Source organism: Azospirillum brasilense (assembly GCF_008365405.1).
Taxonomy (GTDB): Bacteria; Pseudomonadota; Alphaproteobacteria; order Azospirillales; family Azospirillaceae; genus Azospirillum; species Azospirillum brasilense_D.
On the sequence record NZ_QOKV01000031.1, the window covers coordinates 1 to 53,820 of the forward strand.

General features: G+C 64.8%; 47 protein-coding genes, 1 tRNA gene and 2 pseudogenes. 20 read left to right on the plus strand and 30 right to left on the minus strand.

Translation table 11 applies throughout. The features are described from left to right. On the plus strand, positions 1-745 hold a 745-nt coding region (locus DS837_RS28635; RefSeq protein WP_211102431.1), incomplete at its 5' end, for an abortive infection family protein. A gap of 19 nt (positions 746-764) precedes the next feature. Here DS837_RS28635 and arsH read toward each other — a convergent pair. From arsH to DS837_RS28675, 9 genes are all read right to left on the minus strand, one after another. Next, entirely contained in the window at positions 765-1,526 is a 762-nt protein-coding gene (arsH, locus tag DS837_RS28640; protein WP_149167850.1) for an arsenical resistance protein ArsH, read from the minus strand. Positions 1,527-1,568: 42 nt separating this feature from the next. Further along, positions 1,569-2,600 carry an ACR3 family arsenite efflux transporter gene (arsB, locus tag DS837_RS28645; RefSeq protein WP_149167891.1) on the minus strand — a complete coding sequence of 344 codons (1,032 nt, stop codon included), beginning with the start codon at positions 2,598-2,600 and terminating at the stop codon, positions 1,569-1,571. A 55-nt stretch (positions 2,601-2,655) separates the two neighbouring features. Beyond that, positions 2,656-3,549 (minus strand): arsenic resistance N-acetyltransferase ArsN2, encoded by an 894-nt coding sequence (gene arsN2 / locus DS837_RS33365; protein ID WP_149167851.1) that lies wholly within the window; start codon positions 3,547-3,549, stop codon positions 2,656-2,658. Beyond that, positions 3,546-4,052 carry an arsenate reductase ArsC gene (locus DS837_RS28655; protein ID WP_149167852.1) on the minus strand — a complete coding sequence of 169 codons (507 nt, stop codon included), beginning with the start codon at positions 4,050-4,052 and terminating at the stop codon, positions 3,546-3,548. The genes arsN2 and DS837_RS28655 overlap by 4 nt, the downstream gene beginning before the upstream one ends. Before the next feature lie 43 nt (positions 4,053-4,095). Continuing rightward, complete coding sequence (locus DS837_RS28660; protein ID WP_149167853.1) at positions 4,096-4,452, minus strand: ArsR/SmtB family transcription factor; 357 nt, start codon at positions 4,450-4,452, stop codon at positions 4,096-4,098. A gap of 82 nt (positions 4,453-4,534) precedes the next feature. Further along, on the minus strand, positions 4,535-4,672 hold the full coding sequence (locus DS837_RS32265; protein ID WP_170296028.1) for a hypothetical protein: 138 nt from the start codon (positions 4,670-4,672) through the stop codon (positions 4,535-4,537). Positions 4,673-4,690: 18 nt separating this feature from the next. Next, positions 4,691-6,235 (minus strand): TniQ family protein, encoded by a 1,545-nt coding sequence (locus tag DS837_RS28665; protein WP_149167854.1) that lies wholly within the window; start codon positions 6,233-6,235, stop codon positions 4,691-4,693. Continuing rightward, entirely contained in the window at positions 6,232-7,104 is an 873-nt protein-coding gene (locus DS837_RS28670; protein ID WP_170296029.1) for a TniB family NTP-binding protein, read from the minus strand. The genes DS837_RS28665 and DS837_RS28670 overlap by 4 nt, the downstream gene beginning before the upstream one ends. Next, a complete protein-coding gene (locus tag DS837_RS28675) occupies positions 7,097-8,779 on the minus strand; it encodes a Mu transposase C-terminal domain-containing protein (RefSeq protein ID WP_149167856.1) in 1,683 nt (560 codons plus the stop codon). Before DS837_RS28675 ends, DS837_RS28670 begins: the two co-directional genes overlap by 8 nt. Positions 8,780-8,943: 164 nt before the next feature. Here DS837_RS28675 and DS837_RS28680 point away from each other — a divergent pair, with 164 nt between their 5' ends. Together DS837_RS28680 and DS837_RS33370 are read left to right on the plus strand one after the other, a co-directional pair. Continuing rightward, positions 8,944-9,852 (plus strand): recombinase family protein, encoded by a 909-nt coding sequence (locus DS837_RS28680; protein ID WP_149167857.1) that lies wholly within the window; start codon positions 8,944-8,946, stop codon positions 9,850-9,852. Between the two features lie 41 nt (positions 9,853-9,893). Further along, positions 9,894-10,193, plus strand: a complete 300-nt coding sequence (locus tag DS837_RS33370; protein ID WP_149167858.1) for an integrase core domain-containing protein — start codon at positions 9,894-9,896, stop codon at positions 10,191-10,193. A gap of 35 nt (positions 10,194-10,228) precedes the next feature. Here the strand turns inward: DS837_RS33370 and DS837_RS28690 are convergent, their stop codons facing one another. After that, the gene (locus DS837_RS28690; RefSeq protein ID WP_247890182.1) at positions 10,229-11,353 is read right to left on the minus strand and encodes a methyl-accepting chemotaxis protein; all 1,125 of its coding nucleotides are present in this window, start codon (positions 11,351-11,353) and stop codon (positions 10,229-10,231) included. Positions 11,354-12,120: 767 nt separating this feature from the next. Between DS837_RS28690 and DS837_RS28695 the strand changes: the two genes are divergently transcribed. Next, the gene (locus DS837_RS28695) at positions 12,121-12,498 is read left to right on the plus strand and encodes a hypothetical protein (RefSeq protein WP_149167860.1); all 378 of its coding nucleotides are present in this window, start codon (positions 12,121-12,123) and stop codon (positions 12,496-12,498) included. Between the two features lie 353 nt (positions 12,499-12,851). Here DS837_RS28695 and DS837_RS28700 read toward each other — a convergent pair whose 3' ends face one another. From DS837_RS28700 to pseB, 6 genes are all read right to left on the minus strand, one after another. Beyond that, positions 12,852-13,355, minus strand: a complete 504-nt coding sequence (locus DS837_RS28700; protein WP_149167861.1) for a TniQ family protein — start codon at positions 13,353-13,355, stop codon at positions 12,852-12,854. A 143-nt stretch (positions 13,356-13,498) separates the two neighbouring features. After that, the gene (gene pgmG / locus DS837_RS28705; protein ID WP_149167862.1) at positions 13,499-14,902 is read right to left on the minus strand and encodes a phosphoglucomutase/phosphomannomutase PgmG; all 1,404 of its coding nucleotides are present in this window, start codon (positions 14,900-14,902) and stop codon (positions 13,499-13,501) included. Positions 14,903-14,935: 33 nt separating this feature from the next. Continuing rightward, positions 14,936-16,258: a UDP-glucose dehydrogenase family protein gene (locus tag DS837_RS28710; RefSeq protein WP_149167863.1), complete on the minus strand. Its 1,323-nt coding sequence runs from the start codon at positions 16,256-16,258 to the stop codon at positions 14,936-14,938. Positions 16,259-16,536: 278 nt separating this feature from the next. Beyond that, positions 16,537-16,833 (minus strand): hypothetical protein, encoded by a 297-nt coding sequence (locus tag DS837_RS28715; protein ID WP_149167864.1) that lies wholly within the window; start codon positions 16,831-16,833, stop codon positions 16,537-16,539. 86 nt (positions 16,834-16,919) lie between these two features. Further along, a complete protein-coding gene (gene pseC / locus DS837_RS28720; protein WP_149167865.1) occupies positions 16,920-18,182 on the minus strand; it encodes a UDP-4-amino-4,6-dideoxy-N-acetyl-beta-L-altrosamine transaminase in 1,263 nt (420 codons plus the stop codon). Next, positions 18,182-19,234 (minus strand): UDP-N-acetylglucosamine 4,6-dehydratase (inverting), encoded by a 1,053-nt coding sequence (pseB, locus tag DS837_RS28725; protein ID WP_211102432.1) that lies wholly within the window; start codon positions 19,232-19,234, stop codon positions 18,182-18,184. Before pseB ends, pseC begins: the two co-directional genes overlap by 1 nt. 193 nt (positions 19,235-19,427) lie before the next feature. On the opposite strand from pseB, the pseudogene DS837_RS33375 reads away from it, so the two are divergent. Next, positions 19,428-20,096: pseudogene (locus tag DS837_RS33375) on the plus strand (tetratricopeptide repeat protein); the annotation flags it as partial. Between the two features lie 127 nt (positions 20,097-20,223). On the opposite strand, the gene DS837_RS28740 reads toward DS837_RS33375, so the two are convergent. The 4 genes from DS837_RS28740 to DS837_RS28755 form a co-directional block, all read right to left on the minus strand. Then, positions 20,224-20,298: transfer RNA gene (locus tag DS837_RS28740), tRNA-Gly, on the minus strand. A gap of 449 nt (positions 20,299-20,747) precedes the next feature. Beyond that, complete coding sequence (locus DS837_RS28745) at positions 20,748-21,416, minus strand: 4-carboxy-4-hydroxy-2-oxoadipate aldolase/oxaloacetate decarboxylase (RefSeq protein WP_149167866.1); 669 nt, start codon at positions 21,414-21,416, stop codon at positions 20,748-20,750. Between the two features lie 79 nt (positions 21,417-21,495). Then, positions 21,496-23,001, minus strand: coding sequence for a tripartite tricarboxylate transporter permease (locus tag DS837_RS28750; protein WP_149167867.1), 1,506 nt, complete (start codon positions 22,999-23,001; stop codon positions 21,496-21,498). Further along, a complete protein-coding gene (locus tag DS837_RS28755) occupies positions 22,998-23,429 on the minus strand; it encodes a tripartite tricarboxylate transporter TctB family protein (protein WP_247890183.1) in 432 nt (143 codons plus the stop codon). The genes DS837_RS28750 and DS837_RS28755 overlap by 4 nt, the downstream gene beginning before the upstream one ends. A gap of 556 nt (positions 23,430-23,985) precedes the next feature. Between DS837_RS28755 and DS837_RS28760 the strand changes: the two genes are divergently transcribed. Then, positions 23,986-24,564, plus strand: a complete 579-nt coding sequence (locus DS837_RS28760) for an NUDIX hydrolase (protein WP_149167869.1) — start codon at positions 23,986-23,988, stop codon at positions 24,562-24,564. Positions 24,565-25,098: 534 nt separating this feature from the next. Here the strand turns inward: DS837_RS28760 and metK are convergent. Then, positions 25,099-26,268 (minus strand): methionine adenosyltransferase, encoded by a 1,170-nt coding sequence (gene metK / locus DS837_RS28765; protein ID WP_149167870.1) that lies wholly within the window; start codon positions 26,266-26,268, stop codon positions 25,099-25,101. A 216-nt stretch (positions 26,269-26,484) separates the two neighbouring features. Here metK and DS837_RS28770 point away from each other — a divergent pair, with 216 nt between their 5' ends. From DS837_RS28770 to DS837_RS28780, 3 genes are all read left to right on the plus strand, one after another. Then, positions 26,485-27,177 (plus strand): TVP38/TMEM64 family protein, encoded by a 693-nt coding sequence (locus DS837_RS28770; protein WP_149167871.1) that lies wholly within the window; start codon positions 26,485-26,487, stop codon positions 27,175-27,177. A gap of 49 nt (positions 27,178-27,226) precedes the next feature. Beyond that, positions 27,227-28,435 (plus strand): glycosyltransferase family 4 protein, encoded by a 1,209-nt coding sequence (locus DS837_RS28775; RefSeq protein ID WP_149167872.1) that lies wholly within the window; start codon positions 27,227-27,229, stop codon positions 28,433-28,435. Positions 28,436-28,726: 291 nt separating this feature from the next. Next, entirely contained in the window at positions 28,727-29,026 is a 300-nt protein-coding gene (locus tag DS837_RS28780) for a hypothetical protein (protein ID WP_149167873.1), read from the plus strand. Between the two features lie 72 nt (positions 29,027-29,098). On the opposite strand, the gene DS837_RS28785 is transcribed toward DS837_RS28780, so the two are convergent. From DS837_RS28785 to DS837_RS28815, 7 genes are all read right to left on the minus strand, one after another. Continuing rightward, complete coding sequence (locus DS837_RS28785; RefSeq protein ID WP_149167874.1) at positions 29,099-29,959, minus strand: amino acid kinase family protein; 861 nt, start codon at positions 29,957-29,959, stop codon at positions 29,099-29,101. A gap of 13 nt (positions 29,960-29,972) precedes the next feature. Continuing rightward, positions 29,973-30,785, minus strand: a complete 813-nt coding sequence (locus DS837_RS28790; protein ID WP_149167875.1) for an amino acid kinase family protein — start codon at positions 30,783-30,785, stop codon at positions 29,973-29,975. A 277-nt stretch (positions 30,786-31,062) separates the two neighbouring features. Beyond that, on the minus strand, positions 31,063-34,398 hold the full coding sequence (locus DS837_RS28795) for a carbohydrate-binding domain-containing protein (protein WP_149167876.1): 3,336 nt from the start codon (positions 34,396-34,398) through the stop codon (positions 31,063-31,065). Positions 34,399-34,595: 197 nt separating this feature from the next. Further along, entirely contained in the window at positions 34,596-35,324 is a 729-nt protein-coding gene (locus tag DS837_RS28800; RefSeq protein WP_149167877.1) for a nucleotidyltransferase family protein, read from the minus strand. 46 nt (positions 35,325-35,370) lie between these two features. Then, the gene (locus tag DS837_RS28805) at positions 35,371-36,303 is read right to left on the minus strand and encodes an NAD-dependent epimerase/dehydratase family protein (protein ID WP_149167878.1); all 933 of its coding nucleotides are present in this window, start codon (positions 36,301-36,303) and stop codon (positions 35,371-35,373) included. Positions 36,304-36,722: 419 nt separating this feature from the next. After that, positions 36,723-37,307: an NUDIX hydrolase gene (locus tag DS837_RS28810; RefSeq protein WP_149167879.1), complete on the minus strand. Its 585-nt coding sequence runs from the start codon at positions 37,305-37,307 to the stop codon at positions 36,723-36,725. Between the two features lie 31 nt (positions 37,308-37,338). After that, on the minus strand, positions 37,339-38,382 hold the full coding sequence (locus DS837_RS28815) for a GHMP family kinase ATP-binding protein (protein WP_149167880.1): 1,044 nt from the start codon (positions 38,380-38,382) through the stop codon (positions 37,339-37,341). Positions 38,383-38,699: 317 nt separating this feature from the next. On the opposite strand from DS837_RS28815, the gene DS837_RS28820 reads away from it, so the two are divergent. From DS837_RS28820 to DS837_RS28855, 8 genes are all read left to right on the plus strand, one after another. Continuing rightward, positions 38,700-39,470, plus strand: a complete 771-nt coding sequence (locus DS837_RS28820; RefSeq protein ID WP_247890187.1) for a transketolase — start codon at positions 38,700-38,702, stop codon at positions 39,468-39,470. Continuing rightward, positions 39,467-40,432, plus strand: a complete 966-nt coding sequence (locus DS837_RS28825; protein WP_247890184.1) for a transketolase family protein — start codon at positions 39,467-39,469, stop codon at positions 40,430-40,432. The genes DS837_RS28820 and DS837_RS28825 overlap by 4 nt, the downstream gene beginning before the upstream one ends. A 48-nt stretch (positions 40,433-40,480) precedes the next feature. After that, positions 40,481-41,446 (plus strand): NAD-dependent epimerase/dehydratase family protein, encoded by a 966-nt coding sequence (locus DS837_RS28830; RefSeq protein ID WP_149167882.1) that lies wholly within the window; start codon positions 40,481-40,483, stop codon positions 41,444-41,446. Between the two features lie 5 nt (positions 41,447-41,451). Further along, complete coding sequence (locus tag DS837_RS28835) at positions 41,452-42,435, plus strand: aldo/keto reductase (RefSeq protein ID WP_247890185.1); 984 nt, start codon at positions 41,452-41,454, stop codon at positions 42,433-42,435. Next, the gene (locus DS837_RS28840) at positions 42,432-43,223 is read left to right on the plus strand and encodes a TylF/MycF/NovP-related O-methyltransferase (protein WP_149167884.1); all 792 of its coding nucleotides are present in this window, start codon (positions 42,432-42,434) and stop codon (positions 43,221-43,223) included. The genes DS837_RS28835 and DS837_RS28840 overlap by 4 nt, the downstream gene beginning before the upstream one ends. Before the next feature lie 8 nt (positions 43,224-43,231). After that, on the plus strand, positions 43,232-44,185 hold the full coding sequence (locus DS837_RS28845) for a class I SAM-dependent methyltransferase (protein WP_170296030.1): 954 nt from the start codon (positions 43,232-43,234) through the stop codon (positions 44,183-44,185). 13 nt (positions 44,186-44,198) lie between these two features. Continuing rightward, positions 44,199-46,001 (plus strand): glycosyltransferase, encoded by a 1,803-nt coding sequence (locus tag DS837_RS28850; RefSeq protein ID WP_345772131.1) that lies wholly within the window; start codon positions 44,199-44,201, stop codon positions 45,999-46,001. Positions 46,002-46,372: 371 nt separating this feature from the next. Then, entirely contained in the window at positions 46,373-49,288 is a 2,916-nt protein-coding gene (locus DS837_RS28855) for a tetratricopeptide repeat protein (protein WP_149167887.1), read from the plus strand. Between the two features lie 66 nt (positions 49,289-49,354). On the opposite strand, the gene DS837_RS28860 is transcribed toward DS837_RS28855, so the two are convergent. Continuing rightward, entirely contained in the window at positions 49,355-50,665 is a 1,311-nt protein-coding gene (locus DS837_RS28860) for a tetratricopeptide repeat protein (RefSeq protein ID WP_149167888.1), read from the minus strand. A gap of 95 nt (positions 50,666-50,760) precedes the next feature. After that, on the minus strand, positions 50,761-51,270 hold the full coding sequence (locus DS837_RS28865; RefSeq protein WP_170296031.1) for a dTDP-4-dehydrorhamnose 3,5-epimerase family protein: 510 nt from the start codon (positions 51,268-51,270) through the stop codon (positions 50,761-50,763). 237 nt (positions 51,271-51,507) lie between these two features. Between DS837_RS28865 and DS837_RS33380 the strand changes: the two are divergent. From DS837_RS33380 to DS837_RS28875, 3 genes and pseudogenes are all read left to right on the plus strand, one after another. After that, a pseudogene (locus tag DS837_RS33380) lies at positions 51,508-51,634 on the plus strand (transposase); the annotation flags it as partial. 55 nt (positions 51,635-51,689) lie between these two features. Continuing rightward, on the plus strand, positions 51,690-51,944 hold the full coding sequence (locus DS837_RS28870) for a hypothetical protein (protein ID WP_149167889.1): 255 nt from the start codon (positions 51,690-51,692) through the stop codon (positions 51,942-51,944). 148 nt (positions 51,945-52,092) lie between these two features. Next, entirely contained in the window at positions 52,093-53,166 is a 1,074-nt protein-coding gene (locus DS837_RS28875; RefSeq protein WP_149167890.1) for a TylF/MycF/NovP-related O-methyltransferase, read from the plus strand. The last annotated feature ends 654 nt before the right edge of the window (positions 53,167-53,820 follow it).

A 53,820-nucleotide genomic window follows, 5' to 3' on the forward strand; every position in this document is an offset into this window, starting at 1 on the left:
TGCCCTGGAACTGGAAGGCCGAACGCGCCGCCACGGCCGCCTGATCCTTTCCGACATCACACGCCCCGGCCGTCATCCTCGCGCGACACCCAGCGCGCCGCTACGTGGGGCGCCGACGACGGATACGCTTCATCCACGAACCCGGGAGGAGGATGAGCAGCGCCGGCTGGTCGCCATTCTGAATCCTCTCCTGCAACGCGATGGTTTCCATCTGGCCGAGACCAGTTCCATATCGGGCTATCCGGTGTTCACCGTCAAAGCCATCGGCGGCTCCGCCGGGGCGCCGGCCGACCCTCTCATCTCAGAAACACTTGCCGCCTTCGACGAGGCCAGCGTGCACGAAGCCTGGACCCGGGCGCTGCAGCGGCGGACAACACATCCAGAGGGAGCGATCACCTCGGCCCGGACGCTGCTGGAGACCGTCTGCAAGCACATCATTGAGGATGCCGGCGGCACTTACAGCGATCGGGACGAGTTGCCGAAGCTTTACCGGACGGCCGCCGAGCACCTCCAACTCGCCCCGGACCAGCACACTGAGGAAGTGTTCAAAATCATCCTCGGCAACTGCCAGAACGTCGTGAACAGCTTGGCCAGCATCCGCAACAAGCTGAGCGATGCCCACGGCCGTGGGCGCAAAGCGGTCCGCCCGTCGGCACGGCATGCGGAGCTGGCGGTGAACCTCGCCGGGACGGTGGCGACCTTCCTGGTGTCCACGTGGCGAGCCCGCCAAGCGTCCCAACCATGAAGCGCCACGCTTCCCAATGTCACGCGGTGCGCTCTCCGCTCATGGCGGCAGCAACGAGGGCCCGCGCTTCGCCGGCCACAGCCCGGCCCGCCTCCCGGCGCTCGCTGTAGCGGTCGGTCAGATAGTCGCTGCGGTCGCGCACCAGCAGGGTGAACTTCACCAGCTCCTCCATCACGTCCACCACGCGGTCGTAGTAGGGCGACGGTTTCATCCGGCCGGCCTCGTCGAATTCCTGGAACGCCTTGGCCACCGACGACTGGTTCGGGATGGTCACCATGCGCATCCAGCGCCCCAGCACCCGCATCGCGTTGACCGCGTTGAACGACTGCGACCCACCCGACACCTGCATCACCGCCAGCGTGCGCCCCTGCGTCGGCCGAACCCCGCCGCTTTCCAGCGGTAGCCAGTCGATCTGGCATTTCAGAATGCCGGTGATGGTGCCGTGCCGCTCCGGGCTGACCCAGACTTGCCCCTCCGACCATTGCGACAGCGCGCGCAGTTCGGCCACCTTGGGGTGGTCGGCCGGCACGCTGTCCGGCAGCGGCAGGTCGCGCGGATCGAAGATGCGCGTCTCCGCCCCCATGCGCTGGAGCAGACGCGCGGCCTCCTCGGTGAGGAAGCGGCTGTACGAACGCTCGCGCAAGGAGCCGTAGAGCAGCAGGATGCGTGGCGGGTGGATGGACACATGCCCAGGCGTCAGCTTGCCAAGGTCTGGCGCCTCGAAATAGGGCTCGTCCAGGCTTGGAAGGTCCGCGCCATTCTCGCTTTCATGCTCAGACATGCCGACACTCTCCGGTGATGGTCCCATAGCGGCGCCGGACCATCAGGCGCCGGCCCGCCCCTCGTACCAGGGCTTGGTCGCTTTGACGATCTTCACCACTGACAGCATCACCGGCACCTCGACCAGCACGCCGACGACGGTGGCGAGCGCCGCCCCGGAGCCCAGGCCGAACAGGCTGATGGCCGCCGCCACCGCCAGCTCGAAGAAGTTCGAGGCGCCGATCAGCGCCGCCGGCGCCGCCACGCACCACGCCACCCCGAACCGGCGCGACAGCCAGTAGGCCAGCCCGGCGTTGAGGTAGACCTGGATCAGGATCGGCACGGCCAGCAGCAGGATGACCAGCGGCTGCGCCAGGATCTGCTCTCCCTGGAAGCCGAACAGCAGCACCAGCGTGGTCAGCAGCGCCACGAGAGACACCGGCTGCAGCACCGACAGCGCGCGGGCCAGGGCCGGCTCTCCGCCTGACGCCAGCAGCGCGCGGCGCCAGAGCTGGGCCGCGACCACCGGCAGCACGATGTAGAGCGCCACCGACAGCAGCAGGGTTCCCCACGGCACGGCGATCGACGAGACGCCGAGCAGCAGCCCGACCAGCGGCGCGAAGGCGAAAACCATGATCAGGTCGTTCAGCGCTACTTGGCTCAGGGTGTAGTGCGGCTCGCCCTCGCACAGGTTCGACCAGACGAACACCATCGCCGTGCAGGGGGCGGCCGCCAGCAGGATCAGCCCGCCGATGTAGGAGGGAATCTGCTCCGCCGGCAGCAGCGGAGCGAACAGATGGCCGATGAACAGGGAGCCGAGCAGCGCCATCGAGAAGGGCTTGACCGCCCAGTTGATGACCAGCGTTACGCCGACGCCGCGCCAGTGCTCCTTGACCCGGCCCAGCGCGCCGAGGTCGATCTTCAGCAGCATCGGCACGATCATCAGCCAGATCAGCACCGCCACCGGCAGGTTGACCTGGGCCAGTTCGGCGGCGGCGATGGCCTGGAACAGCCCGGGCGCCAGATGGCCGAAGGCGATGCCCGCGACGATGCACAAGCCCACCCAGACGCTGAGGTAGCGCTCGAAGAGGCCCATGGCGGGGCGTTCCGCCGGAGCGGGGTGGATGTCAGCCGTCATGTCGATGGTCCTGTCAGGAGGCGGGGGCGACGCACCGCCCGGCGGCGTCGACGACGGGCTCGCCGTCTTCCTTGGTGAAGGCATCGCGCTGTGGAGCGGGGAGGAGATCAAGGACCGCTTCCGACGGCCGGCACAGGCGCACGCCGTGCGGCGTCACCACGATCGGCCGGTTGATCAGGATCGGATGCGCCATCATGGCGTCGAGCAGCGCCGCGTCGGTCAGCGCGGGATCGTCGAGACCGAGTTCGGCGTAGGGGGTGCCCGTCTGCCGGAGCACGGCCCGCACCGGAATTCCCATGCGGCGGATCAGCGCCACCAGTTCGTCCCGGCTCGGCGGCGTCTTCAGGTACTCGATCACCGTCGGCTCGACGCCGCTGTTGCGGATCATGCCCAGCGTGTTGCGCGACGTTCCGCAGTTGGGGTTGTGATAGATGGTCACCACGCTCCCGGCCACCAGATCCTCGGTCGGCTGCGCGAGGTCGGCGCGCAGGCAGACGGCGCTCCCCGGGCACAGGCCGGCGAACTGCGCGCTGGAACGGATCGCCGGCGGAGCCGAAGCCCGCTCCACCCGCTGGAAGCCGAGACGCTCGAAGAAGCCGGCGGCACCGATGGTGAGCAGCCACAGCCGCTCGACCCCCAGCGTCAGCGCCTGCGCGCGCACGGCCGCCACCACGGCCCGGCCACCGCCGGCGCCGCGCCGCTCGGCCGGCACGACCACCGAGCGCAGCAGCGCGTCGGCGCCATGAACCTCCAGCCCGCCATAGCCGAGCGTCCCCCGGTCATCCGCGACGCCCCAGAAGCGCCGTCCGGGTTCGTCGAGATCGTCGGTTGGCAAGCCGTTGGCCGCCAGCAGGCGGGCGAGCGCCGGGCGCTCCGCGTCGTCCAGAGGGGTGACGCTCCCGGTCATGCGTCGTTCCCCGCGGCGGCCATGTCGTCGAGCCTGCGCTTCAGGGCCAGCCGGTCGAGCGAGGCGAAGGGCAGGCTGGCGAAGGCCTGGATGCGGCGCTGGATCTGTCCGAAAACCGTGGCGGTGAAGGCGGCCTTCTCGGCGTCCGAGCCCTGGGCGCTCGACGGGTCCGGGAAGCCCCAATGCGCCGTCATCGGCTGGCCCGGCCACACCGGGCAGACTTCGCCGGCGGCGCTGTCGCAAACGGTGAATATGAAGTCCATATGCGGCGCCCCGGGCTGGGCGAACTCGTCCCAACTCTTGGAGCGCAGCGTGGCGGTCGGAAAGTCGAGGCGCTCCAGCAGGTCGCGGACGTGCGGGTTAAGGCGCCCGGTCGGCTGGCTGCCGGCGCTGTAGGCGCGGAAACGGCCGCGGCCCTCGCGGTTGAGCAGGCATTCGGCCATGACGCTGCGGGCGCTGTTGTGGGTGCACAGGAACAGGACGTTGTAGACGCACTCGGTCATCGCGGGATCGCCTTTTCCAGGCCGCGGGGTGCGGCGGGTCGGGTCAGGTGTCGGAGCCGCAGCTCGCCGGGCTGCAAGTTCCCGCCTGGAGGAAGTCGGTTGAGCACAACTCGGGACGGCCCTGGCAGCAGTACTCCATCAGGAAGGCGATCAATTGCCGGGTGCCCTCGTAGTCGCAGGCGTAGAAGATTTGCCGCTGGACCCGCCAGGAGCGCAGCAGCCCGGCACGCTCCAGCGTCGCCAGATGATGCGACAGGGTCGAGCCGGGCACACCGACCTGCTGGGCGACGTCCCCGGCGGTCAGCCCGTTCGGTCCGGCCTGGATGAGCAGGCGGAACACGGCCAGGCGGGTGTCCTGAGCGAGGGCGGCGAAGGCCTCGATCGCGTTCTTCGTTTCCATAATTCGACGATAGTCGAATTATGGATATGAGGCAAGTGGTTTGCTTTCCCGTGCATCACCCCTTGCTCTCTGGCCGATCCGCTCAATGTGGCGGTTGTGGATGTCCGATGCCTGCGACCACCCTCTCCAGCAGCTTGAAGACGGAGAACAGCGTCACCACGGTCAACGCCTTGATCGTTTCGCCGACGGTCAGCACGCCCGCCCGGATCATGTTGGCCAACACCCAGCCGGGTTGGCTTCAACGTGTTTTTTGGGACGAAGTGGAAACACGGTGAGGAGCGGCATCAGCCATTTCGCACCATGCCTCTTGATTCAAGCATCGGACCGCCGCCGCGGACAGTTTGCGCAACACCGCACGACGTTGGCGCGCGCGGAGCTTTCCGGTCGGCAAGGGGCCTTGGGCGTCCAAGGCGAGCTGGACGGCCTGCACGATGTGATGGTGGATCACGGGCGCCGCTGCCGGCGCTTGCCGTTCCGGCGTCGGTGCCCGCGGATTAGGGTGCTTCTCCCGGATCGGTGGCGCGGGTTTCGCCAAAAACCGCCCCAGACCAGTCCGCTCATCCTGGCTGGATAGCCTCCATGCGTCCTGGCGGGCCTGCCCGATCAGGCTCGCCGCCTTCGTGTTGGCGGCCACAAACCCGGACTGGAACGGCCCATCGATTGGAAACCGCGATCTCCATCCGGCATGACGGTTCCGGATCGCGTCGGAAAACAGAACCCTCGTCCAGGCGGTGTGATTCCACTGCGCCTCGGCCAGGCGCGCGGAATGGCTCGGATCGTTGCTCCATTGATCGGTCGCGGCGATGGCCAGCCCGGTGCGGACGCCATCACCGCTCCAGTCCCGGCGGGACAAGGCGTGCCCAGTCAGAAGCAGAGACAGCATCTCGCCCGGCCAAAATTCCAGCAGGAGCCCGACCAGCGCCATGAACTGTCCGGCATCGCGTTCGGATTTGCGGTGAACCGGGTTGGCGGTGTGCAGGCCGGCCAGCAGCGTGCGCATCGGATCGGCCACGAGCTGCCACGCCAGAACCAGGGAGACGGCCGGGTCGTTCCGTTCCTCCGGCGGAAGCGGCATCGGTTCGCCGACCTCGTTCCGTGAGAAGGCATGCCGAATGCGGAACCCGGCCAGATCACGGAACTCGTCAAACTCGGTGACGCGGACGCTGAGATACGCGTTCAGCACAAACACGAACCGCACGAAGGCCGCGACCGTGAAGGCTGGAGCCATCCGTGTGCCGACAATGCCTTCGAAAGCCCGCGGATCGAACGCAGCCCGGTCGAGAAACGTGATTATGGTCCGCACCTGGCCGTAGAAGGGCGCAAGCGGGAGGCCGTCCGCCACGTCCCTCGGCTTCGGGCAGGGCGGATGATCGGGGCAGACAACGCGCCACACAGCCCACGCATGAAGCAAGCCGACAGGCCGGCCGGCCCGACGAGACGCCTCGTCCACGCAGGCTGCGCAAGGGAGATGGTGGTAGTGGCAGGCTTCCTCCAGCTCGCGGTTTAGCCCGGAGAACGTCATGCGCCGCAACACCTCCGGAGCCACCCCGGTGTCGGCCTGAAGCCGCCCCATCACGCTTGGCAGCGGCCGGATCACCAAGTCTCGGTGGATTGCCTCGGTCACCCAGCGATGCGGAATGCCCAACCGCCGAAGGTAGGTTCCTGGCATCAGCCCGTAGGTGCGCGCGATCGCCCAGACCCAGCTGCCGAGAGCCTCTCCGCTCGCCGGCAACGGCACCACCGGCAATTCCGGCATGGTGGAGAAGAAAGGTCCGCCGGTCACGCCAGGACCGGCAGGCTGACGTAATCCTTGATCATCTCCGGGGTGATGCGCTCCTCCCCGGAGCGGATGGCATCGATGCCGAGATCGATCAACGTTTCGAACAGCTTGGCGGTCCCGCCGTCGCTGTGGGTCAGCAGGGTCTTGAGCGCGCGCGCCGTCAGGGGCGAGGGGCGGCGCAGCGGCAAAGAGCGCAGGATGCTGCCGACCAGGGCCTGGAACTCCTCCCCGGCTCCCCACATCGGCAGCTCGATGAACCGGAAACGCCGTGTCAGCTGGCGGTCGTGCATCAGGGCCTCGCGGGCGTCCTGGATGCCGAAGAGCACCAGCGGAATGCCCAGTTCGTTGGAAAGGTTCCGGATCACCGCCAGCATCATACGCTGCTGTCGCACGGTGCCCATCAGCATGTTGTGCGCCTCGTCGACCAGGATCTGACGGACGCCCATCAGGCGGTAGAGGGCAACCACCCGGTCCGCCATGACCGGCATGCTGCTGCGGGATTCGCTGACCGGCGCGTCGATGGCGCTGAGCAGTTTAATGTAGAACCAGCGGACGTCGCACATCGGCGGCATTTCCAGGCCGACCACCGCCGTACGCCGCACACCGGTCTTCTTGTCGAAGACCGCCGGGTGGTCGCGCAGGTGCTTTTCCATGATGGTCGACTTGCCCTGTCCGGACTCGCCCCAGACCAGCAGGTTGGGCTTCACCACGCCGCTCGGCTGGTTGATCTGGTCGCTCAGCAGGTCGAGCACCATGCGGCAGCGCGGGTATTCGGTGAAGCGGCGGGTTTGCATCCGGGCGATGCGCTCCTCGGGGGACAACCCGATCACATCGCGCGCCGAGGTTCCCAGATGCCCGTGTGCGTCAGTCATCCCACTCCTCGGTCTCGTAGAAGGGCAGGTCGAGAGGAACATCGTCGGCGTCCTCGGTGATGACCTGGAACTCCGTGTCGATCGTCCGCGTGGTATCGGGGGCCGGCAGCGCCGGTCCCGATCCCGGCCGGGCGCCACGGGCATGCTCCAGCCGCGCCCGCCGGCTGCGGCCGCGGGCCTCGTCGACCAGCTTGCGTCGCGCCAGCACCATGTCGAAGATCATGGCCTCGTCAACGCCGGCTCGTCCCTGCCGGCGCAGCGCGCGGGTGGCCGCCTTCAGCTCCCACTTGGAGATGGCCGGACGGCGCAGGTTCCGGTAGGGCACCTCCAGGTACTCCCCCGACACGCCCCGGACGAAGACCTTGGACAGGTTGGCCGGATCGTAGTGGACCGTCACCCACGCGTTGTTGTGAAGGAAGGGCGTCAGCGCCTCATGCCAGTAGAGGACGTTGAAGAGGTGGATGCCGTCCTGTTGGACCTTCCGTTCCTCGAACGGGAGGAAGTCGCGGTGGAACGCTCGCAGGTCGGCCGGCGTGCGGAAGGTCCGCCCTTCCGTGTCAGCAGTCCATTTGGCGAGCGGTGCCGTGCCGATGCCTTCGTGGAAGCTGGCGTGATGCTCCAGGATGATGCTGGCCACCAGCCACTCGATCTCGGCGATGGTGAGGCAGGCGTTGCCGGCCGGATCGTAGATGCCCCGCTCCTTGATGTTAGAGAAGGTGGTGCCGGGCAGCAGGTGCAGCTCCTGCATGAGATGGCCGATGCGCCGTTCGACGTGGCCGCCCATGTGCGGCGTTCCCGGTGGCCGGTACCGCACCTCGATGCCGTAATCCTCGCAGGCCCGGGTGAAGGCCTTGGAGTGGAACTCCTTGCCGTTGTCGACGTGGATGACCTCGCACAGACCCGCGACCGGCCATTTGGCCGGGAGACCGCGTGTCGACAGCCAGTCGCTCTTGTCCATCACCGCGTGGGCGACGCAGGCCGCCACGCTGGACACGCTGGGCGGATCGAAGGTCAGGTAGAAGCCGCAGTACATCCGGGTTCGGATGTCCATCGCCAGGGTGATGAACGGGCGCCCGATGACCTCCAGCGTGTCGGGCTCCACCCCCATCACGTCGGTTGGGGTGTGGTCGATCTGGACGATCTCCAGGGCACGTTCGGCTTCCAGCGATCCGCGGATCGGGTTGAAGTCCTCGCGTGCCTTCTTGGGGCCGTGGCGCCGCTTGGTCTGCTCCCGCTTGCTGATGACCGCCAAGCGGGCTTCGACGGTCTCACGGGCCGGCTTGCCCAGCCCTTCGACGGCGCACCGGGCGTGGATGCCCTTCATCAGCAGCGATTTCTTCGGCTTGAGAAGATCCATGTAGCGGGTCTGGATCTCCTCTTCGATGATCGTTTCGACGCGGAGAGCGAGCCGGCGGGCGCCGACCTGTGGACCCGGCGTCTTCGGCACCAGTGACCGGGTTCGGGGATCGGCTTCGTAGGCTTTGAGCAGCCGATAGAGATGGTGGGGACTGAGCCCCAGGTCGGCCGCTGCTGCGGCCATCACTTCGCTGCGGGCACCGTAGGCGGGGGGCTCCAGGACCAGCCGCCGGATCACGCGTTCACGCTCTCGGGCGATCTCCCAGACCCCGTCCGGCACGCCCGTCAGCGGCTGGTCTCTGCGTGGATGGTTCTGCACGTTTCACCCGATCCACTCTCGGCTTTTCACCAGAATAGCTCTGCTTTTCGCACGAACCGCTCTGCTTTTCGCACGAACCGCTCTGAGGAAAGGGCTTAACCACCGCAGAAGTCCTCACCCACTTTTCGCATCAACGACTCTGCGGCGACAGTGGGAGAAGGGGTATGGCCCTCATCGGCTACGCGCGCGTCTCGACCGACGAGCAGACCACGGCTGGTCAGCTGGACGCGCTGCGCGCTGCCGGCTGCACGGAGATTTTTGAGGAGAAGGCATCGGGCGCGTCCCGGGCCCGGCCGGAGCTGGCGCGGGCGCTCGCCCGCATCGCCCGCGGCGACACGCTGGTCATCTGGAAACTCGATCGGCTCGGCCGCTCGCTGGCCCACCTGCTGGAGGTGATCGAGGACCTGCGCGGCCGCGGCTGCCATTTCCGCTGCCTGACCAGCCCGATCGACACCGCCAGCCCGCACGGCACGCTGGTGCTGCAGATGCTCGGCGCCGTGGCCGAGTACGAACGCTCACTGATCCGCGAGCGCACGCGGGCCGGGCTGGCGGCGGCCAAGGCGCGCGGCCGGGTCGGCGGCAATCCAAAGCTGAAGCAGGGCGACACAGCAACGGCGCAGCGCCTCGCCGATCGGCAGCGCCAGCTCTACCTGCTGGAGCTGACCCGCACGGCGGAGGAGTGGCTGCCCGTCGTGCGGCGCCTCCGGCCATCCCGCTCGTGGGCGGCGGTGACCCGCGCCGTCAACGCCAAGCTGCCGCCGGCCCGGCATTGGACCGCTGAGCGGCTGCGTCGCGCCGTCCGCACCTTCGTTGCCGAAGGGCTGGCCGATCGGGTGCTGCTGGACAAGGTGCCGTCCGTTCGCGGGGATGACCGGTTGATGGTGCTGGTCGCCGGCATCGCCCGCGCGAACCCCAAGCTGTCGCTGCGGGCGATCGGCATGCAGCTGGAGGCGATGCGGGAAACCACGCCACGGGGTGGACGCACCTGGGCGGCGGCCTCGGTCAAGAACCTGTTGGACCGGGCGCAAGCGCAAGGGCTGTTGGGCCGCGAGGAACACGTTGCAAGCAAGTAGCCTCACGCGTCGGTTACGGGAGGCGTTCGGAAGGACGTCCAATGCGGAACGGCTTCCTGGAAGGTTTCAATGGACGGCTTCGGGATGAATGCCTGAACGAGACGCAATTCGCGTTGTCGTGTGTGGCGGAGGAACTGCACACATGCCCGACCACACTCCAGTCTGGGAGCCGCCATGCGCTGAAGTCGCCGGCTTCTGGCAGACGGCAGCCGACCGCACGGGCACCTGGCTCCGGCTCGGCAGCGGCACCGTCCAACCTCAGACCAAAGCAGCCGGGGCGCGGCGTGCGCGTGAACACTCTCCGGATATCGGCTCCAGTGAATCACGCCACACACCCGTAACGTTGTCGGCACGATCAAACCTTAGAGACGCGATGTTACCGAGCAAGGATGCGCGCCGCCTCCTTGGTTTTGCCGACAGCCGCCGAGACCTGATGAATGGATGACACGATTTCCCCGATGTTGCCGGTGATCGCGGAAACGGCGCTTGATGCCCCCTGCATGCTGCGCGACATATCCGTGGTAACGGCTGTCTGCTCTTCAACGGCACTGGCCGTGGCGAGAACATAGTCGCGCACCGAGCTGATCGAACTGCGAATCCCGGTGAGCGCCACCACCACATCGCCGGAGATGGACTGCATGGCGTCAATCTCGGACGAGATCTGGTCGGTCGCGCGAGCCGCTTGGTTGGCGAGGTTCTTCACTTCCGTCGCCACCACGGCGAAGCCCCGTCCGGCTTCTCCGGCACGGGCCGCTTCGATCGTTGCGTTCAGCGCCAGCAGATTGATCTGACCGGCAATGCTTCGAATGAGGTCGACGATCCCGTTCATCTGGCGGGCCGCATCGGACATCTTCTGTGTGGCCTGGTCCGCGGCCTCGGCTTGGGTCTGAGCCTGTTCGGCCATCGATCTGGACTTCGCCATGCTGTTGGAAATTTCCAGCGTGGAACTGGCCAGTTCCTCGGCCGCGGCGGCAACCGTCTGCACGCCCGCGGACGTTTCCGTCGCGGCATTCATGGCGGAACCCGTCTCGGTGTCAGACCGGTGGAGGGCCTGCGCGATCTCGCCGAAATTCTGGTCGATCAACGTTTTGAGTTGGTTCAGAAGATCGATCTGCGCGGTGATGTCGGTGGCGAACTTGACGACCTTGTAGGGCCGGCCGTTGGCGTCGAGAATGGGGTTGTACGAGGCCTCGATCCAGACTTCGCGTCCGCCCTTGGCGATGCGCTTGAACTGGGTGGCCTGATACTCGCCGCGGCGGAGCCTTTCCCAGAACTGCGCATACTCAGGGCCGGCCGCGGTGGCGGGATCGACGAACGTCCGGTGGTGCCGGCCCTGGATTTCCGGCAAGCTGTACCCCATCACGCTCAGGAAATTCTGATTGGCCGTGATGACGGTTCCGTCAAGATCGAACTCGATGACCGCCAGGGACTTGTTCAAGGCATTGAGCTTGGCAAGCGCTTCAGATTGGTCCTTCGAGCGTGTCAATCCGAACATGGCCATCTCTTTCTTGAATGTTTGATCGTCCCAGCATTCAGCAACACGCATGCCAGAAGTGTAGAATTTGCATAAATATGAAAAAAGGCGTAGCCTTATAAGCCTGAATGACGCCTTAAAGCTTGGCGTTTTTTTTATGGTCATAGTTCAGCAAACCCCTTTACAGAAAGCTATTTTTGTTTCCTGTGCTTGTGAACGGCATGCATTATGAGCAAAATGCGAATTCGTGATGCGCAAAGTGCGAAATTAATCCATTGTAAACACTCTTATTAATTTTGGAGGAAAGGATAACGGAGAAAAGAGTGCAGGATCTTTCCGGTGTGCTCTGATGATAATCTTGAGGTGAGGAGCGCTTGTATTTGTACAACCATCCTGTTGACGGGCCAGGACGGCAAGGCTGATTTTTGAACCCTGCCCATTGCCCCTTCCAATGCGTCGAGACGATTGCCAGGGAGCTCGGCATCAGGGCGATTGCGGTGATCGTCGAACTTTAGGTTCTGCTCCCTATTTCAAGTCTAGCGCCACTGAGGTAAGAATAGATATCAATGTTATTTTTTGGAAAAAGGGCTGATGATCCGCGCAACCTAGCGGGGCGAAACGATTTTTTTAAACTCGTGTGACAAAATTTCACACCCTCCTTGTCTTTCCTTTTCCCTCATTTTATGAATTATGATTCTTCAGTGCAATTGACGGGGTTTCATATCTGAGCTTATTATTGAATACTAAATGGCCTGTCGGCAGGTCTTTTTAAAAGCAGATCGTGGAGTTATTTCATGTCTCCGCTGCGCGGTTGCTCAATATTACTAGTAACAAGCAATGAAATATACAAAAGCTATATATCGGAACTTCTCAGAATTTGGGGCTGTGAGCTGCATTTTTTTGATAACGTCGACAAGTCTTTGCTTTTTATTGCGACAACAAAGCCAAACCTGACAGCGCTTATTGTTCCCTTCAAGCACAAGGGAGCATCAGGAGAAAAAATAGCAAAATTGATCTGTGAGGAAGTTGGAAAATCAGTTCCGTGGATATGCATGCATGTGGGCGCTCCCAACGCAGCACCCAATCTCAGTGATCAACAAGCTTCGGGCGTTCTTGGAGCGATGTTCACGCCAGAAGAGCTTTATGCTGAAATAGCACGGCTGCGGACATAGCCTTGCGATCACGATCATTACCGTGATTGGTTGCTGGTCTGCAGGCCGCCGCCGAGCAAGGGAGCGGTGAGCAACCGCCGCGGCCCGCGGCCCAGCATCAACGCTTTTTCAGGGATGGAGTGGGCTGGTCGTCTGGGGTGGGGCCGGTGAACCCGCGCCATGCCTCTTGATTCAAGGATCGGACTGCCGCCGCGGACAGCTTGCGCAGCACCGCACGCCGTTGGCGCGCTCGGAGCTTTCCGGTCGGCAAGGGACCATGGGCGTCCAAGGCGAACTGGACGGCCCGCGCGATCTGATGGTGGATCACGGGCGCCGTTGCCGGCGCTTGTCGTTCCGGCGCTGGTGCCGGCGGGTTAGGGGGCTTCTCCCGGATCGGTGGCGCTGGTTTCGTCAAAACCCCCCGGACCAGTCCGCTCATCCTGGCTGGATAGCCTCCATGAGTCCCGGCGGGCCTGTCCGATCAGACTCGCCACCTTCGTGTTGGCGGCCACAAACCCGGACTGGAAAGGCCCGTCGATTGAAAACCGCGATCTCCATCCGGCATGACGGTTCCGGATCGCGTCGGAAAACAGGTGGTGGCAGGCTTCCTCCAGCTCGCGGTTCAGACCGGAGGACGTCATGCGCCGCAACACCTCCGGAGCCACCCCGGTGTCGGCCCGAAGCCGCTTCATCACGCTCGGCAGTGGCCGGATCATCAGGTCCCGGAGGATCGCCTTGGTCACCCAGCGATGCGGAACGCCCAACCGTCGAAGGTCGGTTCCTGGCATCAGCCCGGAGGTGCGCGTGATCGCCCAGACCCAGCTGCCCAGAGCCTCTCCGCTCGCCGGCAGCGGCACCACCGGCAATTCGCCGGTCATGCCAGGACCGGCAGGTTGACGTAATCCTTGATCATCTCCGGGGTGAAACGGTGAGAATTCTCACCGGCCACTCTTGCGGTCCGCGGGCGAAGAAAAGGCCCTTCCCCGCACCCGCGGGAAAGGGCCTTTTTCGTTGGAGGCCGTCAGTGGGCGCTGCCGCCATCCTCGAAGGATGGAGCCTGGAGGCCGGAGGCCGCCAGCTGCGCGACGACCATGCCCTTCAGCCGCTCCAGCCCTTCGGGGGTTCCGGATTCCGCGCGGGCCACCAGCACGTCCTGGGTGTTGGAGGCGCGCAGAAGCCACCAGCCGTCCGCCGTCGTCACGCGAACGCCATCAATGTCGTTGACGTCGGCGCCCTCGGCTTTCAGCCGGTCCTTGACCTCCTGCACGACCCGAAACTTGCGCTCCTCGCTCACCTGGAAACGGGTTTCCGGGGTATTCACCACCGCCGGAAGGCGGTCGCGCAGCTCCGACAGCGGAACACCGAGCTTGCTGACCAGCCCGATCAGCCGCAGGGCGCAGTACAGCGCGTCGTCGAAGCCGTACCATTTGTCGGCGAAGAAGATGTGGCCCGACATCTCGCCGGCCAGCGGCGAGCCGATTTCGGCCATCTTTGCCTTGAGCAGCGAGTGGCCAGTCTTCCACATCAGCGGCTTGCCGCCCAGCCGGGCGATCTCGTCGAACAGCGTCTGGCTGGCCTTCACGTCGGCGATGATGGTGGCGCCGGGATGGTCCTTCAGCACGTCGGCGGCGTAGATCGCCAGAAGCTGGTCGCCCCACACCACGCGGCCTCGGTGGTCGATGGCGCCGATGCGGTCGCCGTCGCCGTCGAAGCCGATGCCGATGTCGCAGCCCTTCTCCGCCACCGCGGCCTTCAGGTCCACGAGGTTCCGCTCGACCGTGGGATCGGGGTGGTGGTTCGGGAATCTGCCGTCGATGTCGTCGAACAGCAGGGTGTGCGTCCCTGGCAGGCGGGCGGTCAGGCGGCGCAGGATCTCGCCGGTGGCGCCGTTGCCGGCGTCCCAGGCGATCGACAGGTCGCGGGTGCCGTCGTAATCCTTCAGCAGCCGCTCCACATAGGCGTCCCGGACGTCGATCTGTTCCGAGGAACCCTCGCCCGACGCATAGTCGGCCTTGGCGGCGATGACGCCGAGATCAAGGATCTGCCGGCCGTAGACCGGACCCTTTCCCAGCATCATCTTGATGCCGTTGTAGTCCGGCGGGTTGTGGGAGCCGGTGATCATGACGCCGGCGGCCGCCTCGCGGTCGCGGGTGGCGAAATACAGCATCGGGGTGGGACCAAGCCCGATGCGCAGGACATGCAGGCCGCAGGCGACCAGCCCCTCCACCAGGGCCGCTTCCAGCTCCGGCGAGGAGAGACGGCCGTCATAGCCGACGCACACGGTCTTCCCGCCGCCGCGGGCGACCACGGTGCCGAAGGCGCGCCCGACCGCGCGGGCATCGGCGGGGGTCAGGGTGCTGCCGACGATGCCGCGGATGTCGTATTCGCGCAGCACCGTCGGATGGAACGTATGGGCGTCGTTCATGGTCTCGACCGACCTCCTTGAAGCGGTTCCGTTTCAGACGTTCTTGGGTTCCGCGGGCCGCCCGATGGAGGAGTAGGCGAAGCCGGCGGCGGCCATGTCGCCGGGATTGTAGATGTTGCGCAAATCGACCATCACCGGGCGCTTCAGCAGTGCCTTGACCCGCTTCAGATCCAGCGCGCGGAACTCGTTCCATTCCGTCAGAATGGCGACGCAGTCCGCCCCCTCCAGGGCGCCGTAGGCGTCCTTCGTCCACTCCACGCCGGGCAGCAGCCTCTCGGCCTCGTGCATGCCGGCGGGGTCGAAAGCGCGCACCGTGGCCCCGGCGGCCTGGAGGGCCGGGACGATGTCCAGCGACGGGGCATCGCGCATGTCGTCGGTGTTGGGCTTGAAGGTGACGCCCAGCACGCCGACGGTCTTGCCGGCCAGCGACCCGTCGCAGGCGGCGACGATGCGTTCGGCCATCCGCTTCTTGCGCGCGTCGTTGATCTCCACGACCGTCTCGACGATGCGCAAGGGGCTGCCCGCCTGCTGGGCGGTGCGCACCAGGGCGAGCGTGTCCTTGGGGAAGCAGGAGCCGCCGTAGCCCGGACCGGGGTGCAGGAACTTCTTGCCGATGCGCCCGTCCAGCCCGATGCCGCGGGCCACGTCGTGGACGTTGGCGCCCACCTTCTCGCACAGGTCGGCGATCTCGTTGATGAAGGTGATCTTGGTGGCCAAAAAGGTGTTGGCGGCGTATTTGGTCAGTTCCGCCGTTTCCAGCGAGGTCAGGACGATCGGCGTCTCGATCAGGTAGAGCGGGCGATAGATCCGGCGCATCACGTCGGCGGCGCGCTCCGAGGAGGCGCCGATCACCACGCGGTCGGGGCGCATGAAATCGCCGATGGCCGAACCTTCGCGCAGGAATTCCGGGTTGCTGGCCACGTCGAAATCGGCGTTCGGGTTGCTGCGGCGGATGATCGCCTCGACTTCGCGTCCCGTTCCGACCGGCACGGTCGATTTGTTGACCACCACCGTGTAATGGTCGAGATGGGCGGCGATCTCCTCCGCGGCGGCGTAGACGTAGGAGAGATCGGCATGGCCGTCGCCGCGGCGGGTCGGGGTGCCCACGGCGATGAAGACGGCGTCGGCCCCGGCCATCGCCTCCTTCAGATCCAGCGTGAAGGACAGCCGCCCGGCGGCGACGTTGCGCGCGACGAGATCGTCCAGCCCCGGCTCGTAGATCGGGATCTCGCCGCGCTTCAGCCGTTCGATCTTGCCGGCGTCTTTGTCCACGCAGGTGACGTGCACCCCGAATTCCGAAAAGCAGGCGCCGGACACCAGCCCGACATAGCCCGTACCGATCATCGCTATGCGCATGAAAGTTCCTTTGCTGAAAGCCACACGCCTCCGCCCGTCTCCGGACCGGGAGGCGGTTCCTGGCGTTCAAACGCTGTGCGGTGCGTTTCGGGCCGCTGCCTGAGGGCCCAATCCGTTTGCAAGGGGCCCGTTTGCAAGGGGCCGCGGAGGCCATGGAGGCCGGCGCGCATCGGACGGCCTGTGACCGGCCGGGGAAAGACCGGACCGGCCAACGGACGCGCGCTGCGCCTCATCGGTGCGGTCCGGCATTCATCAAGCCATCCGGGCTCGGGACCGCTTCAGATCGCCTGGAGATAGGCGGGGTCGAGGGCGCCGTGGCGGAACGGTATCCAGTCCTTGTGGTCGGCCCGGTACTGCAGGCCGTAGGGGTTCTTGAAGAAGATCTTCTGCAGCGGCTGTCCGCCCTCGGCGCGGGTGCGTTCAAGGTCGAGCAGGGGGGAGGCGGCGAACACCTTGTCCCACAGCTCGGCGTTGTCCACATCGCGGCCCGCGTTCTTCACATAGTCGCGCGCAGCGTCGCTCAGTTGCCAAGCCTCTTCGACCATCGCGTAATAGTCCACAGTACCCTCGGCCATGACCCTGCTCCGAAGCGTTCGAGATGACGCTTGGCATAGCGCATTTTTGGAAGGGAGAAAACCGTTCAGCAAGGGCGCCTGGGTTGTCAGGCCGCAGCGGGCAGGTCCAGCGCCGCGGACAGGGCAGCGGCGACCCGGTCCACGTCGGTGTCGGCCATCGCCGGAAACAGGGGCAGCGACAGCGTCCGGGCGTAATGCGCGTCGGCGCCGGGCAGGGTGAGATCGCCGTAGCGCTTGCGCCAGTAGGGCTGGCGGTGGACCGGGATGTAATGGACCTGGGTGCCGATGCCGCGGGCCCGCAGATCGGCCATGACCTGCGCCCGCGTCCGTCCGGCGGCGGCGAAGTCGATGCGGGCGGCGCAGAGATGCCAGGCCGGACGGCACCAGGGAACGCGGGCCGCCGGCCGGGCCAGCGGGGCGAGCGGCGCCAGCCGCTCCGCATAGAGGTCCATCAGGCGGCGACGGCGCTCCACGAAGGCATCCAGCCTCGTCAACTGGCTGAGGGCGAGCGCCGAGTGGATGTCGGTCAGGCGGTAGTTGAAGCCCGGCTCCGCCATCTCGTAGTACCAGGGGTTGGTGGCGCCATCCTCGCTGATTCCGTCCGCGCTGAAGGCGGCCTCGTGCTTCTCGAACCTCGCCGGATCCCGCTCCATGCCGTGGTTGCGGAAGCGGCGCAGGCGGGCGGCGAGTTCCGCGTCGTTGGTGGTCACGGCTCCCCCCTCGCCCGCCGCGATGGTCTTCACGGGATGGAAGGAGAAGGCGGCGAGCGTGCCGAAAGCGCCACCGCCGACCGGCAGGACGCGGCCATCTGGTGCCACATCCACGCTGCCGATGGCGTGGCAGGCGTCCTCGATCACCGCCAGCCCATGGCGGTCGGCGAGGGCGCCGAACCCGGCCATATCCGCGGTCTGTCCGGCAAAATGCACGGGCGCCAGGGCGCGCACCCGCCAGCCGGCGCGCACGGCCCGCTCGATTGCCGCCGCCGCCTGCTCCAGCCCCATCAGGCCGGTGTCCGGATCGACGTCGGCGAAGGCCACCTCCGCCCCCACGTAACGGGCGGCGTTGGCGGTGGCGAGGAAGGTGACGGCGGGCACCACCACCGCGTCGCCGGGGCCGAGCCCCAGCGCGAGCGTGGCCAGATGCAGGGCGGCGGTGCCGTTGGCGCAGGCCACCGCGTGGGCCGCGCCGGTGCGGTCGCACAGCGCCCGTTCGAAGGCCTCCACCGCCGGCCCCTGGGTCAGCCAGTCGCCGCGCAGGACCGCGGTCACCGCGTCGATGTCGGCCTGGTCGATGTCCTGGCGCCCATAGGGCAGGAAGCGCGGCGGTGATTGAGCCACCGGTTCGCCCATCACGGGGCTTCCGCGATCAGCCGCATCAGCCGCGCACCGTCCAGCCAGTCGGTGTTGGTGTCGCTGGCGTAGCGGAAGCCGTCGGCCACTGGCTGCGCACCCAGCCGCTGGTAGGGCTCATGCGTCCAGAAGGCGAAGGCCGGCTCGATGACGAAACGGTCCGGCAGCTCGAAGGTCTGGCGGGAATCGTCCTCGGTGATCATCACCTCGTGCAGCTTCTCGCCGGGACGGATGCCGACCGGCTTGTGCGGCAGGTGCGGCGCCATCGCGCGGGCCAGATCGGTGATGCGCATGCTGGGGATCTTGGGCACGAAGATCTCCCCGCCTTGCATCATCGCGATGCAGGAGACGACGAAGTCGACCCCGTGCTGGAGCGTGATCCAGAAGCGGGTCATCCGCTCGTCGGTGACCGGCAGCGCCTCCGCCCCCTCGGCGATCATCTTGCGGAACAGTGGGATCACCGAGCCGCGCGAGCCCACCACGTTGCCGTAGCGCACCACCGAGAAGCGCGTGCCGAGCGAGCCCGACAGATTGTTGGCGGCGATGAAGATCTTGTCCGAGGCCAGCTTGCTGGCGCCGTAGAGGTTGACCGGGTTGGCCGCCTTGTCGGTGGACAGCGCGATCACCCGCTTCACGCCGGTGTTCAGCGCGGCCCGCACCACATTCTCCGCCCCGTAGACGTTGGTGTGGATGCATTCCATGGGGTTGTATTCGGCGGCCGGCACATGCTTCAGCGCGGCGGCGTGGACGCACACATCCACCTCGCGCATGGCCAGTTCCAGCCGCTCGCGGTCGCGCACGTCGCCGATGAAGAAGCGCAGCGTCGAGGCCCATTCCGGCCCCAGCTGCTGCTGCATCTCATACTGCTTGAACTCGTCGCGGGAGAAGACGATGACCCGGCGCGGGCTGGCCCGCCGCAGCACCGTTTCCACGAAGCGGCGTCCGAAGGAGCCGGAGCCGCCGGTGACCAGGATCGACCGGCCGTCCAGAAGGTCGAAGCCGGATTGCAGAGCCTCGGTCGGCGCCCCACTCGAACGGTCAAGCTGCTGCATGGTCACCGTGATCGTACATATGGTTTATGAGGTCGTTTTGGCCGACCTTAGCCTGATACCCCTATCAGTGCGTTAATGTTTCGGCAATCGGCGGGGCGGTGCAAAGCCGGCACCGGGGGCCGCGGCCCTCTCGGCCGGCCGGGGCTTCGCAAAAACTGTTGCGCCTGCACCGTTCCTTTGCACTCTGGCGTGCATGCCGGCCAACGATCCCTCCGCAGCGGCGAATCGGCCCGCAGCGCCCGCCTTCCCGCCCGCGGGCGCCGTCCACGATGCGGAGGCGTTCCACCGCGCCCTTCTCCGGAACGACCCCCGCAACGTCGACGCCTTGCTCGGCCTCGGCGTTCTGTGCCTGGACACTGGGCGCGCCGGAGAGGCGGAATCCCTGTTCCGCGCGTTGGCCGCCGTCCGCCCGGGCGCGGACTGCAGCTATCACCTCGGCCTTGCGCTGATGGCGCTGGAGCGGGCGGAAGACGAGGCGGCCTACCGGCAGGCCCTGGTCTTCCGGCCCGGATTCCCGGAGGCGCTGTGCAACCTCGGCGCCGGCCTAAACGCGCAGGGGCGGCTGGAGGAAGCCGGGCGGATCTACCGCCGGGTCCTGGCGGTCCGGCCGGACCATGCCGAGGCCCTGTCGACGCTCGGCACCCTCCTGCGGGAACTGGACCGCCTTGCGCCGTCCATCCTGGCGCAGCGGAACGCCATCCTTCTCCGCCCGGACTGTGCGGAGACGCTGAACAACCTTGGCAACAGCCTGCACGATCTGGGGCGGCTGGACGAGGCGGTGACGGTCTACGGCCGGGCCTTGGCGATCCGCCCGGACTTCACGGGCGCCCATTGGAACCGCGCGCTGTCCCGGCTGCTCGGTGGGGACTATTCACGCGGCTGGGACGATTACGAGTGGCGGCTGCGCTCTCGTCGAGGAGAAATACTATGCGGCCTATTGAGGCCATGCATGCGAGCGAAGCGTCGAAAGAAATCGATCATCGCGATATTGGAGCGGGCGAAGGGATTCGAACCCTCGACCCCAACCTTGGCAAGGTTGTGCTCTACCCCTGAGCTACGCCCGCGCCGCTCCAACGAAGGAGGCAGGGAGATACCGCACCGGCTCGGCGGAACGCAAGCCCCCTGTTTGGCGTCCGCCAAAATTTTTCTCTTCGGACGCCTTCCTCTGTCTTCCCTGGCGCATCCGAAGGAGATGTTAGGCTTAAAGTTATAACCCGCTCAATGCTGTTGACTTCCCAGTGTCGACTGTGGAAATTTCCTCTCACAAAACAAAGGCCTTGAGGTCTGGGGAGGAAACTAATAACATCATGATGCTCTAAGAGCATTAGGCTGCCGCGCCGACCTTGTGTCCGGGCGCGGCATTTTTTTTTGCCCGGCGCCGTTCTTTTGCCGGGTACCGGTAATACCACAAGCCGGCAATACCACTCCAGGCGATGTCACGCCTCCGGGCGATGCCACGCCGGGCAACGGCGGGCGGGATTCGGCCCCGCCCGCTTTTCCGCGGCACCTCGCGTCACAGGGCGATGCCGCCGGCCGCCAGACAGGGCTCCAGCGTCAGCGCCTCGACCGTCGTCCGCCCGGCGCGGAGCTGTTCGCGCAGCCCCCCCTCCATTCGTTCGCGCTCCGCCGCCTTGACGAGCGCGGCGGCGGCTTCGCCCTGGGGCACCACGACCACCCCGTCGTCGTCGCCGACCAGGATGTCGCCCGGCATGACCATCACGCCGCCGCAGACGATGGGGGTGTTCACGTCGCCGGTGGGCTGGGTCTTGGTGGTGCCCTTCATGCTGGTTCCCCGGCAGAAGACCGGGAAGCCCATCTTACGGATGGCCGCGGCGTCGCGCACGCAGCCGTCGATCACCAGCCCGGCCAGCCCGCGCTGGAGCGCCGCCTCGGTCAGCACGTCGCCCCAGGGGCCGGCTTCGGTCATGCCCTTGAAGTCGACCACCAGCACGTCGCCCGGACGGGTCAGCGCCATGGCGGCGTGGATCATCAGGTTGTCGGTCGGGCCGCCGGACACCGTCACCGCGGTGCCGAACAGCGTCATGCCCGGATAGAGCGGCTTGATCGGAAAAGACATCGCGCCCTTCTTGCCCATCGCTTCGTGCAGCGTGGCCGGGGACTGGCCGCGGAAGGCGGCGACCAGATCGGGGGCGGGACGGGGAAACTCTTTGACGACGGTCATTGCACAGGCACCTTTCGCGGCGGGAAGACCGCCGGCCTTCGGAGGAGAGGGCCGGCGGGGAGAGGAAAGCGTTTGGGACTCATTCGTCCTTGAAAGCCTCGTCGCGACGGCGGCGCACCGCCGGCATCACCATCAGGAGCAGCAGAAGGGCGGTGACGGCCAGCAGGCCGCCGCTGATCGGGCGGGTGGCGAAGACGGTGGGGTCGCCGCCCGACAGCAGCAGGGCGCGCCCCAGATTCTCCTCCAGCAGGGGACCCAGCACGAAGCCCAGCATCAGCGGCGCCGGCTCGCACTCCAGCTTGCGCAGGACGTAGCCCAGGACGCCGAACAGGGCCATCAGCAGCACGTTGAAGGCGCTGTTGTTCAGCGTGTAGGTGCCGATGCAGCAGAAGACCAGGATGGCCGGGAACAGATAGCCGTAGGGCACCCTCAGCAGCCGCACCCACAGACCGATCATCGGCAGGTTCAGGATCACCAGGATCACGTTGCCGATCAGCATGCTGGCGATCATGCCCCAGAACAGCTCCGGCTGCTTGGCCATGATCTGCGGCCCCGGCGTGATGCCGTGGATGGTCATCGCGCCGATCATCAGCGCCATGATGGCGTTGGGCGGGATGCCCAGGCTGAGCATCGGGATGAAGCAGGCCTGCGAGGCGGCGTTGTTGGCGGCCTCCGGTGCCGCCACCCCCTCGATGGCGCCCTGGCCGAAGCGCTCCGGGTGGCGGGACACCTTCTTTTCCAGCGAATAGGCGGCGAAGGAGCCGAGCGTGGCGCCGCCGCCGGGCAGGATGCCGAGAAGCGCCCCCATCACCGTGCCGCGCACCGTCGCCGGCCAGGCCTGGCGGACATCCTCGCGTTTCGGCCACAGGCTGGCGATGGGGGCGGTGGTCCGCCCGACGCCGCCGGTCTGCTCCAGGCTGGCGATGATCTCGGCCAGTCCGAACAGGCCCATGGCGAGCGGAACGAAGTCGATGCCGTCGTAAAGCTGCGGCAGGCCGAAGGTGAAGCGCGTGTCGCCGGAGTTGACGTCGGTGCCGACCATGCTCAGCAGCAGGCCCAGCAGGATCATCGCGATGGCCTTCACCACCGATCCGTGGGCCAGGGTCACCGCCCCGATCAGGCCCAGCAGCATCAGCGACACGTACTCCGCCGGCCCGAAGGCGAGCGCCACCCCGGCCAGCGGCGGGCCGGCCACGGCGATCAGGATGGTGGTGACGATCCCGGCGAACAGCGAAGCGAGCGCCGCCGTGGCGAGTGCCGCCCCGGCCCGGCCCTGCCGCGCCATGGCGTGGCCGTCCAGGCAGGTGACGACCGACGAGGATTCGCCCGGCAGGTTCACCAGGATGGCCGTCGCCGACCCACCATACTGCGAGCCGTAGAAAATGCCCGCCAGCATGATCAGCGCGCCGACCGGCGGCAGGTGGAAGGTCAGCGGCAGCAGCATCGCCACTGTCGCGGTGGGGCCCAGACCGGGCAGGACGCCGATCAGCGTGCCGATCAGCACCCCACCGAAGCACAGCAGCAGATTGTCCGGGGATAGCGAGACCGACAGGCCGAGCAGGAGGTTGGCGAACAACTCCGTCATGGCGACACCCACAGGGGCGACACCCACAGGGGCCACACCCGCAGGGGCAGGCCCAGCCCCCAGACGAACAGCGCGACGCAGCCCGCCGCCAAAATGCCGCCCAGAAGCGCCAGCGGAACCAGGCGCAGCGGCTGGCCGGCCAGATTGCCCAGCCCCACCAGGATCAGCACCGCCGACACCAGCCCGAGGGTTTCCACCGTCCCGGCGAAAGCCAGCACCGCCGCCGTCACCCCGAGCAACGGGCGCCAGCCCCAGGACGGCAGGGCGGCGCCGTGGGACAACAGGCTGCGACCGGTCACCACGGCGCCGGCCAGGACCATCAGCATTCCGATCATCCGCGGGAAGAAGCCGGACTGCACATAGGCGAGCGTTCCGGTTGGCCAGTCACGCCCCATCCACAGGGCGATCAGGCCGAAGGACGTGATCAACAGGCCCGCGGCCAGATCCTGTGGGGCTTGGCCTGGAATCCGGAGTGGCGTCCGTTCGCCGCCCGCCGCATTCCGGGACGCGCCTGGGGCGGCGCTGAACGGCGCTGGGGACGGGCCATGGGGCGGGGCGGCCACGGAAGAGGATGGGCGGAGGTTTGGGAAGGGCAGGCTCGGCATGGGGCTTCCACGGCTTTCAATGGGCGGCGTTCAGAAGGGTGGATTCCAGCTGCGGTCGACAGGCGTCAGTGTTTTGCAATCATAAAGGTAAAATTTATCAATAAAATTCCGTATATCGTTGTTCATTCATCCTACATAGATTACCAATAAGAGCAACAGCTCAGATAACACATCCAAATATGATGAAACTGTCTCCTTATGCGCCCGGCATGGCTTGCTTTGTTGATCGATAAGTCCCTTAAGGGTTGATCGGTGTTTTTGTATGCCCGTATGGGCCGTCGGAGCCGGGCGTCGCCCTTTCGGGTGGCTTGCCTCGGCGGCGACCAGCCGTTACCCAGAGGGGCCGCGAACGAGGACGCGGCTATGAGGAGACACAGGGATGATGCGCCGCCTGCGCCCGTGGATCGTGCTTGAAAGCCGCGAACTGCTCGATGCCGATCCGTTCCTGAAAGTCCATGTCGAGACGGTGGAACTGCCTGATGGGCGGGTCATCCGGGACTACTATCAGTTCGACATGCCGTCCTTTGCCTGCATCTTCGCCGAGACGGAGGACGGGCGCGCCATCGTCTACCGCCAGTACCGGCACGGCCCGCGGCGCGTGAACCTGACCTTTCCCGGCGGCCATCTGTCGCCAGGCGAAGACCCGCTGGAGGCGGCCCGGCGGGAGCTTCTGGAGGAGACCGGCTTCGCCTCAGACCACTGGACGGCGCTTGGCGGCTACACGGTGAACGCCAACCAGGGCGGGGCGGTGTCCCACATGTTCCACGCCACCAGTTGCCGCCAAGTCACCGATCCCCTGTCCGATGACCTGGAGGAGACGGAGGTCCTGTTCATGACGCGGGAGGAACTGCTGAACGCGATCAGAAATGGCGAGATCGCTTTGCTCACCCAGATCGCCCTGGTCAGCATGGTATGGCAGAACGACATCCGGGCGGGGCTCAGCCACCCGCATCGGTAACGCGGCTTCGCTTGCCGCTGTGCAGCACGCCATCCCTTTCCCAATCAAGCGGAAGCTTGGCTTTTTTAATCGTCGTCAAAAAAAGAGTATGCCTTCGGAATACATGTTCTGTTTACGCACTGTTAATCAAATCAGATCATAGATTGCTTCACCAAGTTCTCTTGGTTTCCTCCCTCCCAGAACTAGGCTGCGCCTCACCGGCTGCAGCCTTTTCTTTTTCCGGTAACTGCTATCCAAGGGGGTGGAGCGAGGGCTGGAAGAGGGCGGCGCCTTTTCAGCGAAGATCGCTAGCAAGGGCTTGACCTTTGCTGCGTTGCAACATAAATTGAGTCCCGGATGCCCTTTGGGCGTTTCCTCCCTAGACTTGAAGGCCGCGCCGCCCTGGCTGCGGCCTTTTTTCTTTGCCCAGGCCATGCAAGGATGGCAAAGCGGCGCCCAGTTGCGCGGGACGGCGTGGCCTCTCGGTGCTCCCCAAAACAAAACCAGCCGCCCGGTGGGGTGCCGGGCGGCTGGGCTTGCGATCCTTACTGCCGCTTAGAAGAATGCGGTGCGCAGGTCGTTGACGAGGTCGGTCTTCTCCCAGGAGAAGCCGCCGTCGGCCTCCGCCTCGCGGCCGAAATGGCCATAGGCGGCGGTGCGGGCGTAGACCGGACGGTTCAGGCCCAGATGCGTGCGGATGCCGCGCGGGGACAGGTCGACCAGCGTCTGCAGGACCTGCGACAGCCGGTCCTCGTCGACCGTGCCGGTGCCGTGGGTGTCGACATAGACCGACAGCGGCTTCGACACGCCGATGGCGTAGGAGAGCTGGATCGTGCAGCGCTCGGCCAGGCCGGCGGCGACCACGTTCTTGGCCAGATAGCGCGCGGCGTAGGCGGCGGACCGGTCGACCTTGGTCGGGTCCTTGCCGGAGAAGGCGCCGCCGCCGTGCGGGGCGGCACCGCCGTAGGTGTCCACGATGATCTTGCGCCCGGTCAGCCCGGCGTCGCCGTCCGGCCCGCCGATCACGAAGCGCCCGGTCGGGTTGACGTAGAAGTTCGCCTCGTCGCACATCCAGCCCGCCGGCAGGCAGTTGAGGACGTGCGGACGGACGATCTCGCGCACCTCCTCCTGGGTCAGGCCGTCGGCGTGCTGGGTGGAGACGACCACCGCGGTGGCGCGCACCGGCTTGCCGTTCTCGTACTGCAGCGTCACCTGGCTCTTGGCGTCGGGGCCAAGCTGCGGGGCGGCGCCGGAGTGGCGCGCCTCGGCCAGCGACTTCAGGATGGCGTGGCTGTAGTAGATCGGCGCCGGCATCAGGGCGGGGGTCTCGTTGCAGGCGTAGCCGAACATGATGCCCTGGTCGCCGGCGCCCTCGTCCTTCTCACCGGCGGCGTCGACGCCGACCGCGATGTCGGCGGACTGGGAGTGGACGAAGCACTTGACGTCCATCTTCTCCCAATGGAAGCCGTCCTGCTCGTAGCCGATGTCCTTCACCGCGGCGCGGGCGACCTGGACCAGCATGTCGGGGGTGATGCTCTCGGGCCCGCGCACCTCACCGGCCAGCACGATCTGGTTCGTGGTCGCCAGAGTCTCCACGGCCACCCGGGCGTAAGGGTCGTGCGACAGGTAAAGATCGACGATGGCGTCGGAGATGCGGTCGCACACCTTGTCCGGATGGCCTTCGGACACGGACTCGCTGGTGAACACGTAGTTGAGCTTGGCCATAGGAAGGAACCTAGCCTTTCGCAATAGAAGGTATGCACTTTCGGAGCATTTTAGTATGTTCCGTTCCGCGCTTTCAACGCAAATGTCGATGATGAGGATGGCCGTTCCGGTTTTCGGAGATGTGCCGCTCATGATCGTCTCTCGCGGTGCGGTAGCGCCCGTGATATGCAAGCCGGACCATAGAAGCCCAGTTCGATAAACCGAAGGCCCGTAGCCATGGCCGAGCGCCGCACGCCCTCCCTGTCCACCCTCCGCAACCTGGGGCGGGGGCTGCTCGTCCTGCTTCTGCTCGGCGGAGCCGGAGCCTGGTGGGCGTGGCATGGCGCCTTCGGAATGGACGCGCTCCAGGACGTCCTGCGCCACCATCCCGCGGCACCGGTGCTGTTCCTGCTTCTGCACATCCTGGCCAGCCTGCTGTTCTTCCCGCGCTCCGTCATGGCGATGGTCGCTGGGCTGGTCTTCGGTGTCTGGTGGGGCGGGGTGCTGGCGGCCGCGGGCAGCGTGATTGGCGCCTCCACCGGTTTCCTGCTGACCCGCTATGTCTGCGACGGGCTGGTTCCGGCCCTGGACGGCGCGCGCTGGGGCGATGCCCTGCGCCGGTTGGAAACCGGAGGCTGGCGCGCCGTCGCCATGCTGCGGCTGGTCCCCGTGCTGCCGCACAGCGGGGTGAACTACGCACTCGGCCTGACGCGGGTGCGGCTCGGCGCCTACGCCTTCGGGTCGCTGGTCGGGCAGTTGCCGATGACCGTCGCCTTCGTGCAGTTCGGCGCGGCGGGCGATCACGCCCTGGCCGGCAAACCGGACTGGATCGCGCCGACCGTCATCGGCCTCAGTCTGCTGATCCTGTCGGTTCTGCTGCCGAAGGTCGGGCCGAAGCTGCGGGAGAAGTTTGGCGCCGGGCGCGCCTGACGGTCAGGTTTCACCAAAACGGTCCGGCCGGCTCTCTTGCGGAGATACCATGAACATCGTCTTCATCCACCAGAACATGCCGGGCCAGTACAAGCATTTGGCCGCCCGTCTGGCCGCCGATCCGGCGAACCGCGTCGTCTTCATCACCAAGCGCACCGACCGCGAGATTCCGAACGTCCGCCGCCTCTCCTACCAGCCCAGCCGCAAGGCGCGTGAGAACGCGCACCCCTATCTGGTGTCCACCGAAAACGCGGTGCTGCACGGGCAGGCGGCGGCCCGGCTGTTGATGGGGCTGCGCGAGGAAGGATTCCGTCCCGACGTCATCGTCGGCCATCCGGGCTGGGGCGAAACGCTGTTCGTCAAGGACGTCTTCCCCAACACCCCCTACCTGAACTACTGCGAGTTCTTCTACCGCGCCCAGGGGCTGGACGTCGGCTTCGATCCGTCGGTCCCGGTCAATGCGGACACGGTGCTGCGGCTGCGCATGCGCAGCACGCCGCTGCTTCTGGCCTTGGAGGCGTGCGACCGCGGCATCGCCCCGACCGAGTGGCAGCGCGACTCCCACCCGGCGCCGTTCCACCCGAAGATCGAGGTCATCCACGACGGGGTGGACACCGCGCACCTCCTGCCCGACCCGGACATCCGCGTCACCTTGGCCGACGGCACGGTGCTGACCCGCCAGGACGAGGTGCTGACCTACGCCGTGCGCAACCTGGAACCCTACCGCGGCTTCCCGAGCTTCATGCGCGCCCTGCCGCGCATCCTGGAGGCGCGGCCCAAGGCCCATGTGCTGATCGCCGGCGGCGACGAAGTCAGCTACGGCTCGGCACCCCCCGGCGGTGGGAGGAACTGGCGGGACACCATGCTGGCCGAGGTGCCGCTGGACCCGGCGCGCGTCCATTTCCTGGGACACCTTCCCTACGACCAGTATCTGTCGGTCCTGCGGCTGTCGCGGGCGCACGTCTACCTGACCTATCCCTTCGTCCTGTCCTGGTCGATGGTGGAATCCATGGCGCTCGGCTGCGTGGTGATCGGCTCCGACACCGCCCCGGTGCGGGAGGTCATCCGGCACGGCGAGAACGGGCTGCTGGCCGACTTCTTCTCCCCCGAGGACATCGCCGCCAAGGCTATCGCGGTGCTGCAGGACCCCGGCGCCTTCGCCCCGCTGGCCCGCGCCGCGCGGGAGACGGCGGTGGAGCGGTTCGAGCTGTCCCGCTGCCTGGAACGCCAGATCGCGCTGATCCGCGCGATGGCCTGAGGCCGAAAAGTCCACACTCCGTACGGCAATATTTTCCCGGCGGGTGGGCAGAAGCCGCCGTCCATGGAGAGGATTTTGCCGGGTGCGCGGGCCGGAATCGCCTTTTCGCAAACGCGAAATGCCACACCCGCACCAGGGGCGGCGGCGGGCCGGAATCCCAGGCATTTGTTTGATTTTGAGATAATTTCCAAACGAAGGCCCGGAAATGGCCGGATCGGGGCGCGGGCCATGGCATGGCCCTTGCGATGATATGGGTACTAAATCCGGCGAACCCGAACACGAGTGCCTGCCATGTCCATGACCGCAGTCCAGCCGATACCGGCCGCCTCGGCGACCGCCTTGGAGGCGGACGACGCCCCCTCGCTGTCCAAGTCCCCGCGCCGCGGCGGCTTCGCCTGGGAAGCCGTGAAGACCCTGATCGCCGTCGCCGTCTTCGCCGCGATGCTGCTGCCTGTGGCCTTCCCGTCGAAGGCGAGCCCGCAGGGCCGGCTTCAGCAGGCGTCCTCGGAGGACATGGCGCTGTCCGCCGTGAAGGCTGTGGCGAAGGCCGATGGACAGAAGGCCGTCCGCAAGCCGGTGGCGAGCAACTGAGTTTCTGAAGATACCCGTTCACGCGACAAAGGCGTCCGGCGCCGGACGCCTTTGTCGCTTCTGCCAGATCGATCAGAGCGGCCGGGCACCGTTGCGGATGCCGGTGCGGATGATGGTGCCGACATGCTCGCCGCGCAGCGCGGCGGTCAGGCGGCCCGGAACCAGCCCGTTGACGACCTGCACGCGCTCCAGGTGGCGGGCGTTCGCCATCACCTCCAGCAGAGCGCCGTCCAGCGGCAGCGTGCCGCCCCGCTTGGCCAGCTCGGCGGCGGTGGTCTCGCGCAGCAACTCCGCCGTGCCGCCTTCGGGGCCGTTCGGGTCGGTGGTGTGGATGCCGTCCACATCCTCCACGATGGTCAGCCCGGCGGCGCCCAGGGCGTCGGCCAGCAGGAAGGCGCCGGTGTCGGCCCGGTGCTGCGGGATGCGCGAGCCGGGGAACTCGTGGTGATGGTAGGGCGGGAAGGCGCTGCCCACCACCGCGCGGGCGGCGGAGAGATGAACCGCGAGCTGGTTCGCGATGGTCCCATGCTCGACGTAGGACACGCCGTCCGGCGAGAGCAGAGCAGCCAGGATGTGGCCGTTCTGCCCGGCTTCCGTCGCGGCGAGCGGGGCGAGTGAGCCGACCGGCAAGCCGAGGTCCAGCCCGACGCTGTAGAGGTGGCGGGCGCGGATGCCGGCGCCGGTCAGGATCAGCAGCCGGTGCTCCGGCAGGACGCTGCGGATCTCCTCGACGATCGGCAGGATCGCCTCGTGGCCGCGGTCCATGATCGACCGCCCGCCGATCTTCACGACCTGCAGCCAGGGCAGCAGGCGGATCGGGCGGACGCCGGCGACCGGGGCGGTCAGGCTGCCGTCGAGAAGGGTCTGGCGCGCGAGCGGCGAGGCCACATGCTTGATGCTGTTGGCAGGCTTCTTGTGCTGGGTATCGGACATGGCGTGTGGTCCTTCAGCGCGCGGTGATGATGGTGCCGACATGCTCGCCGGCGAGCGCGCGGGTCAGGTTGCCGGGGACGAGGCCGTTGATGACCTGCACCTCGCGGACGTGGCGGGCGTTCTTCAGCAGGTCGAGCACCGGGAATTCCAGGATCGAGTCCTGAAGCCCCTTCGCCTTCATCTCGTCCACCGTGATTTTCGGGATGAAGGTGGCGTTCCTGGAGGTCTTCGGGTTCCCGGTGTAGAGCCCGTTCTCATCCTTCACGTAGATCATCGCCTTGCAGCCGAACTGTTCGGCCACCAGGAAGCAGCCGGCGTCGGTGCGGTAGGGCGGAATGACGCCCTCGGCGGCGGGCCGCATCCACAGCTTGTAGGGCGGCATGCCGCTGAAGACGACGGCGTTCACTTCGGCCAGGAATAACGGTACCGACGACAAGCCGGCGCCGTCCACCGCGGAGATGCCGTACTTGGCGAGGAGTTGGCCGAGCATCGCGGCGTTCTGGTCGGCGACTGAGCCGCCGAGTTGCGAGAGCAGGCCGGCCGGCAGGTTCAGCCCCGCCGCGATCGAGTAGATGTGACGGGCGCGGGTGCCGGCGCCGGTCCCGATCAGCAGCTTGTGCTCCTTGCGGGCGGCGACGATCTCGTCGACCAGCGGGTAGACGGCGGCGCGGCCGCGGTCGATGACGCTCTGCCCGCCGATCTTGAGCACTGTCGCGTTCGGCAGGATGCGGAAGTCCGCCGCGGCCTCCGCCGCCGCCAGAAGCTGAGCGTCGGTCAGCGACCGCTGCATGAGGAGCGCTTCAAGCTCCGCTGTCGTGCTGGTCATGAGGGGCTGTTCCCTTTCGGTTCGAAGGCATGCCGGTGCATTTCCGCCCTGACGATCCCGCAAGGCGGCGTACTGGAGACTGGCTTTTGTATTAAGCGTTGTTCGAACCGTGAGACATTCCCGTGGTTGCGTCAACCCGGAAAATGAAAAGATCATTGTTTTTCATAGCGTTATGAAGGGCGTGGTGATAACGCCGATGCATCGCTCATGAAACCCCGGCTCAGCCGTCCGGTCCGGCCGCAGGGCTTGGCCTGCGGGGGCCAGTTGCAAAATTCGGCTACAGGGTGATGAAGGCGATGTAGGAATCGTTGCCGGCCATGCCGGTGGTGACGGTCATCGCGCCCACCGACTTTCCGGTGAAGGTCATGCTGGCGTCGATGGTGCCGTTGCCGTCGATGTCACAGCGGACCGTGGCGCCCTTGTAGCCCTCGGCGCCGCCCATCTCCTCCCAGGTCAGCCGGGACTGGCCGGGCACGAAGCCCCAGAGGGTCGCCCACTCGCCGCGCTCCAGGTCGACGATGGTGGACCAGGTGACCTCGCCCCCGCGGCCATCCACGAAGAAGGTGTCGTGGCCCGGCCCGCCGATCAGCCAGTTGGAGCCCGATCCGCCATCCAGCACGTCGTCGCCGGCGCCGCCCCAGGCCGCGTCGTTGCCGCCCATCAGATGGATGAAGTCGTTGCCGTCCGACCCGCCGACCACCTCGTCCTCGTCGGTGCCCAGGAAAGCCCATTGCAGGTTTGCCACCGGCCCCTCGTAGGCATAGGCGGGCACGGCCTGCTGCACCCCACCGACGGTCCGGCTGAAGGGAACGAAGGGCCGCTCCGGGGCGGCGTCGGGGAGCGGGGACGAGGCGGGCGGAGCGGCCGGCGACGTCGGCAGCGCGCCGCCGTCAGGCTCGAGGGCCGGCGGTGTGACGGGGGTTCCGTTGTCGGGCACCGGCACCGGGGCGGGCGGCTGGTTGGTCTGGGGATCGGACGGGGGCAAGGGGGTGATGCCTCCGCCGCCTTGCTGCGGGGGCACCGTGCCGCCGGCGGAGACGATGCCCATCAGCGTCCAGGCGAGATCCTGGAGGCCGGCGGTGAGCGCCGGGGACAGCGGCAGCAGGCTGTAGTCGTGGTTGTAGGCGTCGGCGAACAGCGGGTCCCCGGTCCGGTCGGTCGTCCCGTAGGCGCCGACCTGGTGCAGGAAGTTGGCGTCGATGGCGTTCTGCCCGGCCGACAGGATCGTGACATAGCCGCCGAGCGGCGTCGTCCCCGACACGAGGTTGCCGGTGACCGTGTTGTTCGCCGGAATGCCTGCCGCGCCCGCCAGGGGAACCCATTCGATGCGGATGAAGCTTTCGCCGTTGGCGCCGAGCACACTGACGTTGTTGGTGACGCTGTTGTCGTGCCCGCCATGGATCATGACGGCGGCCCAGGCGGTGTCGCGCAGGAAGTTGTCCATCACCGTCACGCCGCTGGTCAGGTCGTCCAGATAGATGCCGTAGCCTTTGTAATCGCGCAGCCACTGGCCGGTGCTGGTGGTGGCGATGCCGCCGGTGTGCTCGACCCGGTTGCCTTCAATCCGCGTCCCGGTGCTCAGGTTCGATCGCCCGAGCAGCTCGATTCCGCCGGAATCCGCCGTCTCCAATCCCGTGTTGCGGACGCGGTTGTAAAGGATGGCGTTGTTCAGGCTGATCGTCGCGGTGTCCCAGTTCTTGACCGAGATGCCGTAGCGGGAGCTGTGGTCGATGTCGTTGTGGGAGATCACCGTGTCGCTGATCCCCGACGCCATGATGCCGCCGGCGTATTTGCGCACCTCGCCGATGTGTTGGATGCGGTTGCCGGTCACCGTGTTGCCGATCGACTGGCCGGTCAGCGCGATGCCGTTGATGCCGAGATGGTCCAGATAGTTGCCGCTGACCAGATTGCGGTCCGACCCCTGAGTCAGACGGATGCCGGTGCCGACGTTCACGAAGCTGTTGCCGGCGATGGTGTTGACGTCACCGTTGAGGATGTCGAGCGCGTTGCCGTCCGTCGTCGTGTTGGTGAAGGTCAGCCCCTGGATCGTCACCCCGTTGGCACCGTTCAGCCGCAGCAGCGTGCCGAGCCGGGCAACCTCCACCCCGGTCCCGGTGAAGTCCTCCCCCGCCTTGATGACCAGCCGTCCATCCGAGGCGCGGTAGGCGAACTCCCCGACCTGATCGACGTGGGTGCTGTTGCCCAGCAGCTTGAAGGTGGAGCCGTCGCGCATGGTGAAGGGCGCGTCGGAGGTGAAGGTCAGGGTGCGCGTCACCGTGTCGATTCCGGCGACGGTCAGGATCGCGTCCTGGAGCCGTTCGGTGTCGAAGACCTGGACCCGGCTGCCCGGCACCAGATCGGCGGTGGTGACGTCGCCCGCCCGGTAGCGCAGGGCGTTCCTGCTGGCGCCATAGGCGCTCGCGTCGGCGACGAACCAGCCGGTGGTCGGGTCCTCCGGGTCGTAGGCCCCCTTGGAGGCCAGCCGGTAGCGCACGCCGTCGACGGTGACGTCCAGACCCGGCGCGGCGGACAGGGGCGCCGACCAGACGCCGTTGCCCTCGTAGGTGAAGCCGGTGACCCGCTCGCCCCCGCTGAGGACCGCCTGCTCGCCCGGATAGCCGAGGATGCGGACCCCGCTGTCCGACGCGCCGAGGCCGAGCGTGCCCGTCGGATTGTAGGAGCCCTCGCGGACGTAGGTGGTCTTGACGGTGCCGGCGCGCATGGCCGCCTGCGCCCGCTCCAGGCTGGCGAAGGGGCCGTCGGTGCCCTCGGCGTTCGGTTCGGCCAGACGCCCGGACCAGCCGTCGTTGCCGGTCTTCGCCACGTAGAAGGCGTCGCCCTGCAGGGCCGCAGCGTCCGACGCGCCGCCCTGGAAGACCGGGGCGGCGACCGCCAGAGTGACGGAGCCGTCGTTGGACGGCGCGGGGGTGGCCATGGTCTTGCCGTTCACCGTCACGGTGCCGAGCGTCAGGTCTCCCACCGGCAGGATCCGCACCGTGTGGGCAACGGACGGGTCGAGGGTCACGCCGAAGGTGAAGCGCCCGGCGGTGCCGGACGTGACCTCCGCCTCCCCGGCCAGGGTGCCGTCCACCAGGACCTTGACGCGCACCGGCCCGGTGGCGGAAGCGCCGCGCGCCGCCTCGACGGTGATGGGGATGGGCCGGGTGATCACTTCCTCCGGCTTGGGCGGGGGGCGGACCAGCGGACCGCCGAACATCTCCTCCCCCAGACCGAAGGACAGCAGGCCGCCCCAGTAGAGCCCGACCTGGCCGGCGACCACGTCCTTTCCGTCCACCGCGCCCTTGTCGTAGGTGACGCGTGGGTCGGTGGACGTGACCTCCTGCCCGTCGACGGTGATGGAGCCGACGAAGAGGTTGCGGTCCACCCCGTTCACCACCCCGTCGTTGTCGTACCAGATCGAAATCCGGTGGGCCTGATCGGGATCGAGCGTGGCGGTGAAGCGGTAGGGCGTGCTGGAGGTGGCGGCGACCCACGCTTCCCCGATCATCACGCCATCGACCAGAAGCCGGAAATGCGGCGCTTGGCCGGCGGACACGCCCCAGGCGTTCACGACGATCGGGATGTCGATGGCCCGTTGCGGGGACGTGGACATGCGGGACCCTGGAGCCTTGCGGGCGGGAGTCCGCCCGTCCCGAGGGTTGCGGAATGCTCCCTCGCGTCCCGAAACTGACATACCACTATCGATTGGGGTGTGACATTGGTCCCAGAATGGCCACAGGAGGACCACTGGTCACAAACATACGGGATGAACCGGTTTTGGGGGCGTGTGGGTGGTGTGTTTGCCTTCGGCTAGGTGATGCTGTGGCCGATGATCACGCTGGCCGCAGCCGCAAGGCTTTCCGGAGTGCCGATATCGATGAAGCGCGCTTGGATGACATGCGCGTTGAGCGTTCCGGAAGGAACGACCTCCAGCACGTCGCGCTCGAGCGAGATGGCGCCGGTCGCGGGAATCCGGTCGAGGAAGGTGGTGGACAGCAAATACATCCCGGCATTGATCGTGCCGCTGCCCGGAGCCTTTTCGACAAAGCGGCGAATCCGGCCATCCGGCCCAATCTCCACGCGGCCGAAACGGGACGCATCCGGTACTTCCACGCACAGGACTGACGCCTCGGCTTCCGATCGGCGGTGCGCCTCGACGAAGGCGCGCAGGTCGACGTCGGTGAAGGTATCACCGTTCACCACCAGCACAGTGTCGGATCGCAGGGCGTCCCGTGCATGGCGTAGCGCCCCGGCGGTGCCCAGGGGCTGTGGCTCGATACGGCAGACCAAGTCCAGGGCGTCATGCCTTTCTTTCCGCTCCAGCCACATGGTTACTCGGTCGGCGAGATAGCCGAGGCACAGCACCACGCGCTGCGCACCGCAGGCGGCGAACTGGTCGAGCAGATGCCCAAGGAACGCCCGCCCGGCGATGGGAGCCAGGACCTTTGGCGTGTCGCCCAGCACACCACGGATGCGCGTGCCCAGCCCGCCTGCGAGAACCGCGACGTCGATGTTCGCCAGAAGCCTGTCGGCCTGCATTGCCGGTTTCTCCCTCAATCTCTCGTCCGTAGCGCGGTTTGAGGGATCACACGTTGCTGTGAATCCCGTTACGCAGCATGCGGTATCCCTTGATCAACTCCCGAATGCCGTCATCCAAGGAGTGGGCCGGCCTGTACCCGGTCGCTTCAATTCGTTCGTTGGAAACGATGTAATCGCGTTTGTCCGGATCTTCGCCGATCGGGGCTTCCAGAAAGACGAACTTGGGAAGATGCTCGCGGATCTTCTCGCACAATTCCCATTTCGACAGATTGGCATCTGACAGGCCGACGTTGTAGGGCCGATCCTTCATGGTTTCGAAATTCGCCAGTCCATGTAGGAAGGCGCGGGCAACATCCCGGATGTGAATGTAATTGCGTTTGAAATGGGGCTCGAACAGAACGACAGCGCGATCATAGACCGCGCGGTAGACGAAGTCGTTGACCAGCAGGTCGACGCGCATGCGTGGGGCCATGCCGAACACGGTCGCCAACCGGAAGGAGATGCTGTTGCCGCGCGCCAGAACGGCCTCTTCGGCTTCGACCTTGGTGCGGCCGTAAAGCGAGATCGGGCGCAACGGCGATTCTTCTGTGCAGTGTTTGCCCGCCTCACCGATGCCATAGCCGGAGTTGGTCACCGGCATGATCACCTTTTGGTTGCTGGACAGCAGACGCAGCAGCGTGAGGACGGCGTCACGGTTGGTGGTCGCGGCGGCGATGCGGTCGGCGTCGCACATCGGTGCGCCGACCAGTGCGGCGAGGGGGATGACCAAGTCGGCGGACTTGACCAGCGGCTTCAGCGTATTCTCGTCCCGGGCGTCGCCGCGCACGATGTCGAAGTTCGGGTTCGCACAGAGGTGAGCGAGCGAAATCTGCCGGAACATGAAGCTGTCGAGGATCGTTACCGTGTGTCCGGCGTCCAGCAGCGCCGGCGCCAGGATCGAGCCGATGTAGCCGGCACCGCCCGTGATCAGAATGTTCATACCTTCCCCCATGCTTCTCTTCATGCACATCGGTGGACAGACTTCGGCGCTGCGGGTGGGCGCGGTGGCCGGGGTGAGACGTCGTGTCGGCTACCCGCCATCCAGGGCTAAGCCATGGATGGTATGAGCGCTTACGAACCAGGCCGGGAATGCCAAGCACCGAGCGTTTATAACCGTCCGGATCTTGAGGACAGCCGTATATAATCCCCGACGCAAAGGCCAGGAATTTCCTCAATCGGTCCTGGCTCGACAAGGCGGCTTGCTCCGCATTTCCAGATACGGCCCACACTCCTGCCCGTGAGAACTGCCGCAACCCGGCAAAATTTGCCGGGTTGCGGCAAAATTTGCCGGGTTGCGGCAGTTTTTGCCCACGGCGATTATGGGAGTGTTGCGTTGGCCAGAAGCGCACAAAGCGGCCGTCACCCGTGCGACAGGTGACGCGCGTAACGGTACAGGGCGAGCGCCGTTGATGCATCCTCGATCCCCGAGCGGTCGGCGAGGGCCAACGCCTCGTCCAAAGCAAACCACTCAATCTGCCCAAGCCCCATTTCGCTCATGTCGCGCTCCTGGACATGACGGCAGTCCACGGCCGCGAACAAGGCTCCCCGGGCTCGGATGGTGGAGTTTTCCGGTGTGTAGAAGCCAAGCGGGACAAGCCCGCCGTCGGAGCAGGACAACCCGGTCTCCTCGGTCAGCTCACGGCGGGCGGCCACGTCTGGGGCCTCGCCGGGGTCGACAAATCCGCGTGGGATTTCCCAATTCCAGCGCTCGGTTCCCAGGCGGTAGACGCGCATGAGAAGAACGCGGCCATCCACGACCGGCAGCACCGACACGCCCGTCAGCATGTCCAGATGGTCGCCGTGCGGCACCAGCAGCAGATAGTCTTCGACCTGCGTTCCGTTGTTGCCCACAATGTTGTCGAAGCATCCGAGCCAAACCGTGTTGCGGAAACCAATTCGGCGGCTGCGGCGGACAAAAGGCGGCTGTTCGTCGTCAACGGGCATGAAACCTCGACGGTTTATGACGGTCGGCCGATCAGGTGGCTTCAACGGGTTCGCGGGACCAAGCTGGCGTCAGTGCGGGGGTCGGCAGCGCTTCCGACGGGCTGTAGAAGATCAGCTGCGCGCCACTTTCCTCAAAGCGGAAAGGCACATGCTGCAGGCCGGCAAGCGCGGCCCGGATCCGGGGCTGAGCCTCGGGCGGCGCGAAGACCAGGAAGAAGCCACCGCCCCCGGCACCCAGGAGTTTGCCGCCCAGCGCGCCATTCTTCCGCGCCCGCTCGTACAGCTCGTCGATGAAGCTGGTTGAAATGTGCGAGGACAGGGAGCGTTTCAGCGTCCAGGACTCGTGCAGCAGGCATCCGATGTCCTCGATGCTTCCGTTTCCGACCAGGATGCCGAGCGCGTCGTCGACCATCTGGCGCATGGCCAGCAGCTCTCCCTGCCGGTTGGGGATGTTCTGGATTTGGTGGGCCGCAATCTCCGAAGCCGTCCGGGAAATCCCCGTATAGAACAGCATCAGGTGTTTCTCGAATTCGTTCCTGCGCGCGAGCGTGAGGGGAACGGGGCGAACGGTGAAGTTGTCGGCGGAGAAGGTCACATGCTTCAGCCCGCCGAAGGCGGCCAGGATCTGGTCCTGCGACCCTACGTTTTCCTTGATGACATTCTGTTCCAGATGAATGGCCAGTTCCGCCAGGCTGCGTTGGTCGGACATCTGCCCTTTCAGGGCGCGCAGGGCGTGCAGAAGCCCGACGGTGAAGGACGAGCTTGACCCGAGCCCCGTCCTTGCCGGCAAATCCGCGTTGTGGACCAGTTCGATACCATCCGTGATGCCCATGTAGCGCAGGCAGGAGCGCACCGAGGGATGCTCGATCTCGTCGATGCACTTGGTCAGTTCGATGCGGGAATAAACGATGCGGTACTTTTGGTCAAAGAACGGCGGAAGATAACGGCAAGACAGGTAACAATATTTATCGATAGACGTTGCCAGGACGGCGCCGCCATGCTCCCTGAACCAAGACGGGTAATCAGTGCCCCCACCGAAGAAAGAAATCCGAAAAGGGGTGCGGGCGATAATCATCGTTTTTCTCCTGGAACCTGGCCGATCGGACGAAGCGGGGTCTTGTCCATTCGCGTCGCCTTCTGCCGAGCGCCACCGTTTCAAGTCACCCGCGGTTGATGCAATCGTTGCGCCACCTATAAACTGGCTTAGGAATTGCATGTCTTGAAGCCGGCCGCTTAAGATTGCCGCGCAATGGTAACCTATGGTTAACTTTGCAGTGACAATCCTCCCTCACCAAACGCCGCCCCTAAGTCTGCGCCGGAATGCAAAGCATGACAAATAATATCGATGACCTTCAGAATAAGGTCAAGCATCTTCGTCGCAAGGTCCTGGAAATGTGTTACGCTCATGGCGGTCATATTTCCACATGTTATTCCTGCGCAGAAATTTTAGTTGCCTTGTATTATGGTGGAGTGCTGAGAGTAGATTCCAAGAACCCTAACTGGGCCGACCGCGACCGTTTCATCCTGAGCAAGGGGCATGGGGAAACGATTATGTACGCGCTGCTGGCTGATCTTGGTTTCTTCCCGGAGGAATGGACGCGGACCGCCTACCGCGCCGGCTCGTGCCGGCTCGGGGGCCATGTCGACCACAAGATTCCCGGCATCGAGGCGACGGCGGGGGCGCTCGGGCACGGGCTCGGCATCGGCTGCGGCATGGCGTTGGCGGCCAAGATGGACGGGCTGCCGAACCTCCACGTCGTTCTGCTCGGCGATGCCGAATGCTCCGAAGGCTCCGTGTGGGAGGCCGCCATGTTCGCGGCCCAGCACAAGTTGGGGCAGCTGGTGGCCATCATCGACCGCAACGGCATCGGCTCGCTCGACTATACCGAGAACTACATCGCCCTTGAGCCCTTTGCCGACAAATGGCGCAGCTTCGGCTGGGATGTCGTCACCGTGGAGGACGGCCACGACTTCGCCTCCTTGCTGGAGGCTTTGCCGCAGTCCCGCCCGCGGGTTTCGGACCGGCCGCTCGCCGTGATCGCCAAAACGGTCAAGGGCAAAGGCGTTTCCTTGTTTGAAAACGATCCGATCTGGCACGTCCGGCCAGTGACGTCCGACATCATTGAGCAGGCGCGCGCCGAGTTGCTGGAGCAAGACGCATGACCACCGTGTCCAAGACCGATATGCGCGACGCCTTCTTCGGCACGCTGTACGACGTGGCGCGCGACAACCGCGACGTGGTCGTGCTGTCGAACGATTTCGGCGCTCCCAGCCTCGATCGCTTCCGGGCGGATCTGCCCGGCCAGTTCGTGAACGCGGCGATTTCCGAACAGAACATGATGTCCACGGCCGCCGGCATGGCCATGCGCGGCAAAAAGGTCGTGGTCTACTCGATCGCGACGTTCGCCACGTTGCGCGCGCTGGAGCAGACCAAGGTTGACATCTGCTCCATGAAGCAGCCGGTGACCATCCTGGCGGTGGGCGCCGGCTACGCCTACAGCACGGACGGGCCGACCCATCACGCGACCGAGGATATCGCGGTGATGCGCAGCCTTGCCCATATGGAGGTGCTGTCGCCGTCGGAGCCCGCCATGGCCGGCGCATTGGCCACCCAAGTGCCGTACACGTCGGGACCGCGCTACATCCGGCTGGACCGCGGCAAATGGCCCCTCCTGGACGAAACGGGACGGGATGACCTGTCCGCCGGCCTGCGCGTTCCGCGCCACGGGCAGGACGTGGTGCTGGTGGCCACCGGAATCATGGTGCATCGCGCCCTTCAGGTCGCCGACACGCTGGCCCAGCAGGGAATGTCCGCGCGCGTCCTTGACCTCTACCGACTGAAGCCTTTGGATTTGGAACGGTTCCGCGAGGCGTTGGCTGGCGCCAAGGCTGTAGCGACCATCGAGGAGCACACGATGCACGGCGGCGTCGGCAGCGTGGTGGCCGAAGCGATGGCCGATGCCGGTGTGCTGAAGCCTTTGAAGCGCTTCGCCATTCCGGACGAGTTGCTGTATGCCTATGGGGAGCGCGACACCCTGCACGTCGAGCGCGGGCTCGACGTGGACGGCATCGCGGAAGCCTTGGCGCGCTGGTTTACCCGCTTGCCCGCGCCGGCCGGCCGCTGACGGGCCGCGGCGGACATTCTGCAGTATTCAAGCAAGGGGTTTGGTGGCATGTTCAAGAAAATTCTGGTGACCGGCAGCTCGGCGGTTGCCGGTTCCGCCGTGCGGGCTGTGCACGGTGAATATCCCAACAGTGAATTCCTTTTTCTAACCTCGCGTGATTGCGACCTGACCGACGCCGAGGCGACCCTGCGCTTCGTTGAGCGTTCCGGGGCGGACGCGATTCTGCATCTGGCGGCGGTCAGCGGCGGCATCGGCCTCAGCCTGAAGCACCAGGGCAGCATGTTGCGCGACAACGTGCTGATGACCTTCTCCATCCTGGAGGCCGCGCGCAAGCTGGGCATCGCCAAGACCCTGATGACCCTGACCACCGGCATGTACCCGCCGAACGCGCCGCTTCCCTTGCGCGAGGAGTCGATCCACGATGGCGCGCCGCACGGGTCGAACTATGGCTCGTCCTTTGCCAAGCGCCTGATCGAACCCGCCATCCGCGGCTACCGCGAGGAATACGGGATGAGCGTCGTCGGCGTGATTCCGAACGGCATCTTCGGCGAGAACGACAACTTCAATTACGAAGACGCGCCGATGCTGCCGGCGCTGATCCGCCGCTTTTACGAAAACCGGCACACCGACGACCCCATCGTTATCTGGGGCGACGGCACGCCGTTGCGTGAGTACACCTACTCCCACGACGTCGCCCGCGCCTTCCTCTGGGCGCTTCACAATTACGATGATGCGCAAGTCATCAACACGGGCACCACCGAAGAGCACAGCATCCGCGACATTGCCTTCATGATCGCCGACATCATGGGCGTGGACCGCGACCGCATCGCCTTCGACACGAGCAAGCCGAACGGCGTCTTCCGTAAGAACAACGACAACGAGCGCTTCGTGGCGCTGTCAAATTTCAAGTACACGCCCTTCCGCGAGGGGCTGGAGCGCACCATCCGCTGGTTCGCCCAGGCTTATGAAACCGACCGCAGCCGGATCCGGCTGTACGGCAAGAGCAAGGGCTGACGGCCATGCGCTATCGTCCTCTCGGGCGCACCGGCCTCACGGTGTCGGAAATCGGCTTCGGCACCTGGGGGCTTGGCGGCGACTCCTATGGCCCAGCAGACGACGACGTGTCGCGCGCGGCGCTGCGCGCCGCCTTCGACCGCGGCATCACCTTCTACGATACCTCCGACCTCTACGGCGCTGGGCACAGCGAGACGGTGCTGGGGGCCGCGCTGGAAGATGTCCGCGCCCGCATCGTCATCGGCACGAAGGTGGGCCTCTTGCCGCACACCGGCTTTGCCATGCCGCAGGACTTTTCGGTCGCGCATCTGCGCGAAGGGCTGGAGGCGAGCCTGGACCGGCTGCGCACCCGGTATGTCGACCTTTACCTCCTGCACAGCCCGGAACTGGGCCTGCTGCGCGACGATCCGGAGATCATCGCGACGTTGAAGGAATTCCAGGCGCAGGGCAAAATCCGCGCGTGGGGGCTGTCCGCCCGCTCTCCCGCCGATGCCAAGGCTGGCGTGGAAGAGTTCGATTTTCCCGCGGTCCAGGTCAACTACAACATGATCGACCAACGGGCGCAGGACGACGGCCTGTTCGCCCTGGCCCGCGCGCGGGGGACCGGCATCATCGCCCGCACCCCTCTGTGCTTCGGCTATCTGACGGGCAAGCTGGCGGGCGACCACCGGTTCACCGGGCGCGACCATCGCGCCAACTGGCCCGCCGACCAACTGTCGCGCTGGGCCGAGGCGCCCGGCCTCTTCGCCCATCTCTACGACGCCGCCGGGCAGCGCACCGCCACGCAGCTTGCCCTGCAGTTCTGCTTGGCGGACGACGCGGTCTCCACGGTCATTCCGGGCATGATGACCGCGGCCGAGGTCGACGAGAACGTCATGGCCGCCGAACGACCGCCTCTGACTGCGGAGGAGCTGACGGACATCCGCTCCATCTACGCGTCCAACACCTTCTATGACCGTTCCGCCAAACAGAGGGGAAAGCAGCAGTGAGCTCGTCCGACCGCAACGATCACGGCCCGCGCGATCCAAACCGCTTCCATGAACCCTCGCGCACGACATCCGGCGAGGTGGACTTCCGTATCGGCATTGAGCACTACTTCGCCGAAGGCATCGGTACGAACGTCGAGAAGCTCCAGAACTTCCCGAAATACGTTCCGACGCAGGATCTGCGCCGCTTCGTGTCGCGCTACGAGCTGTTCAAGCAAGTGCTGGACGTGCACGGCTCCATCGTCGAATGCGGCGTGTTGTTCGGCGGCGGGCTGATGGGCTGGGCGCAGTTCAGTGAAATTTTCGAACCGTTCAACCACCTGCGCAACGTCATCGGCTTCGATACCTTCGAAGGCTTCGTGAACGTCAGCGAGAAGGACCGCACCGGAACGGCGGCGCAACTGAAGACCGGCGGCCTTGGCGTGGACGCGCAGGCCGATTTGGAGCGTGCCATCGGGCTGTTCGACCAGAACCGCGTCTTGAAGCACATTCGCAAGGTCCGCCTGGTGCGTGGCGACGCCTGCAAGACCATCCCGGCCTTCATTGAGGAAAATCCCCATCTGGTGGTGAGCCTGCTGTGGCTCGATTTCGACGTGTACGAGCCCACGGTCGCCGCGCTGCGTCATTTCCTGCCGCGCATGCCGAAGGGGGCCATCATCGCCTTCGACGAGCTGAACCACGAGGTGTGGCCGGGCGAGACCGTGGCGGTGCTGGAAGAGGTGGGCCTAAAAAACCTGCGCATCCGTCGCCTGCCCTACGGCTCAACCATGTCTTACGCAGTGATCGAATAACGGCGGGCTTGACGATGAACATCGGGGCGGACATCGACAAAAACCTTGGGGTCGCGGAACTGGCCGAGCTGTTTGGCGGCAGCCCGGACGAAGTCAGCCGCTGGTGCGCGCCCTTCCTCGACGCATTCGACTTCCGGTACACCGAACTCGCCGGGGCCGAGCGCGACGCCATGCTCTTGGAAGCGGTCAAACGGCTGGAGCCGAACGCCGTCTCGGTGGCCGGCCAGGGCCGCAAGCCCGACTGGGAAGCCGGCTGGAGCGAGAACCTGACGGAGTTCCTGGCCGGCGGACACCAGCTCGACGCCCTGGTCCCCAAGTACATCCGGCCCAACGAGGTCGTGCGGCTGTTCGGCCAGTACGCGCGGCCTCGCGCCCCGCATTTCATCCGCAACTATACGAAGACCTACCGGGCTTGGCTGGCCCAACGCTTCTTCGCCGATGCCGCCGCCATCTACGAATTCGGCTGTGGTCCGGGCTCCCATGTCGCCTACTTCGCCGAGACCTTCCCCGAGAAGCCCGTCGTCGGCTTGGATTGGGCGGCAGCGTCGGTCAACATCATGGAGGCCATCGCCGGCCATTATGGTTGGAAGGTGTCGGGCCACCGCTTCGACTTCTTCGCGCCGGACCACGGCATCCGCCTGCCGGAGGGGACCGCCGTTCTGACCTTCGGCGCGCTGGAGCAGGTCGGCACCAATCACGGGCCGTTCCTCGATTATCTGCTGGCCAACAAACCGTTGCGCTGCGTCCATGTGGAAGGCATCAACGAGTTGTACGACGAGGAGAATCTGCTGGACCGTCTTGCCCTGCGCTATCACCAGCAACGCAACTACCTGTCCAACCTGCTGACCCGTCTGCAGGAACTGGAAAAGGCCGGGCGTGTGGTGATCGAATCCGTGCATCGGCAGCGCTTCGGCACGCGGTTCAACGACACCTTCTCCCACGTCGTCTGGCGACCGGCATGACGCCTTGGCCGCGATGAATGCCGCCTGCCGAGCCAATGCGGAGGCCGTGACCGTGGCGGAACCGTCCATCCAGGACGTGCTTGAACGTCTTTTCGCGTCGGTCCGTTACCGCGACGCTTTGACGGTGCTCGATGGCGCTTCCGGCGCCATCGCACCGGGGATGGTGGCTGGATGGCGGCGGCGGCTCCTGGCGAACCTCGGGGATTTCGAAGCGGCCTTGTGCGCAGCAAGGGAAGCTGTGGCCTGCAACCCGGAATTTGCGGATGAGCATTTCCGCTTGGCCGAGATCCTGGCGCGTTGCGGCCGTTACGCCGACGCGTTCGTGGCGGCGCGCAACGTCTATGAAATGGATTCGACGGACATCCGTCCGTTGGCGGTGTGCGTGGAAGCGGCTTTGGCCGACCCCTCCCTGCGTCCGGCTTTCCTGTCATGGAGCAATCGGTCCGGTCACAGCGGAACCGCGCTTGCCGCTGCGCCGTTGGGCGGCCCGTCGTCAGGCATCCTCCTGCCGGTCGGGCGGGCGGCGTTCTCCTCGTTGGACGGTAACCATCCGGACGCGCTGAGCACCATCCATTCCGCGCAGGAACTGCCCTTCTGCCTGGCGTCTTCGGCTCCGGGAGGGGCGTTGGCGGCGCTGAGCTCGGGCTTTGCCCATTGTGTCCGCGTGTGTGATGCGCTCACCGCCATCCATCCGCTGGTCGACCACGCAACCGCCGCGCGCTATGTCGGTCAGCGCGCCCTGTCGCTGCTCGATGACGGCCAAGGGGCGGCTGTGGACTTGCTGCCCACTTTGCCCATGACGGTCGGGCAGCGTCCTTATGTTCTGCTGTTCGACTTGATTCCGGCCCTGTTCCAACCGTTCGAGCCTTATGTGCGGCATGGAATTTCAGCCAGCCGCTCCCCGCTCTACTGGATCGTTCGGGCCTTTCTGGAGTCGTCCCACTGCGTATCGATCTATTCGCCTTACCAAAAAGCGCAATCGCTGCTCGGCCGGTTCTTCAAGAGCCCGGTCATCGAACGCAAGACCACCCTGGTGGATCACGTCAGGCCGACCGCAGCTCGGTCTGCGACGACTTCGCTTGCGTGTGGGGACGGCCTTCGGCGCCCTGATCAGCCGACGTTGTTGTTCACGGCAAGCGCGATCAATCCGCAGACAAAGTTTTACCTGCGAGGCGGGGCCTATGTGCTGAAGCTGTTCGAGGCGCTGTCGAACCGCTTCCCCAACCTGCGGCTCATCCTGCGCACGCCCCTGCCGGACACGCTCGCCCCAGCCTTGCGGGATGTCGCACTTAACCACCCGAACGTGCATCATATAGACCGGGAGTTGAGCTACGAAGAATATCTGGCAATGTTCCAGAAATCCCACATTTTCCTATCGCCCTCGGCCGCCTTGTACATGAACAGCGCTCTGAACGCGATGCGTCATGGTGCGGTGCCGGTGATCACCGACGCTTTTGGTAGCCCTGATCTGATCAGGCATGACAGAAACGGTGTCCTTGTTCCCATGCCGCCGGAAGCGGTCGCCATGGACGCCGAAAACGGTGAATTTTCCCAGGATCTCCGTGTCTTCATGGACGCCGAAGCATTGGGGAGCCGATCGTTTCTCGACCGACTGAGTGATGCGGTGGCTGGTCTGCTCGAAAACCCGGAGCGTTTGCAACGCTTGTCCCGTCAGGCTATGGACGATGTTGCGCAGGGTTTTCCCGGTTGCCCGACCGGAACGCCGATGTCAGAAATTTTGGAGCGGGCTTTGTCCGACGGGAAAAACGTAATTTTGCGCGGGGAGGGCATTGATTTCCTAAAGGCTCCCTTGTGATGCTCAATATCTTGGCATGCAACTGATCGAACAGAGATTGCAATCGGCATGAGTTGGAAGGGCCAGAATCATCATGTGTAGTTCTTCTTGAATGTGGCAAAAGGGTGAGCAAACCATCAACGGCATCACGAATAATAACAAATTCATCATTACTCACATTTCATGTTTGTTTTTGATTTTTTGTATATGGAAATATTTTCATTTTTGCCCATCTGTGATGGAAAGAACTAAAAAACGACGCGGCGTGCTCCATCGCTACTTCAATGTTAAAGGCTGTTATTGATGGTTCGATAGCACCAGCACTATTATCCTCAACCGGCGTGGCTCTCTTCCTTGGGTTGCCCAAGCCTTAGAACATTTGGAATCGAAAGATGGAAACGACACGGGTGCATTCGGGCGCAATTGATGTTGACGCCATCCTCACTGCAGTTGAGACGCACTCCTCCTTTCTGGAGGGCCGGTTACCATCCGTGTCCGTCGACTTGGCGATCACCGCCTCGTTGAGGACTACGCTCATCCAGTCTCCCAAGTCCGCGGCCAACCATCGGGCCTTAGCTATTCTCCTGCTTGGACAGGGCCAGGCCGCCGCGGCAGCCGCAGCGGCCTTTGCCAATCTGGAACTGGCCCCGGATGACCCGGATGCCTTGCATCTGATGGGCACGGTGACGTTCGTTTTGGGCTGGAACACGGCTTGCGAAGCTTATCTGCGTGCCGCGCTTGCCGCTGATCCTCTGCGCACCACGACGTGGCGTAATTTGGCCAGCCTTTTTTATGCGACTTCCCGGGAAAAGCAGGCGATGACAGCCTATCGCCATGCCGTTTCGGTCACCCCCGGGCTGGCTGAACCGTGGCGCAACAAGGCGCGCACCGCACTCGCGCTCAAGCGCGGTGATGAGGCGGTTCGGGATTATCGGCGTGCCATCCACCTAACGCCGGAGCATGCCGAAGCATACCGTAACCTCGGCAATGCTTATTTGTCCATGAACGAGCGGAATGCCGCGGTCAAATGCTTCCGACATTCCCTGACCATTGATCCGGCATTGCCGGAAGTGAACCGTAGCCTCGCCGATTGGCACTTTCTTAATCATAATTCGGAACAGGCGGTGCGCTACCAGGAGCGGCTTGCCCGATTGAATGGCGGTGTCCTTCCTTCGGTGACGCGGTTGGATCGCGCTATGGCGGCTCAGGAGAGTTGGCGTCAGAACGAAAGGGCGGCCATCGGCGCCAGCCGCGAGTTGCTGGGCGCAGTGTGGGAGGCCGGCTGCCGATCGGCGCGGCTGGCGGCGGCTCTGGCCCGGCTTGCCGCTCTCGACGGCGACAGGGAATTGGCACTCGCGTATCTAACCTTGGCCATGGACAACGACCACAGCGTCCGGCGTGGCTGCGAGCGCGCGATGCTTCGCTTGGCGGAAGGCGATGTCGAACGCGCCACGGACGAAGTGGTCGCGTTGCGGCTCACCAACCTGGATGAGGTCGACGCTTGGCTCTGCTCCCTCCTAAGCCCACAGGTTTCGTCGTACGACGTCCTTGGCATTGTTGAGACTGTGTGGCTGCAGTGGTTGGCCGATCTTGCCGTCACCCACGCCCGAGCGATGCGCGGACTCATTGCCCGGCTCATCGCCTCCGGGCCGACAACGCCAATCCTCCGCTGGATGGAAAGCTACTTGGCCGTTCTGTGCGGTGACGTGAGCGCTGGGATCGCCAGCATGAAGCGCTGGATCGATGGCATAACCACCAGCGATAATCATAACCACATAGAAAATTTCCACTGGATGTGGAGTGTCGCGAGACACCTCATCGAAATGGGCGATCTGGACTCGGCGCAGCAAGTTTGCGATCTGTTCCTTTCGAACGAGGACCTTCTGAATTACGCATATGCCAACTCGTTCCAGATCATTGGCGCTTATTCCGGGCAACTGGATCTGTGGCTTGAGCGATTGTTTTTTCATATCGATCGCCTGATTAATAATATGAAAAGTGATGATAATGCCGTCGACCGGCTGCAACGGTATATTCTCACCACTTCTTTTCTGGCGGGGGATGATAAATATTATGATCGCCTATGTGCATTTGCGGTCGATTTACACAAATCCCGTCTGCCGCCCCCCACGCTTGAGGCTGGGCTCCGCCCGACTACAGAGGTCATAGAGCGCAAGCTTCGGATTGGCTATGTCATCACGGATTTCCTTCATCAGGATCTTCCTCCTGAACAGCACATCCTGCGTTATCACAACCGTGAGCGGTTTGAGATCGTCGTCTATTTTTTCACCCCCAGAACTCTGCCCCAATCCCGGCGCCTGACCGGTGTTCCGCCATTGCTAGCCTCGTTTGATGGGGTGGTCAGAAATATGACCAACCGGTCTGCGGAGGAGATGGCGCGCATCGTCCGTGAGGATCGCATCGACGTCCTTGTGGACGTGGTGGGGTGGTGGGCTACGGAAGTGCCCGAACTGTTCGTCCAGCGCCCCGCACCCCTCCAGGTTACCTGGCTTGGGCTGGGGCGTCCGGGCAAAGCGGGCATCATCGACTACATAATCGGAACGGACGCTTTGTTTCCGCGCAGTTTCGATGATCGGTACGCGGAAAAGTTCATTCGCTTTCCCGGCAGCTACATCCCGCCCAAGCCATTGTTGGATCCCATCGCGAAGACCCCGCGGCACCTGCTCGGCATTCCCGACGGCGCCTTTGTGTTCCTTGGCTACCATCAGACCATGAAGATCACCCGCGCCTGCCTTGCCCTATGGATGGAGATCCTGCGCCGCGCCCCGAACAGTGTTCTGCTTCTGCCTTCCGGAATATCGTCTAAGGAAGTTTCGGCGCTGCTGCGTCATCACGACATCGCGCCGGATCGCATCTACCTTTTGAATTGGGTCCGTACGGAGGCCGAAAACATAGCTCGCATCGGAGTTGCTGACCTCTATCTCGACAGCTTTCCCTTCAATTCGGCTGCACTGACCGGTTTCGATGCGATTCGCATGGGTGTTCCCCGGATTACCTTGTCCGGCGACGCGCTCTATTCCCGCTTTGGGCAGGTTCTGCTGGGTGCTCTTGATCTGGACGAACTCGTGTGTCGGGATCAGGGCGAATACGTGGATCGAGCAGTTGCCTTGTACGAGAATCCAAAGGAATTGCAGCGCATCCGCGCAAAGATGGCCGCAGCGGCCGTCGACAATCCGTTGATTGAGGCAGAGCCGCTGATGCGCAAGCTTGAAACGGTCTATGCGGCCATATGGGACCGCCATCAGCGTGGTGAACCACCAGCGGGATTTGATGTCCCGCCCACCTGATTCAGGCGCCGCGCCCCTTCTTGGGCATCGTCCGAAGATCGATCCGTTGGAACGGAATTTCAGCCTTTACGCGATCGGGCGGGATGCCAGGTCGCGAAAGGCGGCATCGGCGTCGGTCTGAGGCGTGCGCGGACGCAACCGATGATGGATGGCGAGTTGATCAGGCATGTGATCGACAACGCGACGGCACAGCCGCTCCGCTTGCGTTCGATCTCCCTTTTGGCGAAAAGCAAGCATCAGATTGACCATCGGCCAAACGTTGGCCGGTTGGAGCGCCATGGCGCGCCGATGGGCCGATGCCGCCTCGTCGACGCGGCCGAGAACGGCCAGGGCCAAACCGAGGTTGGTGTGGAGCCAAGCCGATTCCGGATCGCCGGGCAGAGCCTCCCGGCAGATGCGCACGGCGTCCTCCGGCCGGCCGGCCACCAGCTCAGCGAGGGCGTGGTGCCCGGCCCAACTCCTTTGCTCCTGCAGGGCGGCAGCCGTCGAAGCTCTGGCCTCCTCCGGCCGCCCGGCGGCGATCAACGCCAGCCCCAACTGCGCTTCCGCCCAACCCTGGCTCGCTTCGATCCGCGCCGCTTCCTGCAGACGCTGGACAGACATCTCAATGTCCAGCGTGATCATGCGCAGGAAGCCTGATTGGCGAAGAGCCGAGATCATGGTGGGGTCGAGCGTGTAGGCGCGCTCGTAGGCCGTGATGGCCGGGCGGATGTGCTCGGTGCGTTGGTGCTCCTCAGCAAGATAGAAATAGGCCACGGCCCGCGACGGGTGGAGAAGCAGCAGGCGGCGATAATGGGAAAGCGCCGCCTTATGCTCACCTTGGGTCCATGCCAGATAACCCAGTGACGCTTCTGCCCAGATCAGGTCCAACGCATCGTCTTCCGGAAGGGCGGTCAGGCGAGCCAAGCGTGCGGTGAACTCCGCATCCAAGGCTAGGGCATCGGCCGTCCGGCCGTCCTGCCACGCCTTGGTTGCGAGCACTGTCGTGAGTGTGATGATGTCGCGCGCGATGTCGATGTCCGGATCGAGACGCCGAGCTTCGTCCAAAGCGGCTTTCGCTTCGTCTGTTTCCAAGCGATTGAGATGCTCCCGACCGATGCGCGCCAAGGCCAGTGCGGGGAAATTAGGATTAACGGCGCGCGCCCGTTCCTGAAACACGCGGGCCTCATCCGACCGCCCCAGGCGGGCGAAAAGAGAAATCAAACGATACGTGGCCTCGACCCGATTCGGGTCAATGGCAACGGCCCGTTCATAGGCCTGCACCGCAGACGGAAACGAGCCCTCGCGCTCCAGCCCGATTCCCATGGCGTAGTGATAATTTGAGAAGGTATCTTCCCGAATTCGCTTGCGCCAAGCCTCGATGTCTTCGGACTTCATTTCTGTTTCACCACACCGATCGCCGCATCCATCTCGATGCGGCGATTATATTCCATTGCCCAACGCGGTTCGATGGGAACCTCTCCCGGCTGTAGTCAGAAACCAGCGTCGCGTGTCGACAGAATCGGATCCTTGACGGGCCAGTAGATGCCGACATCCGGATCGTTCCAGCGGACGGTGAACTGCGAACCGCGATCGTAGAAGGTCGTCTGCTTGTAGTGAAAGATCGCGGACTCGCTCATCACGAGATGCCCATTGGCGAATTTTGGCGGGATCAGAACCTGCCTGCGGTTGCGGTCGGACAATGTAAAAGTTTCCCACTTCCGATAATTCGGCGATGCCGGATCCCAATTGACGACAGCCAGCAGGAAACGCCCCGACAAGCAGGACACCAACTTCCATGTTCCTTCGTCGCCGTGAAGCCCTCGCAGAACGCCGCACGTCGAAACCGAAATGTCGTCTTGGACGAATGCCTGCGTGATGCCCGCGTCCCGATAAAGGGCTTCGTTGTAGAGTTCGACATATTCCCCACGAAAATCTTCGAACCGCGTCGGTGGCTCGATCACCAGAACACCCTCGAGCGTCGCCTTTGTCACCTTCAGCATGCCGGTCTCCCATGAAAACATCCCAGTGCCGGATATCCGACGCGAGCCCGATGGTCAAGGCAACGGACACCGGGTTGTCGAGGGCGCATTCAATAATGGGTTGTTAGGGTAAGGCAGGGAACTATGTGCCCCGAACGTGATCAGGTAAGCGCAGGGCGGTTTCCGTACCTTTGGCATGGGAGCGGAGATGCGCGCGCAGGCGGTAGAACTGGTGGCCGGCATCATCGACCGGATCGAGAGCTGACCGGGGCGAACGCGACCAACCGCGGCAAGCCCGGGACCAAGTACCATGTGGTCGTCTCGACCGACGGCCTGCCGCTGGCGGTCGTCCCGTCGCCCGCCAACGTGCATGACTCCGGCTCCTTTCGGATCTGCTGCGCCTGGCCCAGGTCGTCTGCGCAGCCATCGGCAGGCTCTACGTGGACGCGGGATACGACAGCGCCGACAACCGCTGGCTCTGCTTGCGCGATGGGGTCCAGCCGCACATCCCCAAGATCGGCGAGCCCCACGGCTCGGAACTCGGCAAGGTCCGCTGCGTCGTCGAGCACGGCTGCGCCTGGCTGCTGGCGAACAAACGCTTGGATTGCCGACAGGACAGGTTGAGGCGGATCATCCTCGCGCGGCTCACCGCGGCGGCCATTTTGATCCTCGTCAACCGGCTCAGCGCGTTCTAAAAACCGGCCCTTAATTGGAAATCAGCTTGATTGTTTTGATGTGAAATTTGATTAGAATGGTTGACCGCGCACCGGCGAGACTTCCGATTGGGAGCATCTTCTGCCGACGTCGGTGAACCTTCAGAACTGGTCGGACATATCTAAGAGCATGCTGAACATCCAAGAGCTTTTTGAAGATCGAGAAATCTGGTTGTTCGGCGCGGGGCTGGGTGGCCGGATTGCCAAGACGATCATTCAGGACTTCCTGGGCCGGCCGATTGCCGGGTTTTTGGACAATCGTGAACTTTCCGATTTCTGCCTCCTCCCTGTGATTCGGCCGGATCGGATGGCGCCGGGGATTGCCGGGCGAGCTCTGGTGATCAACACCGCACAAAGGTTCGGAGAGGTGCAGGCGCAGCTTTCCTCCCTAGGGTTCATCTCCGTCATCAACGCTTGGCCGGCGCTGTCCCATATCATTGAGGACATTGTCGCCAGCAATCCCAACGCCTCGCCCTTCAATGGACAAGATGACCGGATGCGGTCTTTGATCCGAAATACTTTTCACGAGGTGATGACGACTGAGAACGGCTTGCTTGATCGTGTCGAGGAGCGGGTAGACCGGTCGCTGGTCAGCCATGTGCCGCACATGCTGGCACGGAATTTCGATTACATGCGGTGGCACGCTCAATCGGCGGTCCGGTATCACGACTGGATGGACCACATGCGCTATGCGATTGGTGCCGTCGAACTCGACGGCCTGCATCTCGAATTTGGCGTTTTGGCCGGACGCACGATCAACTTCATCGCCTCACATATCGTGCCGCGGATCATACACGGTTTCGACTCCTTTCTCGGCCTCCCGGAGACATGGTACGGTAATGCCGCGGGCTATCTGAGCCAAAGCGGGCGCCTTCCTCAGGTTCATTCAAATGTCCAACTGCACGCCGGCTGGTTCAAGGACACCCTAGGCCCTTTCCTTGCCGAGAATGCCGGCCCTATTGCCTTTGCTCACATTGATTGCGACGTCTACTCCTCAACAGCCGAAATCTTCGAGCACACGGGAGACCGTTTCGTAACAGGTTCTATCATTGTGTTTGACGAATATTGGGGGTACGAGGGGTGGCGCGAACATGAATACAAAGCATTCCAGGAATTCTGCAGAAAGCGCAAAGTTGCCTACGAATATCTGTCTTGCGCCGTTCAGGGGGGGAGCGTTGCTGTGCGCATCGTTTCCGTAGGGTGAGAATGCATGATGAAACCGGCTTTAGGCTGTCGGGAGCAGCATAGCAGCTCTCTCTCGGACTCGATGCCTTTTAGCCATGGCTGCATTGGCATAACTAACTGGCACTGGTTTCACGTTATGCGTTTGAATTACTATGGTCGTGCTGTCTCGTTTTCACGCTGATTTTGTTTCGTCGGCTTGAGAGCCTGCTTCGGTGACTGGCGTGTGATACACCATTCTGATGGAGGGTAGGTTTGATCTTGCCCCGGTTCGGTGGCTCTTGCGTAGTTTGCGTGGATGGTCTGGATTGCAGTAGCGAGCAGACCGGTTCTCCCGCACTTTGCGTGATGCCGGTGATAACGGACGCCAGGGATGAGCACATGAGGTGAACATCGCAACAACTTCAGTTCACCGTGACCAAGCGCCTCCTCCCCGTGATCCCCGACGGTCTCTGCGTCGAGCATGTTCTGCCGGAGCCGGACCGCATCACCATCTTCGTCCGCCCTCGGCGCCGGTCATCCCGTGTCCGCGTTACCACGCGCCTTCATCGTATCCGGCATCGCCTCCCCACGTAGCCCAGGTTTCAGCCGGTCCGTAGTCTTCCGCGCGTACCGATCAGCTGCGGGAGGCGAGGATGGGATCGACGGGGACGGGCTCGGGCGAGTCGTTCTGGCG

Excerpts from the sequence above, each read along its gene's own strand:
- arsH (WP_149167850.1), bottom strand. The coding sequence starts at position 1,526 with ATGTCTGAGCATGAAAGCGAGAATGGCGCGGACCTTCCAAGCCTGGAC.
- arsB (WP_149167891.1), bottom strand. The coding sequence starts at position 2,600 with ATGGGCCTCTTCGAGCGCTACCTCAGCGTCTGGGTGGGCTTGTGCATC.
- arsN2 (WP_149167851.1), bottom strand. The coding sequence starts at position 3,549 with ATGACCGGGAGCGTCACCCCTCTGGACGACGCGGAGCGCCCGGCGCTC.
- DS837_RS28655 (WP_149167852.1), bottom strand. The coding sequence starts at position 4,052 with ATGACCGAGTGCGTCTACAACGTCCTGTTCCTGTGCACCCACAACAGC.
- DS837_RS28660 (WP_149167853.1), bottom strand. The coding sequence starts at position 4,452 with ATGGAAACGAAGAACGCGATCGAGGCCTTCGCCGCCCTCGCTCAGGAC.
- DS837_RS28670 (WP_170296029.1), bottom strand. The coding sequence starts at position 7,104 with ATGACTGACGCACACGGGCATCTGGGAACCTCGGCGCGCGATGTGATC.
- DS837_RS28680 (WP_149167857.1), top strand. The coding sequence starts at position 8,944 with ATGGCCCTCATCGGCTACGCGCGCGTCTCGACCGACGAGCAGACCACG.
- DS837_RS33370 (WP_149167858.1), top strand. The coding sequence starts at position 9,894 with ATGCGGAACGGCTTCCTGGAAGGTTTCAATGGACGGCTTCGGGATGAA.
- DS837_RS28690 (WP_247890182.1), bottom strand. The coding sequence starts at position 11,353 with ATGGCCATGTTCGGATTGACACGCTCGAAGGACCAATCTGAAGCGCTT.
- DS837_RS28695 (WP_149167860.1), top strand. The coding sequence starts at position 12,121 with ATGTCTCCGCTGCGCGGTTGCTCAATATTACTAGTAACAAGCAATGAA.
- DS837_RS28700 (WP_149167861.1), bottom strand. The coding sequence starts at position 13,355 with ATGACCGGCGAATTGCCGGTGGTGCCGCTGCCGGCGAGCGGAGAGGCT.
- pgmG (WP_149167862.1), bottom strand. The coding sequence starts at position 14,902 with ATGAACGACGCCCATACGTTCCATCCGACGGTGCTGCGCGAATACGAC.
- DS837_RS28710 (WP_149167863.1), bottom strand. The coding sequence starts at position 16,258 with ATGCGCATAGCGATGATCGGTACGGGCTATGTCGGGCTGGTGTCCGGC.
- DS837_RS28715 (WP_149167864.1), bottom strand. The coding sequence starts at position 16,833 with ATGGCCGAGGGTACTGTGGACTATTACGCGATGGTCGAAGAGGCTTGG.
- pseC (WP_149167865.1), bottom strand. The coding sequence starts at position 18,182 with ATGGGCGAACCGGTGGCTCAATCACCGCCGCGCTTCCTGCCCTATGGG.
- pseB (WP_211102432.1), bottom strand. The coding sequence starts at position 19,234 with ATGCAGCAGCTTGACCGTTCGAGTGGGGCGCCGACCGAGGCTCTGCAA.
- DS837_RS28745 (WP_149167866.1), bottom strand. The coding sequence starts at position 21,416 with ATGACCGTCGTCAAAGAGTTTCCCCGTCCCGCCCCCGATCTGGTCGCC.
- DS837_RS28750 (WP_149167867.1), bottom strand. The coding sequence starts at position 23,001 with ATGACGGAGTTGTTCGCCAACCTCCTGCTCGGCCTGTCGGTCTCGCTA.
- DS837_RS28760 (WP_149167869.1), top strand. The coding sequence starts at position 23,986 with ATGATGCGCCGCCTGCGCCCGTGGATCGTGCTTGAAAGCCGCGAACTG.
- metK (WP_149167870.1), bottom strand. The coding sequence starts at position 26,268 with ATGGCCAAGCTCAACTACGTGTTCACCAGCGAGTCCGTGTCCGAAGGC.
- DS837_RS28770 (WP_149167871.1), top strand. The coding sequence starts at position 26,485 with ATGGCCGAGCGCCGCACGCCCTCCCTGTCCACCCTCCGCAACCTGGGG.
- DS837_RS28775 (WP_149167872.1), top strand. The coding sequence starts at position 27,227 with ATGAACATCGTCTTCATCCACCAGAACATGCCGGGCCAGTACAAGCAT.
- DS837_RS28780 (WP_149167873.1), top strand. The coding sequence starts at position 28,727 with ATGTCCATGACCGCAGTCCAGCCGATACCGGCCGCCTCGGCGACCGCC.
- DS837_RS28785 (WP_149167874.1), bottom strand. The coding sequence starts at position 29,959 with ATGTCCGATACCCAGCACAAGAAGCCTGCCAACAGCATCAAGCATGTG.
- DS837_RS28790 (WP_149167875.1), bottom strand. The coding sequence starts at position 30,785 with ATGACCAGCACGACAGCGGAGCTTGAAGCGCTCCTCATGCAGCGGTCG.
- DS837_RS28795 (WP_149167876.1), bottom strand. The coding sequence starts at position 34,398 with ATGTCCACGTCCCCGCAACGGGCCATCGACATCCCGATCGTCGTGAAC.
- DS837_RS28800 (WP_149167877.1), bottom strand. The coding sequence starts at position 35,324 with ATGCAGGCCGACAGGCTTCTGGCGAACATCGACGTCGCGGTTCTCGCA.
- DS837_RS28805 (WP_149167878.1), bottom strand. The coding sequence starts at position 36,303 with ATGAACATTCTGATCACGGGCGGTGCCGGCTACATCGGCTCGATCCTG.
- DS837_RS28810 (WP_149167879.1), bottom strand. The coding sequence starts at position 37,307 with ATGCCCGTTGACGACGAACAGCCGCCTTTTGTCCGCCGCAGCCGCCGA.
- DS837_RS28815 (WP_149167880.1), bottom strand. The coding sequence starts at position 38,382 with ATGATTATCGCCCGCACCCCTTTTCGGATTTCTTTCTTCGGTGGGGGC.
- DS837_RS28820 (WP_247890187.1), top strand. The coding sequence starts at position 38,700 with ATGTGTTACGCTCATGGCGGTCATATTTCCACATGTTATTCCTGCGCA.
- DS837_RS28825 (WP_247890184.1), top strand. The coding sequence starts at position 39,467 with ATGACCACCGTGTCCAAGACCGATATGCGCGACGCCTTCTTCGGCACG.
- DS837_RS28830 (WP_149167882.1), top strand. The coding sequence starts at position 40,481 with ATGTTCAAGAAAATTCTGGTGACCGGCAGCTCGGCGGTTGCCGGTTCC.
- DS837_RS28835 (WP_247890185.1), top strand. The coding sequence starts at position 41,452 with ATGCGCTATCGTCCTCTCGGGCGCACCGGCCTCACGGTGTCGGAAATC.
- DS837_RS28850 (WP_345772131.1), top strand. The coding sequence starts at position 44,199 with ATGAATGCCGCCTGCCGAGCCAATGCGGAGGCCGTGACCGTGGCGGAA.
- DS837_RS28855 (WP_149167887.1), top strand. The coding sequence starts at position 46,373 with ATGGAAACGACACGGGTGCATTCGGGCGCAATTGATGTTGACGCCATC.
- DS837_RS28860 (WP_149167888.1), bottom strand. The coding sequence starts at position 50,665 with ATGAAGTCCGAAGACATCGAGGCTTGGCGCAAGCGAATTCGGGAAGAT.
- DS837_RS28865 (WP_170296031.1), bottom strand. The coding sequence starts at position 51,270 with ATGCTGAAGGTGACAAAGGCGACGCTCGAGGGTGTTCTGGTGATCGAG.
- DS837_RS28875 (WP_149167890.1), top strand. The coding sequence starts at position 52,093 with ATGCTGAACATCCAAGAGCTTTTTGAAGATCGAGAAATCTGGTTGTTC.